The sequence below is a fragment of the Gilliamella sp. wkB72 genome (genome assembly GCF_001693745.1).
Classification (GTDB): domain Bacteria; phylum Pseudomonadota; class Gammaproteobacteria; order Enterobacterales; family Orbaceae; genus Gilliamella; species Gilliamella apicola_E.
Genome location: NZ_LZEI01000006.1, coordinates 461,371 through 519,041, shown reverse-complemented (window position 1 = coordinate 519,041; position 57,671 = coordinate 461,371). Strand labels below are relative to the sequence as shown.

The 57,671-nt window shown below is 33.8% G+C and carries 55 protein-coding genes, 2 tRNA genes and 2 pseudogenes (2 of these 59 only partly in view); 29 read left to right on the top strand and 30 right to left on the bottom strand.

The features are described 5' to 3' along the window. A protein-coding gene (locus A9G07_RS03745) for an AEC family transporter (RefSeq protein ID WP_065562079.1) crosses the window boundary here: on the top strand, positions 1-644 show its 3' portion. It extends 310 nt beyond the left edge of the window; the window shows 644 of its 954 coding nt (coding positions 311-954); the start codon falls outside the window, past its left edge; it ends in the stop codon at positions 642-644. A 5-nt stretch (positions 645-649) separates the two neighbouring features. Here A9G07_RS03745 and A9G07_RS03740 read toward each other — a convergent pair whose 3' ends face one another. Beyond that, positions 650-1,507, bottom strand: a complete 858-nt coding sequence (locus A9G07_RS03740) for a carboxylate/amino acid/amine transporter (RefSeq protein ID WP_065734082.1) — start codon at positions 1,505-1,507, stop codon at positions 650-652. A gap of 261 nt (positions 1,508-1,768) precedes the next feature. Between A9G07_RS03740 and A9G07_RS03735 the strand changes: the two genes are divergently transcribed. Then, entirely contained in the window at positions 1,769-3,361 is a 1,593-nt protein-coding gene (locus A9G07_RS03735; RefSeq protein ID WP_065734081.1) for an ABC-F family ATPase, read from the top strand. Between the two features lie 61 nt (positions 3,362-3,422). Here the strand turns inward: A9G07_RS03735 and A9G07_RS03730 are convergent, their stop codons facing one another. Together A9G07_RS03730 and rhlE are read right to left on the bottom strand one after the other, a co-directional pair. Continuing rightward, positions 3,423-3,764, bottom strand: a complete 342-nt coding sequence (locus A9G07_RS03730) for a YggL family protein (RefSeq protein WP_065562082.1) — start codon at positions 3,762-3,764, stop codon at positions 3,423-3,425. A 26-nt stretch (positions 3,765-3,790) separates the two neighbouring features. Beyond that, on the bottom strand, positions 3,791-5,077 hold the full coding sequence (gene rhlE / locus A9G07_RS03725) for an ATP-dependent RNA helicase RhlE (RefSeq protein ID WP_065734080.1): 1,287 nt from the start codon (positions 5,075-5,077) through the stop codon (positions 3,791-3,793). 452 nt (positions 5,078-5,529) lie between these two features. Between rhlE and nikA the strand changes: the two genes are divergently transcribed. From nikA to A9G07_RS03695, 6 genes are read left to right on the top strand one after another with little or no spacing between them, the layout of a single operon-like run. Next, on the top strand, positions 5,530-7,095 hold the full coding sequence (gene nikA / locus A9G07_RS03720; RefSeq protein WP_065734079.1) for a nickel ABC transporter substrate-binding protein: 1,566 nt from the start codon (positions 5,530-5,532) through the stop codon (positions 7,093-7,095). A gap of 23 nt (positions 7,096-7,118) precedes the next feature. Beyond that, positions 7,119-8,063 (top strand): nickel/cobalt ABC transporter permease, encoded by a 945-nt coding sequence (gene opp1B, locus A9G07_RS03715; RefSeq protein ID WP_065734078.1) that lies wholly within the window; start codon positions 7,119-7,121, stop codon positions 8,061-8,063. Beyond that, the gene (gene opp1C / locus A9G07_RS03710; protein ID WP_065734077.1) at positions 8,060-8,890 is read left to right on the top strand and encodes a nickel/cobalt ABC transporter permease; all 831 of its coding nucleotides are present in this window, start codon (positions 8,060-8,062) and stop codon (positions 8,888-8,890) included. The genes opp1B and opp1C overlap by 4 nt, the downstream gene beginning before the upstream one ends. Next, entirely contained in the window at positions 8,887-9,729 is an 843-nt protein-coding gene (locus A9G07_RS03705) for an ABC transporter ATP-binding protein (protein WP_065734076.1), read from the top strand. Before opp1C ends, A9G07_RS03705 begins: the two co-directional genes overlap by 4 nt. Then, positions 9,729-10,502: an ABC transporter ATP-binding protein gene (locus A9G07_RS03700; protein WP_065734075.1), complete on the top strand. Its 774-nt coding sequence runs from the start codon at positions 9,729-9,731 to the stop codon at positions 10,500-10,502. Before A9G07_RS03705 ends, A9G07_RS03700 begins: the two co-directional genes overlap by 1 nt. A gap of 3 nt (positions 10,503-10,505) precedes the next feature. Beyond that, positions 10,506-11,819, top strand: coding sequence for an MATE family efflux transporter (locus A9G07_RS03695; protein ID WP_065734074.1), 1,314 nt, complete (start codon positions 10,506-10,508; stop codon positions 11,817-11,819). 91 nt (positions 11,820-11,910) lie between these two features. On the opposite strand, the gene A9G07_RS03690 is transcribed toward A9G07_RS03695, so the two are convergent. The 5 genes from A9G07_RS03690 to A9G07_RS03670 all read right to left on the bottom strand — a co-directional run bounded on the left by A9G07_RS03690 (position 11,911) and on the right by A9G07_RS03670 (position 15,226). Further along, the gene (locus A9G07_RS03690) at positions 11,911-12,336 is read right to left on the bottom strand and encodes a hypothetical protein (protein ID WP_141677465.1); all 426 of its coding nucleotides are present in this window, start codon (positions 12,334-12,336) and stop codon (positions 11,911-11,913) included. A 192-nt stretch (positions 12,337-12,528) separates the two neighbouring features. After that, on the bottom strand, positions 12,529-12,783 hold the full coding sequence (locus A9G07_RS03685; RefSeq protein ID WP_218059989.1) for a hypothetical protein: 255 nt from the start codon (positions 12,781-12,783) through the stop codon (positions 12,529-12,531). Between the two features lie 215 nt (positions 12,784-12,998). After that, entirely contained in the window at positions 12,999-14,024 is a 1,026-nt protein-coding gene (locus A9G07_RS03680; RefSeq protein ID WP_081303335.1) for an alpha/beta hydrolase, read from the bottom strand. A 48-nt stretch (positions 14,025-14,072) separates the two neighbouring features. Continuing rightward, positions 14,073-14,504 (bottom strand): cupin domain-containing protein, encoded by a 432-nt coding sequence (locus A9G07_RS03675; RefSeq protein WP_065734072.1) that lies wholly within the window; start codon positions 14,502-14,504, stop codon positions 14,073-14,075. 119 nt (positions 14,505-14,623) lie between these two features. After that, positions 14,624-15,226 carry a carboxymuconolactone decarboxylase family protein gene (locus A9G07_RS03670; protein ID WP_065734071.1) on the bottom strand — a complete coding sequence of 201 codons (603 nt, stop codon included), beginning with the start codon at positions 15,224-15,226 and terminating at the stop codon, positions 14,624-14,626. A 247-nt stretch (positions 15,227-15,473) separates the two neighbouring features. Here A9G07_RS03670 and A9G07_RS03665 point away from each other — a divergent pair, with 247 nt between their 5' ends. Then, a complete protein-coding gene (locus A9G07_RS03665) occupies positions 15,474-16,376 on the top strand; it encodes an AraC family transcriptional regulator (RefSeq protein WP_065734070.1) in 903 nt (300 codons plus the stop codon). 281 nt (positions 16,377-16,657) lie between these two features. Here A9G07_RS03665 and A9G07_RS03660 read toward each other — a convergent pair whose 3' ends face one another. Both A9G07_RS03660 and A9G07_RS03655 read right to left on the bottom strand, forming a co-directional pair. After that, on the bottom strand, positions 16,658-17,266 hold the full coding sequence (locus A9G07_RS03660) for a hypothetical protein (RefSeq protein ID WP_065734069.1): 609 nt from the start codon (positions 17,264-17,266) through the stop codon (positions 16,658-16,660). Between the two features lie 348 nt (positions 17,267-17,614). After that, positions 17,615-17,977 carry a hypothetical protein gene (locus A9G07_RS03655; RefSeq protein WP_065734068.1) on the bottom strand — a complete coding sequence of 121 codons (363 nt, stop codon included), beginning with the start codon at positions 17,975-17,977 and terminating at the stop codon, positions 17,615-17,617. Positions 17,978-18,217: 240 nt separating this feature from the next. On the opposite strand from A9G07_RS03655, the gene A9G07_RS03650 reads away from it, so the two are divergent. Continuing rightward, positions 18,218-18,517: a YnfA family protein gene (locus tag A9G07_RS03650; protein ID WP_065734067.1), complete on the top strand. Its 300-nt coding sequence runs from the start codon at positions 18,218-18,220 to the stop codon at positions 18,515-18,517. Positions 18,518-18,695: 178 nt separating this feature from the next. On the opposite strand, the gene A9G07_RS03645 is transcribed toward A9G07_RS03650, so the two are convergent. Then, a tRNA-Ile gene (locus A9G07_RS03645) sits at positions 18,696-18,772 on the bottom strand. 213 nt (positions 18,773-18,985) lie between these two features. On the opposite strand from A9G07_RS03645, the gene A9G07_RS03640 reads away from it, so the two are divergent. Beyond that, positions 18,986-19,345, top strand: coding sequence for a DUF4156 domain-containing protein (locus tag A9G07_RS03640; protein ID WP_065734066.1), 360 nt, complete (start codon positions 18,986-18,988; stop codon positions 19,343-19,345). Between the two features lie 57 nt (positions 19,346-19,402). Here the strand turns inward: A9G07_RS03640 and serC are convergent, their stop codons facing one another. The 6 genes and pseudogenes from serC to A9G07_RS03610 all read right to left on the bottom strand — a co-directional run bounded on the left by serC (position 19,403) and on the right by A9G07_RS03610 (position 27,119). Next, positions 19,403-20,482, bottom strand: coding sequence for a 3-phosphoserine/phosphohydroxythreonine transaminase (serC, locus tag A9G07_RS03635; RefSeq protein WP_065734065.1), 1,080 nt, complete (start codon positions 20,480-20,482; stop codon positions 19,403-19,405). Positions 20,483-20,634: 152 nt separating this feature from the next. After that, complete coding sequence (gene argH, locus A9G07_RS03630; protein WP_065734064.1) at positions 20,635-22,011, bottom strand: argininosuccinate lyase; 1,377 nt, start codon at positions 22,009-22,011, stop codon at positions 20,635-20,637. 282 nt (positions 22,012-22,293) lie between these two features. Continuing rightward, a pseudogene (locus tag A9G07_RS03625) lies at positions 22,294-23,511 on the bottom strand (argininosuccinate synthase); the annotation flags it as partial. A 107-nt stretch (positions 23,512-23,618) separates the two neighbouring features. Beyond that, positions 23,619-24,398, bottom strand: a complete 780-nt coding sequence (gene argB / locus A9G07_RS03620) for an acetylglutamate kinase (protein ID WP_065734063.1) — start codon at positions 24,396-24,398, stop codon at positions 23,619-23,621. A gap of 59 nt (positions 24,399-24,457) precedes the next feature. Next, positions 24,458-25,468: an N-acetyl-gamma-glutamyl-phosphate reductase gene (gene argC / locus A9G07_RS03615; RefSeq protein WP_065734062.1), complete on the bottom strand. Its 1,011-nt coding sequence runs from the start codon at positions 25,466-25,468 to the stop codon at positions 24,458-24,460. 187 nt (positions 25,469-25,655) lie between these two features. After that, positions 25,656-27,119 (bottom strand): aminoacyl-histidine dipeptidase, encoded by a 1,464-nt coding sequence (locus A9G07_RS03610; RefSeq protein ID WP_065734061.1) that lies wholly within the window; start codon positions 27,117-27,119, stop codon positions 25,656-25,658. A gap of 150 nt (positions 27,120-27,269) precedes the next feature. Between A9G07_RS03610 and gpt the strand changes: the two genes are divergently transcribed. From gpt to proA, 5 genes are all read left to right on the top strand, one after another. Beyond that, entirely contained in the window at positions 27,270-27,800 is a 531-nt protein-coding gene (gene gpt / locus A9G07_RS03605; RefSeq protein ID WP_081299561.1) for a xanthine phosphoribosyltransferase, read from the top strand. A gap of 22 nt (positions 27,801-27,822) precedes the next feature. Next, complete coding sequence (gene frsA, locus A9G07_RS03600; RefSeq protein WP_065734060.1) at positions 27,823-29,076, top strand: esterase FrsA; 1,254 nt, start codon at positions 27,823-27,825, stop codon at positions 29,074-29,076. A gap of 26 nt (positions 29,077-29,102) precedes the next feature. Then, positions 29,103-30,212 carry a glutamate 5-kinase gene (gene proB / locus A9G07_RS03595; RefSeq protein WP_065734171.1) on the top strand — a complete coding sequence of 370 codons (1,110 nt, stop codon included), beginning with the start codon at positions 29,103-29,105 and terminating at the stop codon, positions 30,210-30,212. A 12-nt stretch (positions 30,213-30,224) separates the two neighbouring features. Continuing rightward, entirely contained in the window at positions 30,225-30,515 is a 291-nt protein-coding gene (locus A9G07_RS03590; RefSeq protein ID WP_065734059.1) for a hypothetical protein, read from the top strand. Between the two features lie 1,035 nt (positions 30,516-31,550). Beyond that, entirely contained in the window at positions 31,551-32,804 is a 1,254-nt protein-coding gene (gene proA, locus A9G07_RS03580; RefSeq protein ID WP_065734057.1) for a glutamate-5-semialdehyde dehydrogenase, read from the top strand. Positions 32,805-32,856: 52 nt separating this feature from the next. Here the strand turns inward: proA and trhP are convergent, their stop codons facing one another. Continuing rightward, on the bottom strand, positions 32,857-34,200 hold the full coding sequence (gene trhP, locus A9G07_RS03575) for a prephenate-dependent tRNA uridine(34) hydroxylase TrhP (RefSeq protein ID WP_065734056.1): 1,344 nt from the start codon (positions 34,198-34,200) through the stop codon (positions 32,857-32,859). A gap of 385 nt (positions 34,201-34,585) precedes the next feature. On the opposite strand from trhP, the gene A9G07_RS03570 reads away from it, so the two are divergent. From A9G07_RS03570 to A9G07_RS03560, 3 genes are all read left to right on the top strand, one after another. Beyond that, the gene (locus A9G07_RS03570) at positions 34,586-35,890 is read left to right on the top strand and encodes a GntP family permease (protein WP_065734055.1); all 1,305 of its coding nucleotides are present in this window, start codon (positions 34,586-34,588) and stop codon (positions 35,888-35,890) included. A 17-nt stretch (positions 35,891-35,907) separates the two neighbouring features. Next, complete coding sequence (locus A9G07_RS03565; RefSeq protein WP_065734054.1) at positions 35,908-37,053, top strand: glycerate kinase family protein; 1,146 nt, start codon at positions 35,908-35,910, stop codon at positions 37,051-37,053. Positions 37,054-37,278: 225 nt separating this feature from the next. Further along, positions 37,279-38,427 carry a sugar diacid recognition domain-containing protein gene (locus A9G07_RS03560; RefSeq protein WP_065734053.1) on the top strand — a complete coding sequence of 383 codons (1,149 nt, stop codon included), beginning with the start codon at positions 37,279-37,281 and terminating at the stop codon, positions 38,425-38,427. A 25-nt stretch (positions 38,428-38,452) separates the two neighbouring features. Here A9G07_RS03560 and A9G07_RS03555 read toward each other — a convergent pair whose 3' ends face one another. From A9G07_RS03555 to A9G07_RS03545, 3 genes are all read right to left on the bottom strand, one after another. After that, a complete protein-coding gene (locus A9G07_RS03555; RefSeq protein ID WP_065734052.1) occupies positions 38,453-38,647 on the bottom strand; it encodes a thermostable hemolysin delta-VPH in 195 nt (64 codons plus the stop codon). A 981-nt stretch (positions 38,648-39,628) separates the two neighbouring features. Next, entirely contained in the window at positions 39,629-40,333 is a 705-nt protein-coding gene (locus A9G07_RS03550) for an OB-fold protein (RefSeq protein WP_065734051.1), read from the bottom strand. A 42-nt stretch (positions 40,334-40,375) separates the two neighbouring features. Beyond that, a complete protein-coding gene (locus tag A9G07_RS03545; protein ID WP_065734050.1) occupies positions 40,376-40,819 on the bottom strand; it encodes a baseplate hub protein in 444 nt (147 codons plus the stop codon). Between the two features lie 136 nt (positions 40,820-40,955). On the opposite strand from A9G07_RS03545, the pseudogene A9G07_RS03540 reads away from it, so the two are divergent. Continuing rightward, positions 40,956-41,198 (top strand): annotated as a pseudogene (locus A9G07_RS03540) (integrase); the annotation flags it as partial. Between the two features lie 82 nt (positions 41,199-41,280). Here the strand turns inward: A9G07_RS03540 and A9G07_RS03535 are convergent. Next, positions 41,281-41,354: transfer RNA gene (locus A9G07_RS03535), tRNA-Cys, on the bottom strand. A gap of 388 nt (positions 41,355-41,742) precedes the next feature. Here A9G07_RS03535 and A9G07_RS03530 point away from each other — a divergent pair. The 7 genes from A9G07_RS03530 (at position 41,743) to A9G07_RS03500 (ending at position 46,926) form a co-directional block, all read left to right on the top strand. Further along, positions 41,743-42,039, top strand: coding sequence for a DUF6694 family lipoprotein (locus tag A9G07_RS03530; protein WP_065734048.1), 297 nt, complete (start codon positions 41,743-41,745; stop codon positions 42,037-42,039). 199 nt (positions 42,040-42,238) lie between these two features. Then, positions 42,239-43,090 (top strand): MurR/RpiR family transcriptional regulator, encoded by an 852-nt coding sequence (locus A9G07_RS03525; protein WP_065734047.1) that lies wholly within the window; start codon positions 42,239-42,241, stop codon positions 43,088-43,090. 197 nt (positions 43,091-43,287) lie between these two features. After that, positions 43,288-43,719, top strand: a complete 432-nt coding sequence (locus tag A9G07_RS03520) for a PTS sugar transporter subunit IIA (protein ID WP_065563527.1) — start codon at positions 43,288-43,290, stop codon at positions 43,717-43,719. A gap of 11 nt (positions 43,720-43,730) precedes the next feature. After that, complete coding sequence (locus tag A9G07_RS03515) at positions 43,731-44,204, top strand: PTS system mannose/fructose/N-acetylgalactosamine-transporter subunit IIB (RefSeq protein ID WP_065734046.1); 474 nt, start codon at positions 43,731-43,733, stop codon at positions 44,202-44,204. Positions 44,205-44,249: 45 nt separating this feature from the next. Continuing rightward, entirely contained in the window at positions 44,250-45,041 is a 792-nt protein-coding gene (locus A9G07_RS03510; RefSeq protein WP_065734045.1) for a PTS mannose/fructose/sorbose/N-acetylgalactosamine transporter subunit IIC, read from the top strand. Continuing rightward, a complete protein-coding gene (locus tag A9G07_RS03505; RefSeq protein WP_065563530.1) occupies positions 45,038-45,853 on the top strand; it encodes a PTS system mannose/fructose/sorbose family transporter subunit IID in 816 nt (271 codons plus the stop codon). Before A9G07_RS03510 ends, A9G07_RS03505 begins: the two co-directional genes overlap by 4 nt. 14 nt (positions 45,854-45,867) lie before the next feature. Further along, positions 45,868-46,926 (top strand): tyrosine-protein phosphatase, encoded by a 1,059-nt coding sequence (locus tag A9G07_RS03500; protein WP_065734044.1) that lies wholly within the window; start codon positions 45,868-45,870, stop codon positions 46,924-46,926. Positions 46,927-47,412: 486 nt separating this feature from the next. Here the strand turns inward: A9G07_RS03500 and truC are convergent, their stop codons facing one another. The 5 genes from truC to uvrA all read right to left on the bottom strand — a co-directional run bounded on the left by truC (position 47,413) and on the right by uvrA (position 53,274). Next, positions 47,413-48,123 (bottom strand): tRNA pseudouridine(65) synthase TruC, encoded by a 711-nt coding sequence (truC, locus tag A9G07_RS03495; protein ID WP_065734043.1) that lies wholly within the window; start codon positions 48,121-48,123, stop codon positions 47,413-47,415. A gap of 16 nt (positions 48,124-48,139) precedes the next feature. Then, positions 48,140-48,961 (bottom strand): pyridoxal phosphatase, encoded by an 822-nt coding sequence (locus A9G07_RS03490; protein ID WP_065734042.1) that lies wholly within the window; start codon positions 48,959-48,961, stop codon positions 48,140-48,142. Between the two features lie 73 nt (positions 48,962-49,034). Then, entirely contained in the window at positions 49,035-49,640 is a 606-nt protein-coding gene (gene recR, locus A9G07_RS03485; RefSeq protein ID WP_065734041.1) for a recombination mediator RecR, read from the bottom strand. Between the two features lie 156 nt (positions 49,641-49,796). After that, positions 49,797-50,396, bottom strand: a complete 600-nt coding sequence (gene plsY, locus A9G07_RS03480; RefSeq protein WP_141673967.1) for a glycerol-3-phosphate 1-O-acyltransferase PlsY — start codon at positions 50,394-50,396, stop codon at positions 49,797-49,799. A 43-nt stretch (positions 50,397-50,439) separates the two neighbouring features. Continuing rightward, positions 50,440-53,274 (bottom strand): excinuclease ABC subunit UvrA, encoded by a 2,835-nt coding sequence (uvrA, locus tag A9G07_RS03475; RefSeq protein ID WP_141677473.1) that lies wholly within the window; start codon positions 53,272-53,274, stop codon positions 50,440-50,442. Between the two features lie 316 nt (positions 53,275-53,590). Here uvrA and A9G07_RS03470 point away from each other — a divergent pair, with 316 nt between their 5' ends. Further along, positions 53,591-54,328 carry a cyclase family protein gene (locus A9G07_RS03470; protein ID WP_065734039.1) on the top strand — a complete coding sequence of 246 codons (738 nt, stop codon included), beginning with the start codon at positions 53,591-53,593 and terminating at the stop codon, positions 54,326-54,328. A gap of 87 nt (positions 54,329-54,415) precedes the next feature. Here A9G07_RS03470 and A9G07_RS03465 read toward each other — a convergent pair whose 3' ends face one another. Together A9G07_RS03465 and A9G07_RS03460 are read right to left on the bottom strand one after the other, a co-directional pair. Further along, a complete protein-coding gene (locus A9G07_RS03465; protein WP_065563538.1) occupies positions 54,416-55,354 on the bottom strand; it encodes a sugar kinase in 939 nt (312 codons plus the stop codon). A 27-nt stretch (positions 55,355-55,381) separates the two neighbouring features. Further along, positions 55,382-55,852 carry a YhcH/YjgK/YiaL family protein gene (locus A9G07_RS03460; protein ID WP_065734038.1) on the bottom strand — a complete coding sequence of 157 codons (471 nt, stop codon included), beginning with the start codon at positions 55,850-55,852 and terminating at the stop codon, positions 55,382-55,384. Positions 55,853-56,055: 203 nt separating this feature from the next. On the opposite strand from A9G07_RS03460, the gene A9G07_RS03455 reads away from it, so the two are divergent. After that, positions 56,056-56,805 (top strand): glycosyltransferase family 25 protein, encoded by a 750-nt coding sequence (locus A9G07_RS03455; RefSeq protein WP_065734037.1) that lies wholly within the window; start codon positions 56,056-56,058, stop codon positions 56,803-56,805. Positions 56,806-57,041: 236 nt separating this feature from the next. Here A9G07_RS03455 and guaA read toward each other — a convergent pair whose 3' ends face one another. After that, positions 57,042-57,671, bottom strand: the 3' portion of a protein-coding gene (guaA, locus tag A9G07_RS03450; protein WP_065734036.1) for a glutamine-hydrolyzing GMP synthase. The gene runs 954 nt beyond the window's last position; only the last 630 of its 1,584 coding nucleotides appear in the window; its start codon lies beyond the right edge, outside the window; it ends in the stop codon at positions 57,042-57,044.

Below are 57,671 nucleotides of genomic sequence, written 5' to 3'. Positions count from 1 at the left end.
TTGCAATGGGTGGAATTTATACCAATACTGTGTTTGTGGGCATACCAATTATCAAAATGTTATTAGGCGAAAAAGCCATTCCGATTGTTGCTATTATTGTGATTTTTAATGCGTTAATTTTATGGACATTAGCCACGGTATCCATCGAATTTGTCCAGATGGGAAAATTATCGACTAAAGGATTTATAAAAGCATTTAAAAATGTAGCAAAAAATCCGATTATTATTGGTATTTTTGCAGGAATAGTTGTCAATTATGTACACATTCCACTACCTTTCTTCATCAATCAAGCGACGAAGATGGTAAGCGATATGACAGCGCCTCTCTCATTAATCGTTTTAGGAATGGGGCTTGCTGAATATAAGATCCGCGATGATTTACCGATCACAATAGCCATTTGTGTTTTAAAACTATTTATCTTACCGATTGTGACCTATATTTTAGCGATAATAGTCGGATTACCACTTTTAGAACTGCAAGTTATTGTATTACTAAGTTCGGTATCAATTGCGATAAATTGTTATATGATGGCAAGACAGTTTGAGGTATTGCAAGGTCCTATTGCTTCAAGTTTATTGATATCAACGGCATTATCATCCGTGACAACACCGCTAATTCTATCAATAATGTTACAGTTTGCTTAGAAAAATTAATTTGCCTCTAGCTTTTTGAATTTATGATGCAAGATCAAGGCAGAAACAATAATTGCACTACCTAGCGCAAATCGGCCCCAATCAATCGATTGGTGCCAAATAATAACATTAACTAAAATACCAGTTGGAATAACCAAATTATTCATAATGGCAAGCGTACCCGAATCGACTTTGGTTGCGCCATAATTCCATAAAAAATAGCATAATCCAGATGCCACAACCCCAAGCCAAATAATTATCCCCCATTGTAATTGGGTAGTGGGTAGTTTTTCGGGATTGCCAAATAAAAACCAGCCAATACTAGCCACCAGTATTGCGCCTAAATAGACCCATGCAAAAGCTTGATGTTGCGGTAATGGATAAAGCTCCATAATACGTTTATATCCAACCTGCCCCAAGGCAAAAACTATATTAGCGCCCTGAATCAGGAGAAAACCGATAATAAAATCTCGACTAATATGATCGTAACGAATAACGGCTGCGCCAATTACAGCTATAACAGCGGTTAATAGGTAAACAAGTCTGAGTCGATGTCCTTGCAAGAAATCATAAATTAGCGTGACATAAATTGGCGTTGAAATAGTAAATAATAACACTTCAGGCACTGAAATATATTGGAAAGAGTTGTAATAAAAAAAGTACATAATACCTAATTGACAAGCACCAACGCCCATCAACAACACCATCTGTTTTACAGAAATACCTTTAAAGCGTAAAAAAGGAATAAAGGTTATAAAAGCCAGCAAGACGCGCATTACAACTGCAAACCACGTATCAACTTGCCCACTTAAATGAACAGCAATAAAACTAAATGAAAACGACCAAACTATCGTCACAAAAATAAGATAATACATATTAAATTCTTATTGATAAAAGAAAGTTTGGCATAGTATCAATTCGGCTTATTAATGTAAACAGTAATAAGGATGATATGTTTACTAATCAAAAAAAGTTGAGGAGCGGGGTTTTTGAAACATAAATTTAGTAACAAAAGTGCTAAAAATCGCTTTATTATGGCATAATGTGCGCCAAATCACAGTTTAGCCACTTCACTTTAAGCTTAAGAAAAATGCTTCAAGTACGAGTTGCACAAATCAATTCGAGAGTAATTATCCGTGTTAACAACAAGTAATATCACAATGCAATTTGGCAGTAAGCCACTATTTGAAAACATTTCAGTAAAATTTGGTAATGGTAATCGTTATGGATTAATCGGCGCAAATGGTAGTGGTAAGTCCACGTTTATGAAAATTATTGGTGGCGATCTTGTCCCAACCGCTGGCAATGTTTCGCTTGATCCACATGAACGCTTAGGTAAACTTCGCCAAGATCAATTTGCTTTTGAAGAATATAGCGTACTTGATACCGTAATTATGGGGCACACCGAATTATGGCAAATTAAACAAGAGCGAGACCGTATCTATTCATTACCTGAAATGAGTGAGGAAGACGGTTTTAAGGTTGCAGATTTAGAAACCCAATATGCTGAAATGGACGGTTACAGCGCTGAATCACGCGCGGGTGAATTACTACTCGGAGTGGGTATACCAATTGAGCAACATTATGGATTAATGAGTGAAATCGCTCCGGGTTGGAAATTGCGAGTATTATTAGCCCAAGCCCTATTTTCTAATCCAGATATTTTATTACTCGATGAACCGACCAATAACTTAGACATCGATACGATACGCTGGTTAGAAGATACCTTAAATGAACGTGAAAGCACGATGATTATCATATCGCACGATCGCCATTTTCTTAATATGGTCTGTACTCATATGGCTGATATGGATTATGGGGAATTACGTATCTATCCAGGTAATTATGATGATTATATGACCGCCTCTACTCAAGCGAGAGAACGGCTATTAGCGGATAATGCGAAAAAGAAAGCACAAATTAGTGAACTACAATCGTTTGTTAGTCGTTTTAGTGCTAATGCGGCAAAATCCAAACAAGCAACCTCACGTGCAAGACAAATCGAGAAAATCAAATTAGAAGAAGTGAAAGCATCAAGCCGACAAAATCCGTTTATTCGTTTTGAACAGGATAAAAAACTGTTTCGTAATGCTCTGGTCGTTGAAAATCTCACTAAAGGATTTGATAACGGACCACTATTTAAAAATCTCAATTTAATGGTTGAAGTTGGCGAAAAAGTGGCTATTTTGGGGACTAATGGTATTGGTAAAACTACCCTACTAAAAACCCTTATGGGCGAATTAGTGCCAGAACAAGGTGATATTAAATGGTCAGAAAATGCCAATATTGGCTATTACGCACAGGATCATGAATACGAATTTGACGAGGATCTAACCGTATTTGATTGGATGAGTCAATGGAAACAACCAACCGATGATGAACAAGCAGTGCGCAGCATTTTAGGTCGCTTATTATTTTCACAAGATGACATTAAAAAGCAAGTTAAAGTCCTATCTGGTGGTGAAAAAGGACGTATGTTATTTGGTAAATTAATGATGCAACGTCCAAACATTATTGTCATGGATGAACCAACCAACCATTTGGATATGGAATCAATTGAATCGTTAAATATGGCATTAGAGCTTTATCAAGGAACGCTATTTTTTGTGTCGCACGATCGTGAATTTGTTAGCTCACTTGCAACAAGAATTGTTGAAATCACGCCGGAAAAAGTCATTGATTATACCGGTAATTATGAGGATTATTTGCGTAGCCAAGGAATTGAGTAACGTTAAAATCCATAAAAATAGCCACATTAGTGGCTATTTTAGTATTTATTCAACTTAGAAATTAAAATTCTAATTCATCCCACCAAATATCAATTAAATTGCTGGTTTTGACATTTTTTAAGCCATGGCTTTCAAGCCATTTAGTGACAACGTCACGATTTTCTTCAGTACAATTACCCAATTTTTGCGTACAAATGATACCTTTCCAGTTTAAATACCCGCTACCTTCGTAAGCCAAACCGTTTGCTTGTATTGCTTCAATGATGAATTGATCAACAACGTTATCAATAGTGTCTTCACTCGTCCCTTCGTCAAATGACCAACTTACGGTAAAACCTAACTCTTTAAACTCTTCAATATGTAATTTTTTTCTTAAACGACGACTGCGATTAACCTTAGCCATAATAATATCCTTCTACTTTAGAAAATTTAGTTAGTTTTAGAATATGTATGATGGCTAGATTGCTTCATACTATTCTGGTTATTTTTAGAAGTTCGAGTTTTATCAACACGTCTTCTTTTTGCTGGAGCAGGCTTGGCTTTTTTTGCTGGCTCCGCTTTAATTCGAGGATCGACTTCAAATCCTTGAGTAAAAATTTCTGGAATCGTTTTTTTAATCAATTTCTCAATTGATTTTAATTGGGAAAGCTCATCAATACAAACTAATGATATTGCCTGCCCCTGATTTTGTGCCCGTCCGGTTCGACCGATACGATGAACATAATCTTCTGCAACTTGAGGTAATTCATAATTAACAACATAAGGCAATAACTCAATATCTAAGCCTCTGGCAGCGATATCGGTAGCAACGAGGGCGCGTATTTGTCCTGACTTAAAATCAGCCAAAGCTTTAGTTCTTGCTCCTTGGCTTTTGTTACCATGAATTGCGGAGGCTTTAATGCCATCTTTAGTAAGCTGTTCGGCAAGATGATTAGCGCCGTATTTCGTTCGCGTAAAAACTAATACCTGTTGCCATTGGTTTTTACCAATTAAATAAGAAAGAAGTTCACGTTTACGGCGTTTATCAACTCGGTGGATATATTGAGTAATTTGCTCAGATGCACTATTGGTTTTGGCTACGGCGATCGATTCGGGTGAATTTAAAATTGTATTAGCTAATGATTTTATTTCATCTGAGAATGTCGCTGAAAAAAGTAAGTTTTGTCGCTTTTTAGGTAATTTAACGATCACGCGACGAATATCATGAATAAAGCCCATGTCTAACATGCGATCCGCTTCATCAAGTACTAATATTTTTACTGTAGAGAGATCCACCGCATTTTGATGAACCAAATCTAACAACCGACCCGGTGTTGCAATTAAGATATCCACCCCACCTCGAAGTTTCATCATTTGAGGATTGATACTTACTCCACCAAACACCACCAAAGAACGAATAGATAGATATCGGCTATAATCCCGAATATTTTCACCTATTTGTGCAGCTAATTCACGAGTGGGCGCCAAAATTAGCGCATATAAAGGACGCTTTCCTCTTTTAGGTTCTGTATTAAGTTGCTTTTCATGCAATTTTTGTAAAATAGGTAAACCAAAACCCGCTGTTTTTCCTGTACCAGTCTGAGCACTCGCCATCAAATCTTTACCTGACAAAATTACTGGAATAGCTTGTTGTTGAATGGGGGTTGGATCGGTATAGTTTTGTTCTTCAATAGCTTTTAAAATCTTGGCATCTAAGCCAAGAGAGTCAAATGACATGCAATGATTCCTAAATAAACGTGAAATAAATTATTCAAATCTATTATAAAGCAATTCAATAATAAATGTTTGAATATTTAACGAGGCATAGAACAGACACCATTTAGCGATTTATATTGGCAATGATTTTTTCTTTTTCTTCTCTATTAAAATTAGATAGATCAATCTAACCTCAATTTTGAGGCTGCCAAACAATGGTAATTAAATACTTTATTATATTTTTTGTTTATTCATAAAGACTTTTAAAAAGTTTTAAGCTATATTTTTAACTAATCAAGTTAACTTAATTTAGTTTTAAACTTAATTAGATTTAAATCAATTAATAGAATTTGATAAAATGAATGCCATGATTTTTAAAATGTTTTTTATAAAAAACATACAGGTGATATTTATTATCATTCTCATTTATGTTACTATCTCGCTCCTAATCCCAATAAATTAATGGACTAAATATGTTTTTTAATTTCACTCGTATAAAAAATCTACTTTTAGCATTAGTTTTAGCTAGCGTTAGTATTAACTGTTTTGCTAAAGATGATATTACTTTTGCTAATTTTCGTGATATTCGTGACTTAAACCCTCATCTCTATTCCGGTGAAATGTGGGCGCAAAATATGTTGTATGAATCATTGGTTCATTATAACGAAGATGGCACTTTTTCACCTTGGCTTGCAGAAAGCTGGACTATTACTAACGAAGGTAAAACTTACACGTTCAAGCTAAGAAAAGACGTGACATTTAGTGATGGCGCAAAATTTGATGCGCACAGTGCAAAACTGAATTGGGATGCCGTGTTATCAAACAAAGTTCGTCACACTTGGCTTGAAATGGTTCGCTTAATTACTGAAATCAAAGCAGTAGATGATTATACCTTACAAGTTAACCTTTCCGAACCCTATTACCCTTTTATGATTGAAATTGCCGTAACCCGACCGATGCGCTTTATTTCACCAAATTCTATGATTGATGGTGAAACTAAAAATGGCGTTAAATCTTACATTGGTACCGGCCCTTATGTATTAGGTGATCATAAGAAAGATCAATATGCAGTGTTTAACGCTAATCCAACTTATTGGGGAACTAAACCATTACTCAATAAAGTGACCATGAAAGTTATTGCTGATAACCAAAGCCGACTAATGGCACTCGAAAAAGGTGAAATCGATCTCATCTATGGTAAAAATATGGTTGATGCAGATTCATTTGAACGTTTTTCAACAATGGATAAGTTTCAGACTTTAATGTCTAAACCTGTATCTAGTCGAATTGTATTAATGAACACGACTCGTGACCAGCTAAATGATGTTAATGTCCGCCAAGCGATTGAACATATCATCAGTAAAAAAGATATTTCAGAAGGTATTTTCAATAATAGTGAAGCACCTGCTGATACTTTAATGGCAACCAATATTCCTTATGCTAACATTGGGTTAAAACCTTATTTATATGACACTAAATTAGCCGAAACGCTACTTGATAAAGCAGGTTGGGTAAAAGTTAAAGGCCAAAATTATCGTCAGAAAGATGGCAAACCTTTTGAAATCACACTTTATTATGATAGTAACACCGCTTCACAAAAAACAATTGCTCAATATATGCAAGATGAGTTTGAGCAAGTTGGATTAAAGCTTAATATTCACGGTGAAGAAGAGCAAGGTTATCGTGATCGCCAAAAAGCGGGGGATTTTGATATGGTATTTGATATCTCATGGGGTACACCATATGATCCACAATCATTTTTATCCGGTATGAAACTACCTGTTTATGGTGACTATATGGCTCAACAGGGCTTAAAAGAGAAACCGCAAATCGATGCAAGTATTAGTAAAGCATTAATTTCAACAGATGAAAAAGAGCGACAAGATCTTTTCCGTTACGTACTTGAAACATTACATAATGAAGCGGTTTACATACCATTAACTTATGAACGAAATCGGGCTATTGCTGTTAAATCTTTAAAAGGAATTGAATTTGCGCCTTCTCAATTTGATATTCCATTTGAGAAAATGCATTTTTAGTACATAAATATTTTTGATCAATAATGTTAAATTATATTGTTAAACGTTTAACGATGATGATACCGATATTATTCGGTATCTCTTTTATCGCTTTTTTGCTTATCAATCTAGCCCCTTCCGATCCTGCTGAAGTTGCCTTACGGTTAAATGAAATAATGCCAACCCCAGATGCTATTGAAAGTATGCGTCAGGAATTAGGATTAAATAAACCTTTTTTTGAACGATATTTTACTTGGCTATATGACGTTTTACATCTTGATTTTGGGCGTTCGTTTATTCATCGTGACAGATTAGTTTGGGATGAAGTTATCCGTAGCTTAATTCCTACATTAGTTTTAGCAATGTCGTCATTTCTATTTACACTTATTGTCAGTTTAGTTTTAGGTGTGTTATGTGCAATCTTTGCTAATTCAGCATTCGATCATATTGTTCGAATTATTATTTTTTTAGGTACCGCAATGCCTAGTTATTGGTTAGGTTTGCTATTTATTTGGCTGTTTGCTACTTATTTAGATCTATTGCCAACCAACGGGTATGGAACCTGGCAGAACCTTATTTTACCGACGTTAACTTTGTCGTTTGTTTACATCTCAACGTATATTCGTTTTATCCGTAATAATATGCTGGAAAATATGCATAATTATTCGATCTTTTATGCCCGTAGTCGAGGTTTGAAAGAGAGAACAATCATTCTTAAGCATGTATTAGTCAATTCACTACATACCACAATTACCGCATTAGGTATGACCATTCCACAATTAATTGCAGGGTCTTTTGTTGTCGAATATATATTTTCTTGGCCTGGTTTAGGAAGATTATGTATAGCCGCTATTATGAATCGCGACTATCCAGTAATTCAGGCTTACATATTAATTATGGCCATTTTATTTGTAGTATGTAACTTTATTGTTGATGTTATTCATCAATGGTTAGATCCACGATTACGAAGTAATGGTGGCTCTGTATGAATTTAATTAAGCAAGTAATTAGCAATAAAACCGCTTTAGTTTGTTTGATAATCATCATTACAATAATTGTTTTAGGTATATTAGCGCCTTATATTGCACCTTTTGATCCAAATAAAGTTCGGATAGTGCGAAAATATGCCGCTATATCGAGCGAGCATTGGCTTGGTTGTGACCACCTTGGACGTGATATTTTTTCTCGGTTACTTTATGGTATCCGTTCTACCCTATTCTTATCTCTGTTAACCATGATTATCACAATAATTGTTGGTAGTATCATTGGTCTTATTTCTGGTTATCAACGAGGCAAACTTGACGAATGTATTATGCGTCTTTGTGACATCATGTTGTCATTTCCGAGCCAAGTGATGATTTTAGCTATAGTTGGTGTTTTAGGTGTGGGTATTGAAAACATTATTATTGCTAATATTGTAGTCAAATGGGCTTGGTATAGTCGAATGATCCGAAGTTCAGTAATTAAATATAGCAGAAAAAACTATATCCTTTTTTCACGAGCAATTGGTGCACCACATTCTTTTATCATTTATCGTCATTTATTGCCTAATGTCATGTCCGAAGTAGTTATATTGGCTACCTTAGACACTGGCTGGGTGATATTGAATATTTCAGCGTTATCCTTTATAGGATTAGGCGTCCAAGCGCCTACTGCCGAATGGGGACTAATGTTAAGTGAAGCAAAAAACGTAATGACTCAGCACCCTATGCAGATGGTTTATCCTGGTATAGCTATTTTAATTGTTGTAGCGGCATTTAATATGTTAGGTGATTGTTTACGAGATATCTTAGATCCTAAGGAAAAAACAGCATGAGTAGCCCATTGTTAGCAGTAAAGCAACTGACCGTTACGCTTAATAATGGTAACAAGTTACTTGATGATATATCTTTTACCGTCAATCATCATAAATGTTTAGGTATTGTTGGTGAAAGTGGCAGCGGTAAAAGTTTAACCTGCAAAGCAATCATCGGCTTATTAGAATCCTATTTTAGCGTGACAGGACAAATCCTGTTCAAACAGGCTAATTCAACTTTAGATCTGCTAAAACAGAATGAAAAGACATTAAGACCAATTCGCGGTAGTGCTATTTCGATAATATTACAACAACCTATGATTGCTTTTGATCCGCTTTATTGTATTGGCAAACAAGTAGTTGAAACCCTTCAAGCTCATCTCACTATCAATAAAAATGATGCTATTGCTAAAACCTTATTGATGATTGAAAATATAGGGCTCGATAATGCCAAAGAGATTTATAAAAAATACCCGCATCAGTTAAGTGGTGGTATGTTACAACGCATAATGATTGGTATGGCATTAGTACTTGAACCAGAGCTTATTATTGCCGATGAACCAACAACCGCATTAGATTCAATTAGTCAGTTTTATATTTTAAAAATGCTTGAAGAGATAAAATCTAAAACGACTATGATTTTTATTTCTCACGATTTAGGTGTAATTCATCATATTGCCGATGATATTATCGTGATGAATAAAGGTAAAATTGTTGAATCTGGCAGCCGTGATCAGATATTTTATCATCCCAAACATGAATATACTCGTTACCTGATTGATACTCGCAAGCAATTATTGAATAAATTTAATACGGTTATTTACGCTAATAATCCAAATTTAATCTCGGAGACAATTTGATGCCACCGTTATTGCAAGTTGTAAATGTAAAAAAATCGTTTTTGAAACCTGGTATATTTAGCCATAAAAAAAACACAATTATCAAAAATGTATCATTCGATTTAAAACAAGGTGAGTGTCTTGGTATTATTGGTGAAAGTGGTAGCGGAAAAAGTACATTAGGAAAGCTGATTTTAGGCCTTGAGAAACCTGACAGTGGCAAAATCTATTTTAGCGGGCAAGATATTAACAAACGTACATGGAAAAAAGCAGCTATACGCAAAAATATCAGTGCGGTATTTCAAGATTATAACTCTTCGGTTAATCCATACTTTAATGTCGGCCAAATTATTGCTGAGCCACTTGATATTTACGAAAAGCTATCAAAAGAGGAACGTCAGCATCGTATCAATGCGTTATTAGAACAAGTTGGATTAGACCATTCTTTTTATGAACGGTTTCCTCACGAAATGAGTGGAGGTCAATTACAGCGTGTATGCATTGCCAGAGCAATAGCTTGCTCGCCTCAATTTATTTTATTTGATGAAGCGGTAAGCTCGTTGGATATTTCTGTTCAAAGCCAAATCTTAACATTACTTGCCGATCTACAAAAACAGCTAAATTTGACCAGTATCTTTATCACGCATGATTTAACTACAATTACTTATCTTTGTGATAAAGTTGCATTTTTTTATCAAGGTGAAATCGTGGAATACGTTGATAAAATACAACAACTCAGTCAAGTTAAAAATCCTTATTCTAAACTGTTACTTGAATCAATTTTAGGTTTTTAAACAATGTCATCAACATCAAATTTGCAATATCAGTTTAAAGATTATATTAAATTAGTTATTCCATTTATTTTATCAACCATTACTACCCCTCTTCTTGGCGTGGTCGATACGGCTTTAGTCGGTCATTTACCCAATCCAGCTTTTATTGCTGGAATTGCGATAGGAACAGTAATATTTAATACTATTTATTGGTTATTTGGATTTTTAAGAGTAAGTACCACCGGTTTTGCCGCGCAAGCGTTGGATAATTGTTTGTTATTAAGATCGTCTCTTATACGGCCGCTTTTTATCGCAATCTTTTTAGGTTTGGCATTTATAATTTTTCAAAAATTGATTTTTGTTGCTTCAATGCACATCATCAAACCGAATCAAGATGTTCAACATTATGCTGATATCTATTTTTCTATATTAATTTGGGGGGCACCTTTTGTTCTGATTAATTATGTCCTAGTTGGCTGGTTAATGGGGATATCCAAAATAAAAGCCGTTCTGTTTTTACAAGTGTTTATTAATTTACTCAACATTTTGATGGCAGTAATTTTTGTTTGGTGGTGTCATTGGGACATTAAAGGCGTAGCATTTGCAACATTAATTGCACAAATATGTTGCACTTTAGTCGGTATTTGGTTTACCTGCCGTTATTTGCCTAAAAGTGAACAAAAAGTGGATTTAAGATCTATTTTGTCATGGCAATCATTAAAAGGTGTAATTCTAGTAAACACTAATTTAATGATTCGGACTATCTGCTTATTAATTGTAACTAACCACTTTATTTCTATTGGTTCAACGTTCAATACTGAAGTTTTAGCCGCCAATGCCATTTTATTTCAAGTTCACTATATGATGGCTTATCTATTTGACGGTTTTGCTAATGCTTCCAGCGTTTTCAGTGGACGAGCTAAAGGAAATAAAAATATCCACCTTTATAATCAAACTTTACGGTGGTCACTACAAGCCTGCATTATTTGCCCAATTATCTTAATTGCTATTTGGCTAACCTTCGATACAACCATCATAAAGTTATTAACCAATCAAACTAATATCATAACGCTATCGCTTCAATATCAATATTGGTTAATCATTTTTCCAATTGTTGCATCGGGTGGATTAATCTATTATGGTGTTTTTTCTGGAATCAGTTATACAACATCAATACGCGACTCAATGCTATTGGCGTTATTGGTTTGGTTTGTAGCACAATACATTGCTGTACCAATCTGGGGAAATCAGGGGTTATGGTTAGCTTATAATCTATTTAGTTTTGGTAGGTCGATATTTTTAATTATCTGGATTAAAAAATCACGAGCCTATATTTAATTAAAAATGATAGCCAAATAGAAAACGTACTGCTATTAAGCTATGTTTTCAGCCCCTTCAATAAGGGAGGAAATTTGCATTCATGATTCAATCATAGACAAATTTCTTTTATTGATAATGTGACAGGAATTTTTCGTTTATCACTAAATTCAAACTGAAAAATAAAGCCGATATCATATGTATTTAATACATTAAATACGTCTGGTTTATCACAAAACTGACCTTTTATTCCTAATCTAACATTTTCTATAAATTCATTTAGTGCGGTATTTTTGCTATCAGTAGGCATTTTATATTCAAAAACAACATTATTGTGATTAGCTGAAATATTAGTTATTTCATAATCTGATTTGACTTTTAAAGGAAACTTTCCTTCATCGCCTAATAAAGATTTCTTTGCACTATCAGCTAATGCTTTGGAAATCTCAGCAGCATTATCTGTTTCAGACGCATGTACATTTGAAAATATTGCAAAACACAAAAATAAAATTGCCAATTTAATCACTTGCTTCATCATCAATACCTTAATCTAACAAATCTATAATTCCATTATTATAGTTTTAGAAATGATAACACATTTAAATTCTAACATAGTTTTATATAACTTTTTATTAAGTTGAAAGTTAATAATGTGTATATTTTCAACTATTTTAATCTTACCTTAAAACCAAAAAAGGTAACACATTGTGTTACCTTTTAAAGTCAAAAATTATTTTTTATTTGGATGAGGATCTTTAACTGAATCTCCTTGCCCACTAACTATATACCAACCATTTTTACTATGTGGTTTTTTATTATGATCCGGACAAGGGGGTAACGATTTCTTACTTTGGTTGGAATAAATATATCCACAGTCAGCACATTTATAAGTGCCAGCTGAAACATCACTACCGTATGCAGCAAATTTTTGTACCATTATAAGCTCCTCCAGTATATTTAAGATAAGCGAATGCTTATCAGCCATAGTTATAAGCTCTGATTAAAAAAAAAGCAAGTATGTTTTTTAATCATAGTCGATACAATCGTTCTTAATTAAGTAATTTAATGGTTGTTTGATTTTAATTGGGATACATATGAAAACTTAATATATTTGTTGATAAAAAAGTTTGCTCCTACTCAATAGTCAATGATTTTTCCCTTCCAAAAGTTTTTAGTGTTTGACTATAGAGATAAAAATCCTCATATCAAACTATCTTTAAAAAACGTTTCTAATTTATCAAAGGGAATTTTATTGGTGGTATTATCATATAAATCAGTATGCACTGCATTAGGAATAATCACTAATTCTTTATTTTTGCTACCAACCATTTTAAACGCATCTTCTGAAAAGTAACGAGAATGCGCTTTTTCACCGGCGATAATTAATGTTGGGCACTCAATTTCATGAGCATGATTCAATAACGACTGATTAATAAATGAAAGTGGCATACTTAACACCCATGAACCATTCGGATTTGAATTGACAGAACGAATATGAAAACCACGTTTAGTGGTATAAAAACGAGAATAATCTGCAATAAATTGTGGTGTTTCATCCGTGATTTGATCAACGGTAATATTGTTTCTTGGATTCAATGTGGCGTAACTATGTTGTGAATCGTCACAGCGGCTATTATTCAATGACTGTTTCATTGCTAATCGTTGCCCTTCTGTCATGCTATCATTATAACCTTTAGAAATAACTCGACTCATATCGTACATGACAACGGTTGCTACCGCTTTAATTCGCGTATCAATCGATGAGGCATTTAAAGCCATACCACCCCAACCACAAATGCCCAAAATGCCAATGTGCTCCCGCTCAACGCAATCTAAAGATCCAATATAATCGATAGCGGCACTAAAATCTTCGGTATAGATTTCAACTGAAGCCTGATTTCGTGGTAATCCACTGCTTTCACCAGTGAAAGAAGGATCAAATGCCAAAGCAAAAAATCCTCGCTCTGCTAGAGTTTGCGCATAAAAACCCGATACCTGCTCTTTTACGGCGCCAAATGGTCCTGCGACAACAATAGCAGATAATTTATCTGGGCTGTTTTTTGGGCGATATAGATCAGCGGCAAGCGTAATGCCATAACGATTCTTAAAAGTAACTTTAAAATGCTCAACTTTATCACTTTGTAGAAAAATCTTATCCCAACGTTGTTCTAACTGAATTGTCTGAGGTGGAACTGTAATAACCGTTTGTGAACAGATATTAGTCATTTCAATATCTCCTAGCTACATTGAAATTAATGTTTTAAATCTAATTAATTAGCATATTTTTTGGAAATCTTCTTCAGATACCGCTTCACACCATTCATTATAGGTATCCTCACCCGGCACTTCGATAGCGATATGGCTAAACCATGAGTCAACTTTAGCGCCATGCCAATGTTTTACATTCGCAGGAATGGTGATAACCATACCCGGTTCTAAACTTACTGGCTTATTTCCATATTCTTGATACCACCCGCTACCAGCGGTACATAATAAAATTTGCCCCCCACCTTGTGATGCATGATGAATATGCCAATTATTTCGACAGCCAGGTTCAAATGTGACATTGGCAACTAATAAAGGAGACTTTGCTGTTAATAAATTTAGATAGGATTGACCAATAAAATATTTAGCATAATTTACATTCGGCTCACCCTGTCCAAATAAATTATGTTTTTCAAATTCAGATTGACTGATTATTTTCATAATAACTATCCTCGTCAGGAAATGATTTAAAGCTATCTGTGTAATAAAACTTATTTTGTGAAACATGGATATATTTACTATATCCATTTGGTTGTAATTTTTTATTGGCCTTTTACTGCTCAGTTGAATCGTTCAAATTCGATTTCACCAATTTTTGATTTTAAAATATTCGCAATGCCATTTAATTGAGTGGGAGATACCCCGACATTTTTCGCAATTTGAACATGAGATTTAATCTGACTATCGGCACCTTCTAAAGTTGATAGCGCTGATAATGTCGCTATCTCTCTATCTTCATAACTTAAAATATCTCGACCAAAAATATCACCAAAAAGATGGGCTTTTAAAAATTGATCGATAACTGGTGAAAAATCCATAATGCCACCCGAAACCGGTTTGCCAACAACTTTTGTTTGAATTTTTGTACCCAATTTTAAAGAACTTATATTAGTTGGTAATGGCGCTGAAGTAGAACCAACTGTGTCAGTAATGCCTTCTTTTTGACGTTCTTCAAGTAGCGCTTTAAAGGCACTCAAACCATTTAAACTTCTTGGAAAACCTACATAGGCATAAAGTTGAACTAAAATTTCTTTAATTTCATTGATGGTTAATCCGTGATTTAAACCATCAATTAAAGCTTGCTTTAAGCCAATCATATCGCCTTTAGACATAAAAGCGGAAATAGTAACAATCGATCCTTTTTTTGGTGTTAAAATATTCATAGCCTTTACCCTTAAACAATTAGTTAATACTGCAAACTTTTGCTAACTACCCTAGATTTTGACTATTAAGTGCGACTAAAAATGATAGATAATTTATTAGATGCTGATGCGAATGTATTTCACTTCGTTTTTTATTATTATAAGATCTGCTAATAATATCCAATAGAGCCGATCCTGCCAAAAAGTTGCCTAATCCTATCAGAAATCATATGCTAATAGAGAAATTTAAATAAATAGAGAAATCTCTATGTTAAAAAAAGAAATTAAAAAAATAATGCTAAAAAGAATGCCAACTGTGGGGGATTATCCAACACAAATTAAAAACTTTGGCATTTATAGGCGTGAAGTTGGCAAAAATAAAGATATTTGTTTAGAAAATTGTTTTTATCATCCTATGATTACAATGATAATACAAGGAGAAAAAAGCTCTCTGCTTGGCACCAAACTTTATCATTATAAAGAAGGTGATTATCTTATCACCTCGATTGATATTCCAACGATAAATACAATTAAAAATGCAACGACGAAAGCCCCATTCCTTTCATTGTCACTTTTGATTGATAATAATTTAATTAAAGAGTTATTAATAGAATACCCGGAATTAAATAAACCTTCGCAACAAAGTTTTAATGGTATTATTGTCTCAAAGGCTGAAGATGATCTAATCAATGCTTTTTATCGATTGCTCAAGTTGTTGGATAAACCTGAGCAAATTTCAGTTTTAGCGCCACTAATCATAAAAGAAATTCATTATCTACTTTTAATCGGCCCATTTGGTGAAGCGCTGATATCAATTTGTATGCCAGAAACAAGAAGTTATCATATTGCTAATACAATAGATTGGCTAAAAAATCATTTTAGAGAGCCAATAAAAATGGAACAACTGGCCAATCAAGCGAATATGTCACTCTCTAGCTTTTATCGTCATTTTAAAAAAGTAACAAGTTTAAGCCCATTGCAGTTTCAAAAACAACTTAGATTACATGAAGCTCGGCGTTTAATGGTCAGCGAGAATATGACAGCAATTCAAGCCAGCTTAAAAGTCGGTTATGAAAGTGCTACACAATTTAATCGAGAATATAAAAACTTATTCAACCAAACACCACTACAAGATGTGCTAAAAATACGCAAAGGTTCTAAAGGAAAATAAATTAAAGTTGAGGAGTGGTGTTTTTGACCTGAGATTAGTTGAAAATACGGCGGAAATATTAGCTGTTATCGATTTTGTTTATTTGCTTTTAGTAATTACAGTGGCAATTATTGTTAATTAGTTTCCTAGTATTCCCCCTATTTTAAATAAGCAAATAGAGGCTATAAACTGCCAAGAGGCTTGAAAAAAGCAAGAAATCGGCTGGGTTATTCTGATTGCTGGTATTCAGCTAACAATTCTCCTCAACCATCAGCCAACCATTTTAATAGCCACCTTTTTAATTAAAATCCCAGTCTTTCAGCATACTTTGAATCCAATTCAAGGACTTTAGTAAAAAATTGGTGTAGGCTGTATTCTCTTCCGGCGTATTGAATATAAGATTTGAAGTTTTCAATTTTAAATGTACGTTCATCTTTGCTTTCAAAACAGTAACCAGTGAAAAAAAGCTCGTTAGATGAATTTATTTGGACTCTATCTAATAATAATTCTTTGTTGACGTTGGAATGTTTAAATGAAATCGTAAACAAGTCTGAATTCCATATTGTGGTTAAGTGATTTCTAAAATTATCAGAATCTAATTCTTGCTGTTCGTAATCAACAGAATCTTCAGAATTGGTTGAATAATTGAATGAAGTGTCTTGAGACGATGCTTTTTCTAAATTTAAATTTTTGTGCACCTTATAATTTAAAAATTTCTTGCCTATTCCACATATTCCTCGAACTAACAAAATCAAACAACAAACAATAAATGAAATAACGGAAATACCGGCTAAAGCAACCATCGTTGGATTTGGAGGCGAATCATCATTAGGAAAAGTAATGATATAGATGGCAAAAATTATTAAACTAAAAATTAAAACCTTCTTCACGGTGATCTTATATGCTCGCATTAGTTATTTCCTATCAAATCAATCTAGCTTTAAATTCATAAAACGCTTGATCGATTATTTTATTCTTTCTTCCAAGTTGAACCCTCTTCCAACTTTCTCAACATTCCATCAGAAAATAGATTCATTAAGGTCTAAACGGTACTTAGTTCTAATTTCATGCTGAAACCATAAACCTTGATAATCCAATCAATCGCCCCGCTTTTTTAAAAATTGATTTTCATAAATGAATTTCTGATACACTTTTATATATAACAATAAATGAAATTTAATATTCTATCTTAAAGTCAATTGGTTACAAATATAACCATCAATGTAATGTTTTTTATTGTGAGTACTATTATGAAACATCTACCAAGTTAATTCCTCTTTATCAGCTTTATTGTTTTCTTCATACATCATTAGTATGGAGCTATAACTACACATATCTATACCACTATTACAATAATCTTTAATTACTTGATCCATTATTTTTCTATTTGTGGCCTTAGTTGCTTTTTTAAATGCATCTAAATTCTCTTGCTCCATCATTCTCAAATTGGAAGGTTGGCACATGTCAATTTGTTCACAATAATCTTTTTTTACGTTATCCTTAATATATTCGATAACTTCTTGCTTTTGTGCCTCTGAACCATCAAAGTCCATTGGATGAATAAATTTAGCTTGCGCAGCTGTCGAAAATAATATCGAAAGTAATATTGTCCTTTTCAACATAAAAATCTCCTTTTTTGACTAATAATTTTAATTAAAAATTTTCTTTGCTACCATAAATCAATCTTACATTTAATTTACTAATTCGATATTAACATAGGTTAATAAATAACGCCCATGTTAAACTTTAAAAATCTATAAAAAACAAAACAGAAATAATGTTCAAACCAATCTAGTATTGTTTATACTAATCTGAAACTTATTAATGATAGCTTAATTTAATTATGATAAAAATTATCATTTATATTTACCGCTTTAGCTGAAATTTTAGGCTGTTATTTTGTTTATATTTGGGCTAAAAAAGTGGTTTCTGCCTGGTTTCTTATACCGGCGGCATTATGCCTTATGTTATTTGCTTGGTTACTTACTTTACACCCTGAAACTAGTGGTCGAATTTATGCAACATATGGTGGTATTTATGTAGTAGCATCCATTATTTGGCTTAAGTTGGTCGATCATGTCAAACTATCAACTTTTGATTTAATCGGCTCCATGATTATCCTACTCGGAACGCTAGTTATTATTTGGGGTTGGAGAACATAAAATTAATTGTTTAAAAAATTGATATATCCTATTCTTTTAATAAAAAATAAGTAAAGTCTATTAATTAATTTTTAGTAAACATATAAAGTTGAAAGAATTAAATTACATTGAATTTATATAATTAGATTATTTTAAGAAGATGATTATAGACAATTTGTTAACTATATAGTTTTTGAATTGGTGGCCCCTACTGGACTTGAACCAGTGACCAATCGATTATGAGTCGACTGCTCTGACCAACTGAGCTAAGGGGCCATTTGGATGTGCTACTGACTTAGTAGGGTTGCGATTATAATAGAGTTAAAATTAATTTGCTACATTTAATTAACTAAATAGGTTGATTTGGTTAATTATTAAACTGAAACCTATTATCATTTCATCATTTGTAATAAGCGATATTTTTTAGTTAATTAACCTGCTACAATGTTCTAAATTATTATTACTCGTTATATTGGTTGGGGAAATATTATGTCTATCAAGAAAATTCTTTTTATTAGTGCAGCGTTATCTTCTGCATTGTTTTTAAATGGTTGTAGTAGCTCAGATTATCAAGCGACTTCAGCTGGGCGACAAGTTCAGTTTATTGATACTAAACCAGCAGCAAATTGCCAATTTATCGGTAAAGCTGAAGGTCGCCGTAGTACTTTCTTTTCTGGTCTAAAAACTCATAGTGAGTTGATTCGTGATGCAGCTAATGATTTGATGAATAAAGCTGCTGCAATGGGTGGTAATGTGATTTATAACGCACAAGATGCATCGTTACAATATGTTTCAGATATTGCTCCGACAGATGCTGTGATGACTGGTGAAGTCTTTAGTTGTAAATAAGATTGTGTAAAATAGAAAAGGGATACTACTGTATCCCTTTTTTATTTGGCGATATAACTAACCATTTTGTTTTTCAAATTGTTTCATGAAATCTATTAGGTAGTTGACTCCATCAATATCCATTGCATTATAAATCGAAGCCCTCATTCCACCTGCAATTCGGTGACCTTTAATTCCAATGATATTTGCTTGTGTTGCTTCACTAACAAACTTTTTATCGAGATCTTCATTTGGTGATAAGAAGGTGACATTCATGATTGATCGATTAGCAATAGCCACAGTATTTCGATAAAAATCGGATTGATCGATAAATTGGTAAAGTAATTTTGCTTTAGCTTGATTTCGTTGCTGCATTGCATTCAATCCACCCAAGCTTTTAATCCATTTAAAGACTAAACCTGACATGTACCACGCAAATGTAGGTGGTGTGTTAAACATTGAGTCATGATCCATTAAGATTTTATAATCTAACACGGAAGGTAATGCTTTTTGAGCATGTCCAATTAGATCTTCACGAACGATGACAATTGTGATTCCTGAAGGACCAATATTTTTCTGCGCACCTGCGTAAATAATGCCATAGCGACTTACATCAATCGGTTGCGATAAAATGCAAGATGATAAATCAGCAACTACGGTTTTATCCCCAAAATTAGGTTGTTCGAATATCTCGACCCCGTCAATGGTTTCATTAGGGCAATAATGGATATAATCACTGTTATCACTTAGTTGCCATTCGGACATGGGTTTAATTGAGGTTATACCTTGATTTTTAATTGTCACATTTTGTTCAATCACATTACAGTATTTGGTTGCCTCTTTGCCTGCACATTGGCTCCAATAGCCACTGTTAATGTAATCAGCATTTTTTGCCGAAATATTCATTGGCACAGCAGCAAATTGTGCCCTAGCCCCACCTTGGCAAAATAGAATTTTATAATTTTCAGGGACATTTAAAATATCACGAAGATCGTTAGTTGCTTCAATCGCACATGCATCAAAATCTTTACCGCGATGGCTTAACTCCATTACTGATGCGCCGGTGTTGTGCCAATTTAATAATTCAGCCTGTACTTGTTTTAAAACATCTGCAGGAAGTTTTGCTGGGCCTGCACTAAAGTTATAACTTTTATTCATTGCAATTCACTTTCATCCATCTAAAAATTGAAAATCTATTTTTACACTCTATTGAGCGATATACAAACAGATTTTTATCAAAAAAAAGTTGAGGAACGGGGTTTTCGAAGCATAAAAATACCGACAAAAGTCGGTATTTAAAATAAAAAGTACTATAAACAGAGCTGTTTTTTAGCATTGTCGATTGCCAATTTAACTTGTTTAGGCGATACGCCTCCTTTAGCAGATCGTTTAGCTAGGCAAGATTCGAGTGATAAAATTGAATAAACGTCATCTTCAATAACATCACTATAGACTTTTAATTCATCCAACGTTAACTCTTCTAATGCTTTTTGCTTAGCTATCGCGCCAACAACTGCTTCACCTACAATGTGATGAGCTTGTCTAAATGGAATACCTTTAGCAACGAGATAATCAGCAAGTTCTGTTGCATTTGAGTAGCCTTGTTTAGCTGCATTTTGGCAATTTTGGTAATTGATTTTAATATCTTCAAGAACTAACGCTGCCATGTCTAAACATTCTTGCCAAGTATCAAGTGCGTCAAATAGATGTTCTTTATCTTCCTGTAGATCTTTATTGTAAGCAAGGGGTAAACCTTTAAAAGTCATCATGGCGCCAGTTAGTGCACCAACAACTCGCCCTATTTTTCCTCGAATAAGTTCTAATGCATCAGGATTTTTTTTCTGTGGCATTAATGATGATCCTGATGTGACACGATCAGACAGTTCAACGAAATCTGCTTCACCGCTATTGAAGATAATTAAGTCTTCTGCAAACCGAGATAAATGCACCATTCCTATAGATGCATTATTGAGTAATTCAAGTACATGATCTCTATCAGATACCGAATCTAAACTATTATTGGTTGCTGTTGCAAAACCTAACCAATCGGCTAGCTGATCGCGATCCATTGGATAAGCAGTTCCAGCTAAAGCGCCACAACCTAGAGGGCTTACATCCAAGCGTTTAAGTGTATCTTGTAAACGGCTTTCATCACGTGTTAGCATTTCATAATACGCTAAACACCAATGAGCAAAAGTGACTGGTTGTGCGCGTTGTAGATGAGTATAGCCAGGCATAACGGCATCTTGATGCTGTTCAGCGGTAAGCACTAAGCGTTTTCTGAGTTCATTGATAGCTGTGATAAGATGAGCGATTTCATCTTTACACCATAATTTTAGATCGGTTGTTGATTGATCGTTACGGCTACGACCAGTATGTAATTTTTTACCTAAATCACCGATTTTTTCGATAAGTTTTTGCTCTACCCAACTGTGAATATCTTCCGCATCACTTTGTAGAATCTGTTCTGGGTTTTGCCGTACTGATTCTAATAATTCATTTAAAGCTTTTTCTAATTTTTTTTGTTCATCATAAGATAAAACGTCAACAGTGACCAAAGCTTTAGACCATGCAATTGATCCAATGATATCTTGCTCCGCAAGCCGATAGTCAAAGCGTAGAGAATCATTAAAATGTTTAAATCGTTGATCTGCTGCTTGGCTAAAACGCCCACCCCATAATGCCATAATTACCTCAATTTTTAATCCTAAGCGATTTTAGTTTGATCGCTTTTTTAATAATGATAAATCAATAATACTATAAAAAATATATACAGACCAAAGTCTGTATATATTGTGTTTTATATCTAAGTAAAAAGTGATTAAAACTTACTTTTTAGCTTTGGCTTTCGCTTTCACTTTAGATTTTGGAGCAACTGTCGCTTTAGCATCAGCTTTAGCTACTTTTTTGACTGTTTTTTCAGTTTTTTTAGCTGTATCTTTTTTAACTGTAGCTTTTTTAGCTGGTCGTTTTTTCTTACCTTCATTTAGAGCTCGAATGCGTGAAGATAATGAGAATAAGCGAATAAATCCACCTGCATGACTGTGGTCATAGACTTCATCCTCACCAAAAGTCGCAAATTCTTCACTATATAAGCTATTTGGTGATTTTTTCTGAACTGCTGTTGCACTACCTTTGTAGAGTTTAACTACAACTTCACCTGTCATATCTTCTGCTAATACATCAGCAGCGGCTTGAATTGAGCGACGATATGGTGCAAACCAACGACCATCATAAACAACGTATGCCATTTCTAAACCAAGTTGTTCACGCCATTTGAAGCTATCACGATCTAAAATTAATTGTTCTAAACCACGTAATGCAGTCATCATGATTGTACCACCTGGGGTTTCATAACAACCGCGAGATTTGATACCCACCAAACGATTTTCAATGATATCAACTCGACCAACACCATGTTTAGCACCAATTTTATTGAGTGTTGCTACGCAGTTATATGGAGAGAGTTTCTTTCCATTAACAGAAACGACTTCACCTTTTTCTATACCAATGGTAACAAGTTCTGGTTTATTGGGTGCATCTTCTGGTGAGACAGTCCATGCCCAACAATCCGCGTTGGCTTGATTCCAAGTGCTTTCAAGTACACCACCCTCGGTAGAGATGTGCCAAGCATTTTCATCACGACTATAGATTTTTTCAACGGTTGCAGTTGTTGGAATTTTTCGTACTTTTAAGTAATCAATTAAAGCTTCACGCGAACGTAAATCCCATTCACGCCAAGGTGCAATAACTTTAAGTTGTGGTGCTAGAGCTGTATAAGTTGTTTCGAAGCGAACTTGGTCATTACCTTTACCTGTTGCTCCATGACAAAGGGTATCGGCACCAACTTCTAATGCATATTCAACTTGGGCTTTAGCAATAATTGGGCGAGCCATTGAAGTTCCAAGATAATAAGTTCCTTCATATAAAGCGCCAGTTTTTAAAACAGGGTAAACATAATCTTTAACAAATTCTTCTCGTAAATCGACAACTTTACAAGCTACTGCACCAGATGCTTTCGCTTTTTTCTCAACATCTTTTAGTTCTTTAGGATCTTGACCAACGTTAGCGACAAGAGCGTAAACTTCACAACCGCCATAATTTTCTTTTAGCCATGGAATAATAGCTGATGTATCTAATCCACCTGAATAGGCTAAAACCACCTTTTTTGTTGCACTTTTTTTCATGTTATACCCTTTCTTAAATTTACTGACGAAAAAATAAATGATTTAAAGATTAAATTAAGTATATTTAATAAAAAATATACTCAAATAATATACTAACTGATTTATATTTAAGCAATAATTCTTGTACCTGTTATTCCTGATTTTCCATTAAATAATTCAATAAGTTTGTCGGATTCTTTCCAACTAGCTATATCAATTGGTCGCCCAAGCGTTTTTGCTGCTTCGAATGCCGAATTGACTTTGACAATCATGCCATCAGTAATAATGCCTTGTGCGATCAAGTGATCAGCTTCTGCTTGCGTTAATGATTCAATTCGTTGTTTGTTAGCATCTAAAACACCGGCAACATCAGATAATAAAATTAAATCTGCATCTATTGTTTTTGCGAGTGCAACGGCAGCGTGATCGGCATTCACATTCATCATCTTGCCTTGATCAGTAATGCCAATTGAACTAACAATCGGTAAATAACCATTATTAAGTAGTAAATTGATTAAGGTTGGATCACCTATTTCAGCTTCGCCTACATACCCTAACTCTTCAGAAATTTGTTTAACCTTGACACTATCACCATCGGCTAAGCAGAGTCCGATACTTGATATTTGTAATTTTTTGGCTTCTGACAATATTGTCGTATTGGCACTACCTGCAAGACTGCCTACAATCACATCAATCTGGTCTGCGGGTGTAACGCGTAAACCATTGCGTCGTACTACCGGTAATGAAAGACGATCCATTAAGGCGTCAACAACACTACCACCACCATGAACAATAATTAAAGGCCTATTAAAATTCTTTTTATATTCGCTAATAATAATGAATAATTTACTTAACGCATCTTTGTTATCGAGTAATACACCGCCAAACTTAATAATTAATGGTTTCATTTTTATTCCCTATTCATTTAAACAAAGTCACTTGATTAATATTATTAACAAATAAGTATTTATAATAAGGCTGTAGTTTCATCAAAGCCAAATCGAATATTCATACACTGTACCGCTTGCGCTGCTGCACCTTTTAATAAATTATCTTCGACTGAAATTAAAATTAAATGTTGCCCTTTTAGTACAAAACCAATATCGCAATATGGCAGATCTATTACTGATTTTAATGCTGGCCAATGTTTTTGGTAAACCCTAATTAACGGTTTATTTTGATAATATTTATTTAATGCGTTACGAATATCATCAGATGTTACGCCTTTCTTTACCATACAGGTAATAGTGGCATGAATGCCTTGTTTGAAACATCCTAGGTGAGGCGTAAAGATAACTTCTTGGCCTAAGTGTGTTGCAATTTCAGGTTGATGACGATGTGTAAATAAGCCATAAGCATGTAAACTCACTTCACAAAATAAATTGTTAGTCGAAGGTTTTCGTCCAGCGCCACTTACACCGCTTACAGCATTGATAATAGGCCATTGACTTTTGTCTAACAAATCTTCTTCAATCAACGGTTTTAATGGCAGTTGGGATGCTGTTGGATAACAGCCAGGAACTGCAATCAACTGAGCTTGTTTTATAGCCTCATAATTCCATTCAGCTAATCCATAAACGGCCTTCTCAAGCCACTGTTTATGTTGATGCTCAAAACCATAAAATTGAGTATAAAAAGAGGATGAATTGACACGAAATGCGCCAGATAAGTCGAATACTGTGCATCCTTTGTCTAAAAAATAAGGTGCGATATCGTGACTAACAGAATGTTCTGTTGCTAAAAAAACAATATCAATATCATGAATAAGAGATGAATAGTCGGCGGTTGCAATTAAGGGGAGATCAACTACACCTTTCAATTGAGGATATAAATCATAGTCCGAGATTAACTTTCCACCATCACGACTATTTTCAGATACGGTTAACGCGACTAACTCAATATTTGGATGCTTTGTTAAATAATATGCTAGTTTTGCGCCTGCATAACCACTTGCTCCGACAACTATTGCTTTTAACATACCTTTCCTTATCTATCACTAAGTTTTTTTTGGTAGTATAGTAGGCTTTCTGAAAAAACAAAGCAAGCATAAAATGCATTTTTATTCACTTTTAGTGAATTTATTTTCAAATTAGTCGATCTTTAGTAAAGCTAATAAGTCGGATGATTCCTCCTCTCTAATCAATCAAAAGGAGGAACCATAATTTTTATTTCAAATAACAAGCCGATTTTAAGATCGCAATTAGTAGTTCCCAATAACGATATACACTATGAATATTAACTTTTTCATCAGGTGAATGAGGTGAAACTATAGTTGGTCCAATTGAAATCATATCCATATATGGATAAGACTGTTTAAATAAACCACATTCTAAACCAGCATGGATCACCATAATTTTTGCTTGCTTTGAAAAAATCTCTAAGTACTTATCTTTAGCTAATTGTAGTAGTCTAGAATTCAAATTAGGTTCCCAACCTGAATAACCACCACTGATTTCATAATTAGCATTTACTAATTGGCTTAATGATATTAAGGTTGAAACAAGTGCATCTTTCGCGCTATCAACTTGAGAACGAATTAAAAAGTTTACACTTAACTGATTGTCACTAATATTGACAATGCCTAGATTTAAAGAAGCTTCAACCACACCATGGATCTCTTTGCTCATGCTGACAACACCATTAGGTGCAGTGTTTAAAATATTGATGATTTTGTTTTGTTGATCAATCGCGATAACTCTTTTAACTTTATCCGTTTTCACTTCTTTTAAAGTTAATTCAATATCTGGTTCAATCTGTCTAAATTCATTTTGTAATACAGATTGATATTGTTTAACAATTGCTTCTAACTTAGGCAAATCTTGCTTGCTTAAAGTTAATTCAACAAAAGCTTCACGAGGGATTGCATTACGTAATGAACCGCCTCGAATGTCAGCTAATCTAAATGAGATATCTTGTGCGTATTGAGCTAGCAATCTTGCCATTAATTTTATGGCATTCCCTCGCCCAAGATGGATATCACAACCTGAATGTCCACCTTTCAAACCTTTTAGAGAAAGTTGTACATAGCAATCGTGAATCTCCGGCATAACCGCGTATGTAATTGTAAAATTCATTGAGAAGTCTATACCGCCTGCACAACCAGTAAATATCTCACCTTCATCTTCAGAATCAGTATTGATGAGATAACGGCTTTTTAACCAATTAGGTTGAAGACCAAAAGCACCATGCATACCAGTCTCTTCAGAAGTCGTAACTAAAACTTCAAGAGGACCGTGTTCGACAGATGGATCAATTAATACAGCTAGAGCAGATGCAAGCCCTACACCATTGTCAGCACCTAATGTTGTACCTTTTGCTTTAACCCATTCATCGTCTATATAAGCTTGGATTGGATCGATTAGAAAATCATGCTCTGTACCTTCGTTTTTTTGAGGAACCATATCCATATGGGCTTGTAAAGCAATAGATGGGCAATTTTCCATACCTTTAGTTGCGGTTTTGCTCAATAAAATGTTTCCAGCTTTATCAAGCTGACAATCAATGTGATGAGTTGCTGCAAAATCGACAATATATTTGGTTATCATTTGTTCATGATGAGAAGGATGGGGAATGTTACAAATATCATTAAAAATCTGCCAAACAAATTTTGGATTTAGGGTTGATAGCATAATTTATCCTCAGTATTAGCTAGGTAACAAATTAATCAGTGGTTTTTTTTATCTAATCACTCTATAATAAGGTGCAATTTTACATCTATTTCAAGTCCATTAATATTAATTTATTAATTTCGTTTATTCGATTAAAATTGCAGGTTACACATGTCAATAGAACAAACTTTAACAGAAGAAGAAATCAAAGCCAAAAAACAGCATAAAGCAGAGCTCATCGCTGAAAAGAAAAAATTCAACGTTACTTGGGAAATGCTTCAAGCTTATGGTCGTCAACTTTCTGAAAGATTATTACCCGCCAAACAATGGAAAGGCATCATTGCCGTTAGTCGTGGAGGCTTAGTTCCTGCGGCTATTCTAGCTCGTGAACTTAGCATTCGTTATGTCGATACCGTTTGTATTTCAAGTTATGACCACGATCATCAACGTGAAAAACTAATTTTAAAAGAAGCGAAAGGTGATGGCGAAGGCTTTATTGTTGTTGACGATTTAGTTGATACCGGAAGCACAGCTCATACTATTCGTGAAATGTATCCAAAGGCTCACTTTGTAACTATTTTTGCTAAACCTGCTGGCAAACCATTAGTTGATGATTATGTTGTCGATATCGCTCAAGATACTTGGATCGAACAGCCATGGGATACTGGCGTTATGTTTGTTAAGCCACTTAGTGATCATTAATAATTAATTTAATAAGGTTGCTATGACTGAAAACCTTTCTGAAAAGATATTTAAACCACAATATGATTATCCTGAAACATCATCGCTAATCAATCGGTTAGATAGTAGCGATGGTAGCAGTATTAGTCCATTTGATGGTGAAGTAGATTCAAAATGGTACCGAATCATTAATCCTATCCTGTGGTTTTGGCGTGGCTTACCGAAATTGGAAATCGAAGAAGTTTTATCGCAGATCGCAATTTCGACTAAACGTCATACCAATGAAAAGTGGTTAGATTCGGTAATTGGTTATCAACCTGGCAATTGGATTTATGAGTTTTTAAATCAAGCTGCAAAATGGCAAGCTAAAGCGGATTCAATAGATCAATCTGACTTATCTGAAGAAGCAAAAAATAACTTACATCAAGATTATTTAATTGCGAGTGAATTTGCTAGTATTGCTAGCTATCCTCATTTTAAAAATGATGAGCTTGCCATGTATGCACAAACTTGTGCATATCAATCTTATATAAAAGCACTTGAGTTTTCGCCTTACACGACAAAACAGATAGAATTTAAAGTTGAAAATCGCAGTGTTAAAACAATTTTACATTTACCTAAGAACTGTGATGGCGTATGCCCTGTCGTGTTAGTCTGTAATGCATTAGGTAATTTACAAATCGACTATTATCGCTACTTTAGTGAATACTTAGCTCCACAAGGTTTTGCAATGCTAACAGTAGATTTGCCAACAGTAGGCTTTAGTCGAAATTTTGTATTAACTCAAAATAGTAGCCAAATTCATCAAGCTATAATTGAACAACTAGCGACAGTACCTTGGGTCGATAGCAATCGTGTAATTGTTGCAGGATTCCGTTTTGGTTCACACATTGCAACACGTCTTGCTTATTTGATGCCAAATAAAATAAAGGGACTTTTCAACTTCACACCTTTTGTGCATCAAATATTTGTTGATAAAGCCTTACAACAAAATCTACCAAATTGTTACAAAGATATGTTAGCTTGTCGTTTAGGTTTAACATCAGTATCAAATCAGCAGTTAGCAGCTGAATTAAATTACTTTTCTTTAAAAAATCAGGGATTATTAACTCATTCTTGTCCTGTGCCAATCATGAATGTCATCTTTGAAGAGGACAAGTTGAGTAATTTAACTGAAGCAAAATTAATCCAATCTTCAAAGCAAAGCAAAATTGTGACTATTCCTAAAACACCGTTACAAAAAGGCTTACAAAATGCTTTAACTCAATCAGTTAAATGGATGGAATCTATTTTGTAATAGATGATTTAAATAAGATTATTGCTATGGCTAATAAAAAAAAGCAAACTGTCGTTATTAAGTTAGGTACCAGTGTTTTAACTGGTGGAACTAAACAGCTAGATCGCGCTCGAATAGTTGAACTGATTCGGCAATGCTCTTATTTACATCAAATTGGTCACAAAATTATTATAGTTACATCGGGAGCAATTGCTGCTGGTCGAGAGTATCTAAACTTCCCTAACCTTCCAAATACTGTTGCATCAAAACAATTACTTGCTTCTGTTGGACAAAGTAAACTTATCCAGCTTTGGGAACAACTGTTTTCAATATATAAAATTTTTATTGGACAAATGTTACTGACACGAGCTGACTTAGAAGATCGTGAACGCTTTTTAAATGCACAAGATGTTCTAAAAGCGATGCTAGATAATCATATTGTACCTGTCATCAATGAGAATGACGCCGTAGCTACAGCCGAAATAAAAGTGGGTGATAATGATAACCTATCAGCACTAGCGGCAATTTTAGCGGAAGCCGATAAACTCATATTACTGACAGATATTGAAGGATTATATACTGCCGATCCAAGATCTGATACCAATGCTCAATTAATAAAAGAAGTTTCTCATATTGATGAAAGTTTACGAAACATAGCTGGTGATAGTGTTTCAGGGCTGGGAACCGGTGGTATGAGCACAAAAATTCAAGCAGCTGAAGTAGCAGGTAGTGCAGGAATAGAAGTAATAATTGCCGCTGGGAATAAAGAAAATGTGATTATTGATGCAGTCAATAATCAATCGGTAGGCACGCGTTTTTTACCACAGAAAACCCCATTAGAGCATCGTAAACATTGGCTATATGGTGCACCTAATGCAGGAAAGGTGTTAGTTGATGATGGTGCTATAAATGCTATTTTGAATAATGGTAGTTCGCTCTTACCGAAAGGAATTATAGCGGTTGAAAAAGATTTTTCGCGGGGAGAAGTAATAAATATCTGTGATAAGTCAGGAAAACAAATCGCACGAGGTGTAAGCCGTTATAATAGTGATGCGCTAAAACAAATAGCAGGACATCACTCACAAGAAATTAGTCAAATTATTGGCTATGAATATGGATCTGTAGCCGTACATCGGAATGATATGATTATCAAATAATAAGGAGGTTAAATGGAACTAGCTATAGGTGGCGTAATAGTGAACTGGTTAGGTGTATTAATTGTTTACTTGAATTCACTAAACAACTCAGCTTATCAAATGTTATTACCGTTAGTCATAATATCTGCATTAATAAGTACCCTAGGCATTTTATTTGCCAAAAATAATCAAAAATTAGCAGGTACTTTAATTATTATTGGCAGTATACTCTTTATCCCTTTAGGTTTAATAGGGATTTTTGGTGGAAGAAAAATAATTAACAAAGCTAATGAAAAAACATTAGAAGAAAGACGTAATTTATAGAAAAATTGGATATTAATTTTAAGGATAAAAATGGACTCTCAAAATATAAAATGTTTTCATGCTCGACGACACATCATACTTTTAATTATATTAAGTATAGTTATCTTTTTCGTGTTTTTGTCTTTACCAGGTAATCTAAAGATAAGTATAGGATTGCCCATATTAATAATTATTCGTGTTTTTTGGCAATACAATTTGGTTTATATTTCAATTGGGGAAGACTTTATAACTTATCGACCTGCTGCTCCAATAAGAAGTAGTGTGAGCATACTTTTTAAGGAAATCACATCAGTTAGTTATAAATATAATAAAGTTGTCATCAATTACATAAATAATATTAGTAACAAGCAATACACTGTAAATATACCTTTATCAGTTATGGAAGACGCGGAAAAAGAGAAACTTTTAAGCACGTTACATATCATTCTGAAAGATAAAGAAATATAAACTATAAAATTTTAACTTTATGCAAAAAAGGTATCTTTACCCATACCTTTTTTTATTAATTCAAAAGTTTATTTTATGAATTTATAATACATTGCCAATGCTGTAATTAAAATTAATTATTATTAAGTGATATAAATCATTAATTTAAATACCTAACTATTGGTTACAGCTTTTTAGCAAAACATAATTAAAAGTTACTTAATGAGCATTGAGAACTATTGTGTAAATTGGCGATAGATGATCAAATTTGAGAATATTATTAACTTATATATTACAGCCTTTATAATAGATTTGTTTACTGGCTATATTGGTTTCTTTTTTACATTAAATACCTTCATATCTCAGCTTGCTTTTAAGCTTCATATTTGACAATCGCCTGAAAAATACATTATTGTTGGAATAAATTGATTCCTATTAGCAAAATTTGTTTAAGGTGACAGCTCATACCTCTTTAACTCTATTATTTATTCTATAAGTTTTATAAATAAGAATTAGAGTGGGATGTATAATATCATTAGATAAATTATTTTTTAGAGAATCTGTATTCTGTCAAACACAGTTGTGAGTAAAATCTATTAAGGTTAAGCAATGATAAACCAAATTGGAAAGTTAGCAAAACAAGCCTCATATCAATTAGCACAATGCCCAACTAAAATCAAAAATCAGGCTTTAATTAGTATTGCTGATTTATTGGAGCAAAGCTCTCAAAGCATTTTAGAGGCGAATCAAAAAGATATTGCTATAGCAAAAAATCAAGGATTGAGTGAAGCAATGCTTGATCGTTTATTATTAACGCCAGAGCGACTATCCTCTATTGCTAATGATGTTCGCAAAGTTGTCTCCTTAACCGATCCTATTGGGCAAACTATCGATGGGTCAGTTTTAGAGAACGGATTAAAGTTACAACGTCACCGAGTTCCGCTAGGTGTAATTGGTGTAATATATGAAGCCCGCCCTAATGTTACTATAGATATTGCTGCTCTTTGTTTAAAAACAGGTAATGCAGCGATACTTCGTGGTGGAAAAGAAACGGTTAATACTAATACGGCTATCATATCCATTATTCAACAAGCATTAAATCAAGCCGGCTTACCTGAAACTGCTATTCAATCAATCGATAATCCTGATCGTAAATATATCACTGAGTTACTCAAACTTGATAAATATGTGGATATGATTATTCCTCGAGGCGGTGAGGCTCTACATAAACTTTGCCGTGAACATTCAACCATTCCGGTCATAACTGGCGGTATTGGAGTTTGCCATATCTTTGTCGATGAAAGTGCAGATTTTGACGCAGCTTTTTCAATCATTCTAAATGCGAAAACTCAACGACCAAGTACATGTAACTCTGTAGAAACATTACTCGTACATACTGAAATTGCAAATACTTTTCTGCCTAAACTTAGTCAAATTATGGCTGATAATCACGTCATATTACATGCTGATCCTGATGCTTATAAAATTTTAAATTCAGGCGTAGCAAATCTATTTCCAGTAGAAGATGACGAACTTAGACAAGAGTGGCTTTCCAAAGATCTGAACATAGTGATTGTTGATTCACTTGAATTAGCAGTTGAACATATTCGGGAATATGGAAGTGGCCATTCAGAAGCCATTCTAACTCGAAGTCTACTTAATGCAGAGCAATTCATTAAGCTAGTTGATGCGGCTGCAGTTTATGTTAATGCATCAACTCGATTTACGGATGGCGCACAATTTGGTTTAGGTGCCGAAGTTGCTGTCAGTACTCAAAAATTACATGCCAGAGGACCAATGGGTCTAGAAGCATTAACAACTTATAAATGGATTGGTTATGGTGAAGATTTAATCCGTCAATAATGATATTAGCTAACTGTTTATAAATTCAAACAGTTAGCTAAATAGAGATGGACTAATCAAAATTACGCATTAAAAGCGCATAATTTAAATCGATATCTTCAGCTACCGGAATATAAACAATATGGCCATCACCGAGTCCAGCAGGAACAGGTTGGCCTTTTTTATTTTCCATTCGTTCAATAATGAACGTTGTGTTACCTTTTGGTGTCATCATCTCAACACTATCACCTACTGAAAATTTATTTTTCACAATAATTTCAGCTAATCCATTTAAACGTTGACCACTAAACTCACCAACAAACTGTTGTCTATCTGACACTGAATGGCTATGAACATAGTTCTGCATATCTTCATGTTTATGACGACGCAAAAAGCCTTCGGTGTATCCTCGATGAGCGAGTGAATCAAGTTCAGTTAATAAACGAGGATCAAATGGCTTACCTTCACTCGCTGCATCAATAGCTTGACGATAAACCTGAGCGGTTCTAGCGCAGTAATAAAAGGATTTTGTCCGCCCTTCAATTTTTAATGAATGTACGCCAATTTTCGTCAAATCTTCAACTAATTCAACCGCTCTTAAATCTTTGGAATTCATGATATAAGTTCCATGTTCATCTTCAAAAGCTTGCATATATTCGCCAGGTCGACCTGATTCTTCTAACATAAAGACTTGATCTGTTGTTGTGCCAATGCCCAAAGTGGGTTCAATTTGCTTTACAGGAATTGGTTCATATTTATGTACTATCTGCCCTACTTCGTCCTCCTTACCTTCGGACACTTTATATTCCCAACGACAAGCATTGGTACAAGTTCCTTGGTTAGAGTCACGTTTGTTAATATAACCAGATAATAAACATCGTCCCGAATAAGCCATACAAAGCGCACCATGAATAAAAACTTCAAGTTCCATCTCGGGTACTTTTTCACGAATTTCTTTTATTTCATCAAGAGACAACTCTCGTGATAATACAACGCGGGTTAATCCAATATTGTGCCAAAATTTTACCGTAGCCCAGTTAACGGCGTTTGATTGTACAGACAAATGAATTTCCATTTCAGGAAAATGCTCACGTACCAACATAATTAAGCCAGGATCAGACATGATAAAAGCATCAGGCTTCATATTTACTATAGGCTCTAAATCTCGAATAAAGGTTTTCAGCTTTGAATTATGAGGAGCTATATTTACAACTACATAAAATTTTTTGCCTTGCGCATGTGCTTCATTAATTCCAATCGCTAAATTTTCATGATTGAATTCATTATTTCGAACACGCAAACTATAACGTGGTTGACCAGCATAAACCGCATCTGCCCCATAGGCAAAAGCGTATCGCATATTTTTAAGCGAACCAGCAGGAGAAAGTAATTCTGGTTTTGAATATAAATTTGTCATTAAAAAATGCCTCTGATTTCAAGTCAGTATTACCCTATAAGGTAATAGGTTAAGCAAAATAGGATGGGCATTTTACGCTTTAGCTATAGGATTGGCAAATTAATTGTATTTACAATAAAGATCAAAAAAATCGCAATAAGAAACAATAATTTCACAAATCTAATCTTATCGCCTAATTTTATATGAGCTGTTGACCTAGATTTTTATATGGATGCGTGAAACGCACTAACTTTGTGACGAAGATCACATAACGCTATTATAAAGCCCAATATTTTTTTGTTTTTATAGCTCACATTTGTGCAAAACCACATAGATAGCAAACTAATTCGATAATAAAATTAGCGCAATACTTTTTAATAGTCATAGAAACATGAGGAAAATTTAAATGACTGAACTCATTAGTTGGTATGGAGCTATAATAGGACTTTTTCTTGCAATATTTCTTATATTACGTGGAATAAATCCAGTCTATTCGTTATTTTTTGGTGCGATAATTGGTGCTTTCATTGGTGGAGCAAATCTAATACAAACTGTCACAATTTTAACTACTGGTACTCAAAGTATCATGGGCACTGTGATTAGAGTATTAGCTGCGGGTATTCTAGCCGGGGTAATGATGGAATCGGGCGCAGCGGAAACTATTGCTCAAGCTGTCGTTAGAAAATTAGGTGAGAAAAAGGCATTACTCGCTTTAGCATTAGCTACAGGTATTATTACTGCATCAGGCGTATTTATTCCAGTTGCTGTATTAATCGTTGCACCTATTGCTTTATCTGTTGGTAATAAAATGGGCATTTCTCGATTAGCGTTATTATTAGCACTTTCTGGTGGTGGTAAAGCTGGGAATATTATATCACCTAACCCAAATACTATCGCTGTTGCCAATGGCTTCAATTTAAGCTTAAGTGATGTGATGATAGCGGGTTTTATTCCTGCTCTATTTGGTTTAATTGCAACTGTCGTTATCGCTTCATTGATAAAAAATAAAGGCGATAAAATTGCTAACGACGAAGTCGTTGCATTACAAAAAAATGATGCTGAACAGAAAAATAAAAATCCATCATTAGGCAAAGCAATCGTTGCTCCTGTAACAGCAATCCTTCTATTAATGGTTAGCCCTATAGGTAATATTTTCCATATTGAAGCACTAGCTAATTTAAAGATTGATGCATTATATGTGCTTCCTGTAGCAGGGATCATCGGCATGTTAGCAATGGGACAACATCGTAACATTGCAATGTATACCAAATCTGGGATTGAAAAAATGACACCAACTGTACTTATTCTTGTCGGTGCTGGTGCTATCGCAGGTTTAATTGGTTCATCAAACCTAGCAGCTCAAGTTATCAATATCATTGATTCAATGGGAATTTCTGGTTATTACTTATCACCAATTTCAGGTATCTTAATGGCAGCAGCTACAGCATCAACTTCAACAGGTGTAATTTTAGCAACAGGTACATTTGGTTCAACCATCACAGATTTAGGAATACCAGCTCTTAGTGCAGCTGTTATGATGCATACTGGTGCAACAGTTATTGATTCATTACCGCAAGGGAATTACTTCCATGTAACGGGCGGTAGTATGAATATGACAATTAAACAACGTATGAAATTGATTCCATATGAAGCGATGGTTGGTGGAACAATGACAATTATTGCCATTATTTTCTATCAATTTATTATGTAATATTAAGAGTAATTTTTATGAAACAGAAAACATTTGTTCTTGCTCCTGACTCATTTAAAGAAAGCTTAACCGCCAAGGAAGTGTGTCAAGCAATGGAGTCAGGTTTAAAAAAAGTATTTCCTGATGCCAAATATATTCATGTCCCAATGGCCGATGGTGGTGAAGGTACAACACAATCACTAGTCGATGCGACTAATGGAACTTTACATGCTTGTGAAGTTACTGGTCCACTTGGTAACAAAGTGACTGCCTATTATGGAATCCTAGGAGATAACACCACAGCAGTCATTGAAATGGCCTCAGCAAGTGGTATCCATCTTGTTACCAAAGAACAACGTAATCCATTAATTACCACAACCTTTGGTACAGGTGAATTGATTCTTGCCTGCTTAAAACAGGGTATTAAAAAAATTATTTTAGGTATTGGCGGTAGCGCGACAAATGATGGTGGAGCCGGAATGGCACAAGCCTTAGGCGTAAAGCTTTACGATAAAAACAATCAACTACTCCCTAAAGGTGGAGGAGCATTAGGCAATTTAGCTAGAATTGATATGTCTGAAGTAAATCCTCAACTTGATAGTGTAGAATTTATTGTTGCAAGTGATGTTACCAACCCACTCTGTGGTGAAAAAGGTGCTTCAAGAGTATTTGGACCACAGAAGGGAGCAACCCCTGAGATGGTTGAACAATTGGATGCGAACTTACAACATTATGCATCAATCATAAAATCTCAGTTAAATAAAGATGTTGCGACTATTCCTGGTGCTGGTGCTGCTGGCGGATTAGGAGCAGGATTAATGGCATTTACCAATAGTAAAATGGAAAAAGGCATCGATATTGTTATCAAATATAGTAATTTAGAAAACCAATTAATTGGTGCCGATTTTTGTTTTACAGGAGAAGGTGGAATTGATTTTCAAACCAAATTTGGAAAAACGCCTTATGGAGTGGCACAAACTGCCAAAAAACACAATATTCCAGTTATTGCATTAGCAGGAATGATTGGTGAAAACATCGAAGAACTTTATCCAGAAGGAATTAATGCCATTTTTGGAATCATCCCATCTCTATCTAAGATTGAAGATTTATTGGCTGATGGATTCAAAAATATTGAACGAACCAGTGAAAATATTGGTCGTTTAATTAGTATTACTAAACTTTAACACTTTTAGACACTAACAAACAAAAGCATGGGGAAATAAAGAGGCTATTCTTTACTCCCCAATTATTATCTAATTAAACATAGATAAATCTTAATATTAAATTAACAGACCTAAAGTCTGCTATAATTAAAAAGTTTTAACACGATCTCAACAAAAGTTATAGTAATAAAATTAAAATCAATGAGTTATGAATTAGAACTTGTTAATAATATAAGGTTTATCGCTATGAAATCGCAAAGCATCTCACCAATACTTGCTCAATATATTGTTGATAAAACTATGAAAATCATCAACTGTAATGTCAATATAATGAATAATCATGGTGAAATTATAGGTAGTGGTGATACACAACGTATTGGCGAATTACATGAAGGTGCGGTGTTAGCTATATCACAAGGCAGAGTTGTTACCATTGACAATCCAACTGCAAAAAAGCTTAAAGGAGTTAAACCTGGTGTTAATTTTCCACTAAAACTAAAAAAAGAAATTGTTGGCGTTATTGGCATAACAGGTGAACCAGCACAAATAATCCAATTTGCTGAACTTGTGAGCATGACAGCAGAGATGATGATGGAACAAGCTTTATCATTCAATCAACAATCTCAAGAAAATCGGTTAAAAGAAGAGTTTATATTATCAATAATTCAATCAGATAAAACGCTTTCAAATATAAATGAATGGAGTCGAAAATTAAATATTGACTTATCGTTAGCTTATGTTGCTGTTATTATTGAAATCGAGAGTGGTCAGCTGGGAATTCAAACAGCAATGGAGGAGTTACAACAAATCCGAAATGAACTCGAAACACTAACCAAACTAGTAGCCATAAAGTCACTAACCGAAATTGTTATATTACTACCTGCTTTAAATAAGTTTAACCGATGGGATTTTTCAGAACATAAGGCAAAACTAGAAAAACTAGTTAGCCATACAAAATTGCTTAGTCAATTTGCAATAAAAATATCTTTAGGAAAATATTTTCATCAGGGAAACGACACAATAGCAAGATCTTATCAAACAGCTAAAACAGCTTTAGAAATCGGTAAAAAAAGATTACCAGAATGCCGTAACTACTATTATCAAGATCTTATCTTACCGGTTTTATTAGATGGTTTAAATCAAGATTGGCAAGCTGAAGAATTACTTTCCCCTTTAAATAAATTAAAAGCATCTGATACAAATGGTTTATTGCAAAATACGCTTGAAACTTGGTTTTTTAATAACTTGCACAATAGCAATACTGCCAAAAATCTATTTATACATCGCAATACACTTGAGTATAGATTGAATAATATTGCCAAACTGACTGGATTAGATTTATCGAAATTTGATGATCGTGTACTGCTTTATATTGCACTACAACTCGATAAATAACCTTAAATTTTTAAATATAATTAAATTATTCATCACCAGCCTCAATAAGCGGCAAATACTCTTGCCAGCGATATTCTCGTATCGGCATTGGATTTGAATTCTCAAAATATAAAACTAGTGCTGGTTTGATGCCATTCCAATTATCGACAAACTCATATCGAGTAAGAAAACCCTCTTTTATCAATTTCTTGGCTTTAGCATGATAATTAAAATAACTCATAATTTATATTATCCTAATTATTGATAAAAATAATAAAAAAATCGCAAGTTAATCAATTTTGAATTATAAATGATAAATCTTCATTGAAGATATAAAGTTAACTTTTAAAAATAAAAATCGGAACCATGGATAAAAGTGCTAACCACAAAGATTTAATAAAAATAAAATGCAACGGCTTAATTTAGTTTATTAATAATATGGCAAATTCCGATTATCGAGCAATATTAAATAATAAGATATAAATAAATATTACATAAAACCATTAGTGAACTTTGTTAACTTAATGAATTATAAAATCATTTTAAAAAGACTTTGGATTAAGGTTGGTATCTCTACCACTAATCTATAGCAACTTATTTTATTACAGAAATTTTAATTAATTAAAACATTGACGTTAATGGAGACGAGTCCCCAAGTCGAGATAGACGGATTTTCAATTTGTTATAATTTTAATTCTTACATACCCTAACATTTTTTCAATTCGCCTCAACGTTGTTAGAGTAAATCTTTTATAACTAAATATTGGTTTTTGACAAATTTAATTAATTTCATTAAATAAGCACACAAAAAAAACAGGCCACCTTGTGTGAGATTTTTATTACTCATAATTTTTACTCAAATAACTAAGTTCTAAAAAATATTACTGATCAACTGTTAATCTATTATATTATTTTATTAATATTTAAAATCAGTTAGGATAAACTCAATGATATATTAGATCGGAGTATTTTTTTTGCTGAAGCGGCTATTAATGAATTAGCGGCACAAAACAAAACACGTTGATGAATTTTAGTTGTTAATCCATCATTTTCCTCAAAAATTTATTTAGGCAATAAAAAAACCGCCGAAGCGGGTTGTTAATTGTTAATTTTTAATTGTTTACATTGTTAAACGTTAATTCCTGCGTATACAGGGAACACTTCACTGGTTATTTTAAACATGAATATATTTTCGGTTTATCCCTATGTGTATAGGGAACACTTATGGTTTCGGCATTGGTGTTATCTTGTTTTCTTCTGTTAGAGACTCTCTAACAATTTTAGCTATTTCATCAATTACATTTTTACTTTTAAAAAATTCACTCGCAGTTTTATACTTATCTAATAAGTTTGGGTGTTGAACATCAAATTTCACTAATCCAAAATAAAATGCTTCAATAGTTGAAGCGGGCTTGTCATCTTCTTTTAAGTTATTTATTTTTTCCATCGTTGTTTCAACATATTTTTGAAAATAACTATCAGCAGTCACGCAATTTTTCAATGTCGGAAACATAACATTATTTTTTGTGCCAACACAAATTAGGTCAAGCTTACTTCCTTTGTTTATATTCATAGCATCATTTTTATTTTTTAGTTCGAGAGAAACATATTCAAATTGATTTTTACCATTTGCAACAATATAAGGATCGCCTGACAAATCAGTTTTTACGCCCGAAGCAACTGTTTTAATATTAATTAATTTTCCATTATATGTTTTTTCATATTTATATTGGTTATTTTCATATTCGCTTATTAGTTGTGATGCTTTAGCTACAGAAATTTCATCACTTATATTGGATTTTCCACCATTTCTAAAAACAGATACATCTTCTTTTATAACAAGTTCAATAAGCCTTTTTGCATTATCATTTGCCGACACATTAAAACCAATTAACATTAATAGCGAGACAGCGATTATCTTTTTCATTTATTATTTCCCATTCATAAAGACGACAAAATAACAAATTAATCATACTTTTTCAAACTTTCCGCCAACACAAACTAGCTTGCTGTGCCAGTTTGTACCGTATAAATCGCCGTTATACTCGGTGAGTTTTGACTCAACACGAACAAGCGAACCAATTCTATAATGCGGATTGCATAGCGTTGTAGTTTCTAAACCTTCGTTGCTTTTTTTGGGGCTTCCAATCATTCCTGTATTTCTAGAAATAACCCAGCCCTCGTTATTAGCAAGGGCTTTATTTTTAGGAATAACAACTAGCTGATCATCTTGTATAGACCAGTCCGCATTATTGTTAATAGCGATTTTATGCATTGCTTCGCGCGTATCGCACATCATCACTTTACCGCGAGGCAAAACTCTGTCATTGGGTAAAATAATCGCCCCTTTATGGACATCAAAACTACTCATAGCTTCATTTAAAAAGTCACTATCTTTCTGCCCTTTCTGCATTGTTTTGACTATTGTTTTTTCGGTGTATGCTCTTATTACCTGATGACACAAAACCAGTTAATAGCTGTAATTTTGAAACATGTTTAATTTTAATTGTACCGTTTAAATGCGGAAATGTAATATAGGAGAAGCATTGCTCCAAAAAACATTTAATTCATATTGGCTGGATGCAAAACGAAAAGCAGAAGAAAAATTAGGCAGAGAAATCGATTGCACATTTCATGATATTAAAGCTAAAGCTATTTCAGACTACGAAGGTGCGACCAAAGATAAACAGCTATTTAGTGGTCACAAAACTGAAGCGCAAGTTAATAAATATGATAGAAAAGTCAAAGTTACACCGACGCTAAACCCGCCCCCAAAAGAAGATTTATTCTAACTGTATATTCTAAGTATATTCCAAGTGGTTTAATTTTTTAAACATCCGAATTTCTAATTTATTAATTTATTTGATGTTTTAATGGAGGCGCGTCCCGGAGTCGAACCGAGGTAGACGGATTTGCAATCCGCAGCATGGCCACTCTGCCAACGCGCCGTAGAGGTCTATCTGAATAGGTGGCAAATATTAGCATTGGCTTACTCTATCGTCAAGGTTAAATAGGTTATAAATACAGCAGTCGTAGCGATTATTTCAATTGTCCTATATTTGGGACATTAATAAAAAATTTAAAATCACCTACGTCAAGATAAATTATTGCAAAAAAAGTTGAGGAACGGGGTTTTTGAGTTTAAAAATCGACTTTATCCGTAAAAAAATACCTTTTTATATACCTAGAAATAAAAAGAATATAATTCGTGTTATAGATTCCAACTTTTTAAAATAATATTTATTTTTGTATAGAAATTGATTTATCACTTGATAATTGACCGTATTTAGTATAAAAATAGCGCTGCATTTAACAATATATTTTTAAGGAAAGGAAATGTTCAAAAAATTACTAGCTGTATCATTATTAAGTTTTGTCCTAGTTGGTTGTGGTGACGATGGACCTAAAATTGATGTATCTACTCAAGAAACTTATGCAACTTCTATTCAAAAAGCTACTGAAAAATTAAGTGACTCTGATAAGCTTGCTTTTGGACGAGCACTAACTAAAGTAGCTTCTACTGCTGCACTTAACCCAGCTAATGCTGGCGATCAAAATAAAATCTTTACTGAAATGAAAAATAAACTTGATGGAAAAACAGCAAAAGAAATTATCAGTGAATTTGATAAATAATTTTCTTTTATTACACTAAAAACCCGCTTTTGCGGGTTTTTTTATGGAAAAGTTTAATATTATTGAATCTTTTTTATTATTGATAGCAACTAATAGGATTATGTGAAGTAAATTTGATTAATAAATTATAAAATTATTTTTAATTTCTGGGACGAATTTTATATACTTGCTTCACTAAAATAGTTTTTTGAGGTGTGCAATGATTGAACTAAAACTCAGAGAAGTAAAAAAAGACTTATCAACTAAGGAGTTAAAAGTATCCGAATATATTATTGCAAATACTCAAGCGCTAAAAAATATGAGTATACAAACCTTAGCAAAACACAATCATGTTAGCACAACGACCATTTTACGACTTTGTAACAAATTAGGTTATAAAGGTTTTAGTGATTTTAAGGTCGATCTTATCGGCTCAATTCCTCAAAAGCTTAGTACTGAAATTCTTCAAGATGATATTAATTTGAATGACTCTCTTGAGGAAGTAAATAGCAAAGTTCAAGCTATGGAAAAATCCTCTATAGACGAAACTCATTCCATTGTTAATACTCATGCATTAAACAGTGCCATCGAATTAATAATCAAAAGTAACAAAATTGTGATATTTGGCGTAGGAAGCAGTGGCTTGGTTGGTAAAGAGTTTGAATATCAACTAATTAAAATCAAGAAAGATGTAAATTGTCATTTTGATGCTCATATTTCACGTAGTTTGATCAGCACGTTAGACAAGAATGATCTTGTTATTATTATTTCGCATTCTGGTGAAACACCTGAATGTGTAGATTTACTTAAACTTGCTGGACAATCATCAGTCCCTTCTATTGCTATTACTAAAATGGGACAAAGTCAAATTTCATCATTAGCCTCTTTTGTCTTACATACGACATCTATGGAACACGCTTCTAGATTGATTCCTGTTCGTTCCAAAATTTCACAAATATCAGTCATTAATATGTTGTTAACTAACTTATTTATTCGTAAATATGATGAAAGGTTACTACAGCAAACTCAAAATCGTGAAAAACGAAAATATCCTCGATATACCCAGAAGTAATAACAAATTTACCAATCAAATAATCTCATCAAGTTGAAAAGTCATTAACTTAAACTTTTCCTTTAATAAATTTGATCTTGTTCACAAAATTATAAAAATTTCTTAAAAAATGGATGACTATTTCTAAATGTAGATGTAACTTTATTACTAAACATACTTACATATTTAGTAATAAAGTTACAAACAAGGAAATTTTTATGTCTAATCCTTTACCTATCATTTTAGCAAGTCATGGCCCTTTTGCTCAGGGTGCACTTGAATGTGCACAGATGCTTATGGGCGAGCAAGAAAGTATCCACATTATTTCAGTTTTAGTTGATAGCAATATCAATAATTTACGACAAGAAATGCAAAGTAGTTATAAAAAACTTAATCAAGGCAATGGAGTAATTATTTTGGTTGATATTATGGGAGGAACTCCCTGCAATCTTGCTAGCGAATTACTGATATCCCATGACGATGTTTTACTATTTTGTGGTTTTAATATTCCCGTACTACTTGAAGTTTTAAACAATCGAGAAGGAACATTGAACGATGCCAAACAAGCTATTGAAGAAGCATTTCCTCAAAGCTGTAAAGACGTTAGACAATTGCTAAATATTAAAAATGAAGAAGTTAATGAATTGTAAGGAGAACACCAATGCCAATTAATGTAGCACGAATCGATGACCGATTAATTCATGGACAAGTTATTACTACTTGGGTGAAAAACTATGATATCGAGCAAGTATTAGTCATCAACGATAAAGTTGCTGATGACAAAGTTCAACAATCAGTATTAACCATGTCTGCACCGCCAGGATTAAAGGTTTTGATCTTTGGAGTACAGCAATTTATCGAAATCTTAAAAAAGACACCTATCAAAAAAAGAACAATGTTACTGTTCACCAACAGTATTGACGTTGACGCATTAGTGGAAGGTGGATTGTCACTGGAAAAACTCAATGTAGGTGGAATGCGAATGCAAGATGGTCGTCATCAATTATCAAGAGCGGTGTCTGTCACACCAGAAGAAGAACAAGCGTTTAGAAATCTCATTGCAAAAAATGTTGAAGTTGAGATTCAGATGGTGCCTAAAGATCCCATTGTCGATCTAAAAACCCTACTCAGCTAACACTATTTATTAAAACATTTATTTCTATAATTTGGAGGTTAACTCATGTTAACACAAGCTATTCTTGTCGCCATTTGGGCGGGAATTTGTTCACTCGATGATGTCGGGCCACAAATGTTACGTCGGCCTTTATTAACCGGTACTGTAGCAGGCATCATCATGGGTGATATGGTTCAAGGATTAGCCATTGGTGCAACACTTGAACTTATGTGGATGGGCGTTGGAAATGTTGGAGCTTACTCAGCGCCAGATATTGTTGCTGGTGCAATTATTGGCGTTTCATTAGGTATTTCAACTGGCGGTGGCGTTGCCACTGGAGTTGCATTAGCCCTACCCGTTTCAATACTTTGCCAACAATTACTTATTCTATGGCGATCATTTGCTTGTTTCCTAAATCCATGGGCAGAAAAAAGCATACAAAATGGAGATTATAAAGGACTAGTTAAAGTACATTATTTTTCAACACCTATATGGTTTTTAATTAGAGCTGTTCCATGCTTTTTAGCAATTTATTTTGGCAGTGATCTGATTAAAACAATTTTAGACGCTATTCCAAAGAATATAATTGATGGTATGGGTGTCGCTTCAAAATTAATCCCAGCAGTAGGTATTTGTATTCTATTGTTGATGTTATTAAAAGGCTCAATGTGGTTCTTCTTTTTACTCGGATTTGTTTTAACTAGTTACCTAAAACTACCAATCATACCTGTTACCTTCGTTGCACTTGCCTTTGCTGTCTTATATGACATGGCATTCACCGCGGGCAAAAACAATAATCAAAGTAATCAAGAAAAACCTATGCAAAATGACAGTATTGAAGAGGAATATGACCTATGAACAATGAAAAGAAAATTACTAAAAAAGATCTTAATAGTGTCTTTTGGAAAATACAAACAATCCCTTTTTCATTCAACTATGAAAAATTACAAACGATTGGATTTGCTCACTGTATGATTCCAATTCTAGACCGTCTTTATAAGGACGCCGATAAAGAAACTCGCGTTAGAGCAATGCAACGCCATTTTGAGTTTTTCAATACGCAAGTTAATGCCGGAGCATTAGTTCTTGGCGTTACAGCTGCTGTCGAGGAGAAAACAACGGAAGAAGAAAAAGATGCGGTCATTTCGCTAAAAGCTGGATTAATGGGCCCGTTTGCAGGTTTGGGTGATAGTCTACTGAAATTTACTTGGATGCCGATATGTGGAAGTATTGGCGCAGCTTTTGCGTTACAAGGTAATATCATTGGACCCATATTAATGTTTTTCATCTATAATTTAGTCAACATTTTTACAAAATATTTCTTTGTTCATTATGGATATAACAAAGGAATTGATCTTATAGAACAATCTAAAAATTCAAATATTATTCAGCGAATTAGTAACGTTGCTAATGTCGTTGGCGTAATGGTGCTAGGATCGTTAATAGCCTCAACAGTAAAAGTATCAACACCTTATTTAATTGAAGTTGGTGAGCAATCAATAAAAGTTCAAGAAATGTTTGATAAGGTAATGCCAAATTTATTAACGCTTCTTTTTACCTTAGCTGTATTTTTCTTAGTTAGAAAATTTCAAGGTAAATATACAGTATCGCTCATTATTGCTGTAATGGTAATTGGAGTCGTTCTTTCATCAGTCGGCATATTACACTAGGTAGGAAGAAAGTTATGTTAGAAAAAAATAATGAAATATCAGTAATTAGGAATAAGCAAGGAAAATTAGAAGTTACTTTTAATAGTGATAAGCCTGCAGATTTATATTGGACAACCGAAGCTGATGTAAATACTAATAATAAAACGCTAATTGGAAAAGCATTAAAATCCCCAGTAATATTTGATGATCCATTAAATGCTAAAAGCCGAATCTATCTCATATTACAAATAAATGACCAAAAACCATTTTTATTTGGAGAACGAACATTACCAATCAATGGACTAAATAATTTCCGTGATTTTGGTGGTTATGTCGGTGCGAAAGGAAAACGTATAAAATGGGGAATGTTGTATCGCTCTAATCATCTTCATGGCCTAAAACCTGATGCACAACAATATATAAAGGCATTGAATATAAAAACAATCATTGATTATCGTTGTGAAAATGAGGTTAAAACAAGCCCGAATTGTTCAATTGGTGAAAAACAAACTTTTAATTTGGATGCCTCTGCTCAAACAGCAGAATTAGCAGCACAATTTGCAGCTGATCCAAGCAATGAAGATCGGGCATTAATTGAAAGTGTTCTTCGTGATATTCCAAAGGAGTTGGTTAATGGTGACGGTATACAAGTACTTGAGCAATATCGTAACTTTGTACTAAGTGAAAAATCTAAAAAAGCCTATCGAGAAATGTTAAGAGTAATTTTAGATTCAAATAACAGCCCTAGCCTTCAACACTGTCGAGGCGGTAAAGATCGGACGGGTTATGGTGTATTGTTAATTCAAGTTATGTTAGGTGTATCTGAATCAGATATTATATATGATTATATGCTAACACATGATAATCGATTGGAACGCAATAAAATAAAAATGGCTGCTTATCGAGAGATCACTGATAATGAAGACGTTTTGGGTTATCTACTAAGTTTAATTGATACCCGAGAAATCTTTATTAATGAGGTTTTCGATACTATGAGAAAAATTGCAGGCTCACCTAGCAATTACATTAAGCAAGAACTTGGTTTTACCGATAAAGATTTCGAAAAAATGGCATCTATTTATCTCGAAGCTTAATCATTCAGTTAATAATTTAAAAGCGTAATTGTAAAATTGCGCTTTTTTCAATTTAAACAACTTATTGAAATAAATTGTAGAAATATTGAATACAAATAAAAAGTCATGTAAAGCTTTAAAAATGAACTTTCCACTATTTTCACTATTTAACTAAATCTAATTAATCTTAGATAATTTTAGAATATACAAAGAAATCAATAATTACCACTTATCAAAAGATGTTAGATATATTTGCATTCTGGAGTGAAACTAACTTTATATTTAATAATCAAAAAAATTTTAAAAATAGATAATTAACGTTATAAAGCTATAAATCAATCATTATATTTGATTAAATTCTTAATCTAATGCCTTTTAACTATTTTGTTTTAAAGTATTTAATTGAGACAAAGAATATACCCGATATTAGTAATGCCATATTATGTTTATCATGCTAAAAGACAAAAACTATTAATAATTTTAGAAGACATTTAACCCCAAAAAAACTTATTTAAAATTTTGTAATATCGTTAACCAATCATCACTTAATTTTGCATGAATAGTGATAGGGTTAGATGTAATGGGATGAATCATTTTGACAGTGCTAGCATGTAACATAAGACGTTTAACACCAAAATATTGACTAAAAGCTCGATTTTGATGAAGATCACCATGTTTACTATCACCTATGATAGGGTGAAAAATATGTTTAAGATGACGACGTAATTGGTGCTTTCTTCCTGTTTGTGGTTTTAATTCAACAAAGCTATATCTAGCTGTTTTATATTTACCCACTTCAATAGGCAACTCTATTTTACTCAAACCTTTATAAAAAGTTATAGCATCTTGGGCCGGCTTATCTTTACGAGTAAACTTATCAGCGATTTTATCCAACTCTTCAACTAAGGGATAATCAATGATTGCTTCATCATCAACATAACCACGTACAATAGCATGGTAAACTTTTTCTATTTGTTTGGATGCAAATTGTTCAGATAACAATCTTGCAATCTCACTAGATAAAGCAAAAATTAATACACCTGATGTTGGTCGATCAAGGCGATGGATGGGGTAAACATGCTGTCCGATTTGATCGCGCAACGTTTGCATAACAACGACAGTTTCATTTTTATCAAGCCAGCTTCGGTGTACTAACCACCCTTCTGGCTTGTTGATTGCGATTAAATCATTATCTTGATAAAGAATTTCAAAGACCATCTTAAAATTAATATTTCTAATTTAAAAATATTTTTTCAAGTTCAGCGGCAATACTTGGGCTGTTATTATCGCCAATTGAATAATTGGCTTTTTCTTTGACTTCTTTATCCGCATTACCCATTGCTATGCCTAATCCTGCTATGGATAACATACTGATATCATTGTAACTATCACCAAAAGCTACAATTTCACTTAATTTGATATTTTCATGTTCAGCCCAATGCTTTAATCCGTTTCCTTTAGTATTCCCTTTTACCGCCACATCAGCACGATTTGACCATGACCATTCACAAGAAAACTCGCCAAGCGCATCAACCGCATTTGAAAATTGTTTTAATGCTGAAATATCATTACTACTAGTCGCAAATTTGAAAATCAAATTTGCTTGATCAATCAGTTTCTCGAAGTCATCAACTTTTTTAACTTCTGGTTGTAGAAATTCAGGTAAAGACTTCACCCATTTAAAGAAACCTTCTAAATGATCATCAAGAACTTCATAATTCATAAACTGATCAGTATAAATCATAGTATGAATGCCATATTGGTTAACTAAATTTAACAATGTCTTTGCTTGTTGTTTAGTCATTGGTTTTGCAGCAAAGTTTTGCTGCTTTTCGAAATCGTATAAATAGGTCCCATTACAGCAAATCGCAGGTGTAGATAATTTTAGTTGGTAGTAATAAGGGTGAATAACGGTATGATGACGACCTGATACCAAAATGACTTTAATTCCTTTATCACTAATTCTTTGTATCATATCTACTGTTTCAGGAAGGATTAAACGATTACTACCAAGTAACGTACCGTCCATATCAAATGCGACTGCTTTATATTTCATAAGATTTCTCTTCCTATTTCTTCTTAATACATATTAATCGTTAACAACCTAGTTGTTCGTAAATCGCAAAAAGCTAAAAATCTATCTTTTGTCGCCCAACAAAGGAATGTGACAATGTCGTACCATCAACCATTTCAAGCTCTCCACCCACTGGTACACCGTGCGCAATGCGAGTCGCAACGATATTAAATTCATTACACATCTGGGCGATATAATTGGCGGTAGCATCACCTTCAACCGTGGGATTGGTAGCTAAAATAACTTCACTAATTGATTCTGAACTTAACCTACTTTTTAAAAGGTCGAGACCAATATCATTCGGGCCAATACCATCAAGTGGTGACAGATGCCCCAGTAAAACGAAATAACGACCACTATACTGCCCTGTTTGTTCAATAGCAAAAATATCTGCTGGCGATTCAACCACACAGAGTTGATCGCTACTTTGCCGACGGACATTCGCGCAAATATTGCAGATCTCTTGTTCAGTAAAGGTTCGACATTGTTTGCAATGACCAATATTATTCATAGCCTCATTTAACTCTTGAGCCAAATTGAGACCTGCTTGGCGATTACGTTGTAATAGATGATAAGCCATTCGTTGTGCTGATTTTGGACCAACCCCAGGTAAGCAGCGAAGTGCGCTAATAAGTGATTCTAATAACGGACTGATTTGCATGAATTAACCACATAATTAAAAGATGAATAATAATACCTTGTTTGAATTGTCTGTAAAACAAAAAATATTCTATTACTTTAATTTAAAAATAATTAATCTTTCATATATCACTAATAACGATTAGTAACTGAAAATTAAGCTTAGTTGTGTTTTAGATTATTTTTTACTGCGACGATAAAAGCTTTTGGGCTCTTCGCCTTTTAATAGGCGCATTATGTTGCTACTATGGCGAATAATGATTAAGCATGAAAGCATTGTAACAGGTAATGTCAATTCTGGTTTAAATAACCAAACATATAAAGGTGCAAAAAGAAAACCGACTATTGCCGCGACAGAAGAATAACCCGTTGTAATTAATGTAAAAAACCAAGTCAACAAAAAACAACCTGTAAAATCAAGTCCAATCGGCGCCATCATTCCTAACGCAGTTGCAACACCTTTTCCACCACGAAAATGAAAAAAGCATGGAAAAATGTGTCCAAGACAAGCCGAAATACCAATAATACCTAAAAAGAAAGGTGATATTCCTAGTCGATAAGCAATATAGACCGGAATAGCACCTTTTAACATATCAAAGATTAATACAAAAACAGCAGGTAATCGCCCATTAATCCTTAATACATTTGTCGCACCGGGGTTATGAGAACCATATAAAGAAGGATTATGTAACTTCATCAAATGGCAAATTATCATAGCACCTGAAAGTGAACCACAGAGATAAGCAATAATGATCATTAGTATAATCTGTAATGACAAAACCCTTCTCCTATGGTTAACTTTATTTATATAACAATACTTACTACTTTTGCTTTTCCAGTAATGGTTTTAAGTATTTACCAGTATAAGATTTTTTCGATTTAGCAACGTCTTCTGGTGTTCCTTCGGCGATGATTTCTCCACCGCCACTACCGCCTTCTGGACCTAAATCGACAATCCAATCGGCAGTTTTGACAACATCTAAATTATGTTCGATAACTACAATAGTATTGCCTTTATCTCTCAATGAGTGTAGTTGAGCAAGCAATTGTTTTACATCCGCAAAATGTAAGCCCGTAGTTGGTTCATCTAGGATATAAAGTGTGCTACCAGTATCTCGCTTAGATAACTCTTTTGCAAGTTTTACTCGTTGCGCTTCACCTCCAGATAATGTTGTTGCTGATTGACCAATGGTAATATAAGCAAGACCAACATCAATTAAAGTCTGTAATTTGCGTGAAATCATCGGTACCGCGTCAAAAAATTCTCGACCTTCTTCAACAGTCATGTTGAGGATTTCATTAATCGACTTACCTTTGTATTTGATTTCTAATGTTTCTCGATTATATCGTGCGCCATGACACTGATCACAAGGTACATAGATATCAGGTAAAAAATGCATTTCAACTTTAATTAAACCATCACCTTGGCAAGCTTCACAACGTCCACCTTTAACATTAAAGCTAAAACGTCCAGGATTATAGCCTCTTGCCCTGGCTTCTGGTACCCCAGCATAAAGCTCACGAATTGATGTAAAAAAGCCAGTATAAGTTGCTGGATTAGATCGTGGTGTCCGTCCAATCGGGCTCTGATCTATCGCAATAACTTTATCAAAAAAGTTTAATCCTTTAATTGATTTGAATGGTGCAATTTCGGTTTTTTCAGCGCCATTTAATTCGTTTTGAGCTAATGGATATAAGGTGTCATTAATTAATGTTGATTTACCTGATCCAGAGACGCCAGTAATACAAGTAAATAGCCCTACAGGAATGTTTAATGTGACATCCTTAAGATTATTTCCTGTCGCGCCAATCAATGATAACATCTTTTTCTTATCAACTTTATGACGTTTAGCTGGAATCTCAATTTTCTCTTTTCCAGAAAGATATTTACCAGTCAAAGAGTTCTTACTTGCCATAATCTGTTTTGGCGTACCTTGAGCAACAACTTCACCACCATGGACACCAGCGCCTGGTCCAATATCAATCACATAATCAGCAGCCATTATCGCTTCTTCATCATGTTCAACAACAATGACGGTATTACCTAAATCGCGTAAGTGAGTTAATGTATCAATCAAGCGACTATTATCTCGCTGGTGCAAACCAATGGATGGTTCATCGAGAACATACATAACACCAACAAGCCCCGCACCAATCTGACTAGCCAGTCGAATTCGTTGTGCTTCCCCACCGGATAAGGTTTCAGCCGAACGTGACAGAGTTAAATAATTCAAACCAACATTAATTAAAAATTGCAGACGATCATTAATTTCTTTTAAAATCTTTTCGGCTATCTGCGCTCGTTGTCCAGTTAAATTAAGCTTATCAAAAAAATCTTTGGCTTGTTGTATGCTTAAATCACTAATTGTTGGTAAATTAGTATCATTAATAAACACATGACGCGCAGTTCTACATAATCGTGAACCGCCACAACATGGGCAAGGACGATTACTGATATATTTAGCTAACTCTTCACGTATAGTTTGTGAATCAGTTTCTTTATAACGACGACTAAGGTTATTGATGATCCCTTCAAAAGGGTGATTACGTTTAACGACATCACCACGATCATTAGTATAAACGAACTGTATTTCTTCATCACCAGAACCATTTAATAGAATATCTTTTACTTTGTCAGATAATTTTTCATATGGCTTATCGATATCAAATTTATAATGGTTTGCTAACGATTTTAACATTTGAAAATAGTAGAAATTACGTCTATCCCATCCTTTGATCGCTCCGGCAGCTAAAGAAACTTCAGGCATCTGAACAATACGCTTTGGATCAAAATATTGTTGTACACCTAAACCGTCACATTCCGGACATGCACCAGCAGGATTATTGAATGAAAATAATCGCGGCTCAAGTTCAGGAATGCTATAACCACATATAGGACAAGCAAAATTGGCAGAAAATAGATGCTCTTCTGCTTTCGGATCATCTAAATTCGCGACTTTGACAATACCATTAGTTATGGAAAGCACAGTTTCGATTGATTCGGCTAAACGTAATTTCAAATCATCCCGAATTCGGAAACGGTCAACAACAACTTCAATTGTGTGTTTTTTCTGAAGCTCAAGTATTGGTGGATCTGAAAGGTCATAAACATCACCATCAACTCGAACTCGAATATAACCACTTGCTGCAAGTTGTTCAAATAATTTAACGAACTCACCTTTACGCTCAGTAACAACCGGCGCAAGCAACATATAGCGGTTTTCAGATGGCAGAGCCATAATACTATCAACCATTTGCGACACAGTTTGCGCAGCTAAGGGTAAATTATGATTTGGACAGCGTGGCTCACCGATTCGAGCAAATAAAAGTCGCAAATAGTCATAAATCTCAGTGATTGTTCCAACTGTTGAGCGAGGATTATGCGATGTCGATTTTTGCTCAATCGAAATGGCAGGAGATAATCCTTCAATATGATCGACGTCAGGCTTTTCCATTAGTGATAAAAATTGACGAGCATAAGCTGATAATGACTCAACATATCGCCTTTGGCCTTCAGCATATAAGGTATCAAATGCTAATGATGATTTACCAGAGCCGGAAAGACCGGTGATAACAACCAATTTATCTCTTGGTATAACTACATTTATATTTTTTAAATTGTGTGTTCTTGCACCACGAATATCGATATCTTTAATTGACATAGATCTCTTCTTATGTGTGTTTTTAGATAAATAAAATTAACTGTATATTATACCAGTATCAAGTGATTAAATATACAACTATATAGCTCAATAGGGTCTATTAGCAGAAATTCAATAATATAAGCCAAAATTGTCAATTAAATAGCACAAATTAAGCATTTTTTACCCCTCAAAAACCCCGTTCCTCAACTTTTTTTCAAAATAGATTAGAACTAAAAGTTATATTTCTATAACTGTAAATTATTGGTTTCTTGAATTTAATTATCTTACAATAAATCATTGATACACTTTTTTGATATAAGGAATAATTTTGAATAACGACGTTTTACAAGCATTAAATTTATTAAAATCGAAAAAATGGATAGATTTGACTCATGCATTTGATCACAATTCACCCCATTTTTTTATGTTTAAACCGGCTGAAATAAAAACACTATTTGACCACGGTGATGGCTTTTTAGCGCAAAACTTTAGTTTTGCTGGTCAATATGGTACTCATTTAGATGCGCCAATTCATTTTGTTCCTAATACTCGTTATTTGCATGAACTTGAATTACAGGAATTAGCATTACCTCTAATCGTAATTGACCAATCTATACGAGCAAAAGAAGATCCCAATTTTTCTTTTTCTAAAGATGACGTATTAGCTTTTGAAAAGCAACATGGGCAAATTGAAGCGGGTAGTTTTGTTGCACTGAGAACAGACTGGAGTAAGAAATGGCCATCACAATCTGCAATGGAAAATAAAGATGAGGATGGAAACAATCAAATTCCTGGCTGGGGACTTGATGCATTAAAATTTTTATTTGAAGAACGAAAGATTAAAGCGATTGGCCACGAAACTTTTGATACCGATTCAGCGAAAGCATTTCGAGAAAATAATGCACTAAAAGGCGAATACTATGTTTTAGAGCAAGATACTTATCAAGTAGAATTAATGACAAATTTAGATCAATTGCCAACCAAAGGCGCGGTTATCTTTAATATTGTAGCCAAACCAAATAACGCTTCGGGTTTTCCAGTACGCTCTTTTGCAATACTACCGTAATCTATTTTGCCTAAAAATCGATATTAAAAATTTTTAGAGCCAAACTATTCTGATATAAAAAACGGTCATTACTGACCGTTTTATTTACTAACCTTCAATTAGTTTTGGCGTAGCATCCAAAGGAATAATAGCACCTCGATACTGAATCACGGTACCGGCAACTAGGTGACCTTGGCTTGCTGATTGTGAAGGATTTTTACCACTTAAACGTGCAGCTAAATAACCCGCACTAAATGAATCCCCAGCTGCCGTGGTATCAATAACATCTTCTTTAGCGATTTTATTTGCTGGAACGTCAAAACGCCCTTCCACAGAATCAATAATACAACTATCGCTACCACGTTTAATGACCACTTCAGAAACACCAAACTTTTTAGTTCGTTCAATTACTTGTTCGTACGGTAACTTGCCCCATAATAAGTCTTCATCATCTAAAGTTAAAAACGCAATATCAGTAAATGATAAAATATCAGAATAGACACTTCGAGCTAAATCCAAGCTACTCCATAAACGTGGTCTAAAGTTATTATCAAAAATCACTTTACCACCATTGGCTTTAACTTGTTTTAATAGATCTAATAATTTGATAATACTTTCCGCATCTAAAATTGCAATACTGATACCACTTAGATAGACATAATCGTATTTAGCTATTTGCTCAGCAATTTTTGCTGTTTCAGCTGTTTTTAACCAAAATTTAGCAGCTGCATCATTACGCCAATAATAGAAAGAACGCTCACCCTGTTCATCAGTCACAATAGAATAAAGTCCTGGCATTTTATCAGACATTCTTTGTACCAAATCAGTTGAAATATGCTCTTTTTGCCAGCTATCAAGCATCTCTTGACTGAAAGGATCAGTTCCTAAACCAGTCACATAATGAATCGAAAAATCTTTATTTTTTAATAAACGAGATAAATAAACCGACGTGTTAAGAGTATCTCCCCCAAAGCTACGGGTTGTTGAATCTTGTTTTATTGAAAGTTCAATCATACATTCGCCAATAACAGCGATTTTTGTTGTCATAGTGCTACCTAAAATCCTTACTTCTATTTATAAATAATCTAATGCGATTTTTACCACAACTTTACGAACCGTTGCAATCTTATTATCGACAGCACAAAGCGGTTTATGTACTTCATTAGGTAAAAATACAATAAAATCGTCTTTCTGTAATACTAACATAGTTTCTTCGTTAGGTGTTTTGATAAAAGCGATATCATTTTCTGCTATTTTATCTTCTAATACTTGTGTATGAGGAGGTAGAGTGGAAACAGCCATTCCTTCTTGACCATCTAAAACAATCTGCACATCAATATACTTTTTATGGTACTCAGGGTTTGCTTCATGAATATATCTTAATGAATTGTCAGAAACCATAAAAAACATATTATCGCTGTCAATATCATAACGACCAGCTGGTGTATTGCTATTAACGTTGTCTTTTACATATTCAATTGATTGTTTAATCTTGGTAGGCAAATAAGGAATTAAATCCAAATGATTAACATTACCTAAAATCATACTTAACGGTCCTTAATTTCTCAAATGAGGTAATAACTTAAATTAGCTTTATCCGCTTTTACTCAATAGCGAAGAAACCTATATAAAAAGAAGTATATACTTAAGTTAGTCATTTTTGTAGATCATTTAGCAATAAGTTTTCAAAGGTTTTTATGTTGTAATTGACATGCTATACTTCAAAAAAATCATAAAAAACTGAAAAAATGAAAACATTTGTAATAAATTTAGAAAGACAACCCCAGAAAAAACAATATATACAACAAGAGTGTCAAAGATTAAAGCTTGATTTTGAAATTTATAATGCAGTCGATGGAAGTAAACTGACAGAATCATTTATTAAAAATAATGTTCTTGATTATCCAAATAATTTTTTAACTAAAGGTGAGATTGGCTGTGCACTTAGCCATTTTAATATCTATAAAAAAATTGTTGATGAAAATCTACCTTATGCTTTGATTATTGAAGATGACTCAGTCATAGCTAACAATCTTCCTGATTTTTTAAACAGTTTTGAAACTAAAAATACCAAAAAAGGCATTTTTTTATTAACCGCCGACTTCCATTATCTGATTAATAAAAAATACCTATTAGATAATTTCGAAATTGTTGAAGTTACTCGCGCCGTGAGAGCCAACGGTTATATCATTACTAATGACGCAGCAAAAAAACTAATAAAATTCTTATTTCCTATTCGTTATGAAGCGGATATGTTCAAAGTTTTTAAATTATGTGCCAATATTAAATTGTATGCTACTTTACCGGCGTTAATAACAAGTAATGATGTATGTTCACTAAACTCATCAATCCATAATGAGCGAATACACCAAATCAAACAACGTTCAGAGTACAGAAAAAAATTATTTAAAAAAGACAAAAAGCAAAGACGGATCGCACTATGGTTTTGGAAGCACTTTATCAATCGTTTTGAAAAAACCAAATATTATATCGATTAAAGTAAGCATCACTTTTCTGTTATTTTTAATTTATATAAGATTCATGAAAAGATACTTTTCTTAATTAATACAATTAAGGTATTTATTTTTATTAATCGAATACGCTCAACCAATGAATACCAAGTTTTTAAGTTTATATCATAAGCCTTAAAACAATTATTATGAAATACCAATGATATAAAAAAGCCTTGATAAACAAGGCTTAAGATAAAAAGATTATATGGTATTGTTTGCAATTATTCCCACTCAATAGTGGCAGGCGGTTTTCCACTTATATCATATACAACTCGTGATATTCCATTGACTTCGTTGATAATACGATTTGATACTCGCCCTAAGAATTCGTAAGGTAAATGTGCCCAGTGAGCGGTCATGAAGTCGATAGTTTCAACAGCACGTAATGAGACAACCCAATCATACTTACGTCCGTCTCCCATTACTCCAACTGAACGTACTGGTAAGAATACGGTAAATGCTTGACTGACTTTGTGGTATAGGTCAGCTTTATAAAGTTCTTCGATAAAAATAGCATCGGCTTGACGCAGTAAATCACAATACTCTTTTTTCACTTCACCGAGAACACGCACTCCTAAACCTGGACCTGGGAATGGATGACGGTAAAGCATATCGTAAGGTAAACCGAGTTCTAAACCAACTTTACGTACTTCATCTTTGAATAATTCTCTTAATGGTTCTACTAGCCCCATTTTCATATCTTCAGGTAAACCACCAACATTATGATGTGATTTGATCACGTGGGCTTTACCTGTATCAGCAGCAGCAGATTCAATGACATCTGGATAGATAGTACCTTGAGCAAGCCATTTGACATCTTTTAATTTTGCCGCCTCTTCATCAAAAACAGC

Excerpts from the sequence above, each read along its gene's own strand:
- A9G07_RS03740 (WP_065734082.1), bottom strand. The coding sequence starts at position 1,507 with ATGTATTATCTTATTTTTGTGACGATAGTTTGGTCGTTTTCATTTAGT.
- A9G07_RS03730 (WP_065562082.1), bottom strand. The coding sequence starts at position 3,764 with ATGGCTAAGGTTAATCGCAGTCGTCGTTTAAGAAAAAAATTACATATT.
- rhlE (WP_065734080.1), bottom strand. The coding sequence starts at position 5,077 with ATGTCATTTGACTCTCTTGGCTTAGATGCCAAGATTTTAAAAGCTATT.
- nikA (WP_065734079.1), top strand. The coding sequence starts at position 5,530 with ATGTTTTTTAATTTCACTCGTATAAAAAATCTACTTTTAGCATTAGTT.
- opp1B (WP_065734078.1), top strand. The coding sequence starts at position 7,119 with ATGTTAAATTATATTGTTAAACGTTTAACGATGATGATACCGATATTA.
- opp1C (WP_065734077.1), top strand. The coding sequence starts at position 8,060 with ATGAATTTAATTAAGCAAGTAATTAGCAATAAAACCGCTTTAGTTTGT.
- A9G07_RS03705 (WP_065734076.1), top strand. The coding sequence starts at position 8,887 with ATGAGTAGCCCATTGTTAGCAGTAAAGCAACTGACCGTTACGCTTAAT.
- A9G07_RS03700 (WP_065734075.1), top strand. The coding sequence starts at position 9,729 with ATGCCACCGTTATTGCAAGTTGTAAATGTAAAAAAATCGTTTTTGAAA.
- A9G07_RS03695 (WP_065734074.1), top strand. The coding sequence starts at position 10,506 with ATGTCATCAACATCAAATTTGCAATATCAGTTTAAAGATTATATTAAA.
- A9G07_RS03690 (WP_141677465.1), bottom strand. The coding sequence starts at position 12,336 with ATGATGAAGCAAGTGATTAAATTGGCAATTTTATTTTTGTGTTTTGCA.
- A9G07_RS03685 (WP_218059989.1), bottom strand. The coding sequence starts at position 12,783 with ATGGCTGATAAGCATTCGCTTATCTTAAATATACTGGAGGAGCTTATA.
- A9G07_RS03680 (WP_081303335.1), bottom strand. The coding sequence starts at position 14,024 with ATGACTAATATCTGTTCACAAACGGTTATTACAGTTCCACCTCAGACA.
- A9G07_RS03675 (WP_065734072.1), bottom strand. The coding sequence starts at position 14,504 with ATGAAAATAATCAGTCAATCTGAATTTGAAAAACATAATTTATTTGGA.
- A9G07_RS03670 (WP_065734071.1), bottom strand. The coding sequence starts at position 15,226 with ATGAATATTTTAACACCAAAAAAAGGATCGATTGTTACTATTTCCGCT.
- A9G07_RS03665 (WP_065734070.1), top strand. The coding sequence starts at position 15,474 with ATGTTAAAAAAAGAAATTAAAAAAATAATGCTAAAAAGAATGCCAACT.
- A9G07_RS03660 (WP_065734069.1), bottom strand. The coding sequence starts at position 17,266 with ATGCGAGCATATAAGATCACCGTGAAGAAGGTTTTAATTTTTAGTTTA.
- A9G07_RS03655 (WP_065734068.1), bottom strand. The coding sequence starts at position 17,977 with ATGTTGAAAAGGACAATATTACTTTCGATATTATTTTCGACAGCTGCG.
- A9G07_RS03640 (WP_065734066.1), top strand. The coding sequence starts at position 18,986 with ATGTCTATCAAGAAAATTCTTTTTATTAGTGCAGCGTTATCTTCTGCA.
- serC (WP_065734065.1), bottom strand. The coding sequence starts at position 20,482 with ATGAATAAAAGTTATAACTTTAGTGCAGGCCCAGCAAAACTTCCTGCA.
- argH (WP_065734064.1), bottom strand. The coding sequence starts at position 22,011 with ATGGCATTATGGGGTGGGCGTTTTAGCCAAGCAGCAGATCAACGATTT.
- argB (WP_065734063.1), bottom strand. The coding sequence starts at position 24,398 with ATGAAACCATTAATTATTAAGTTTGGCGGTGTATTACTCGATAACAAA.
- argC (WP_065734062.1), bottom strand. The coding sequence starts at position 25,468 with ATGTTAAAAGCAATAGTTGTCGGAGCAAGTGGTTATGCAGGCGCAAAA.
- A9G07_RS03610 (WP_065734061.1), bottom strand. The coding sequence starts at position 27,119 with ATGCTATCAACCCTAAATCCAAAATTTGTTTGGCAGATTTTTAATGAT.
- gpt (WP_081299561.1), top strand. The coding sequence starts at position 27,270 with ATGTCAATAGAACAAACTTTAACAGAAGAAGAAATCAAAGCCAAAAAA.
- frsA (WP_065734060.1), top strand. The coding sequence starts at position 27,823 with ATGACTGAAAACCTTTCTGAAAAGATATTTAAACCACAATATGATTAT.
- proB (WP_065734171.1), top strand. The coding sequence starts at position 29,103 with ATGGCTAATAAAAAAAAGCAAACTGTCGTTATTAAGTTAGGTACCAGT.
- A9G07_RS03590 (WP_065734059.1), top strand. The coding sequence starts at position 30,225 with ATGGAACTAGCTATAGGTGGCGTAATAGTGAACTGGTTAGGTGTATTA.
- proA (WP_065734057.1), top strand. The coding sequence starts at position 31,551 with ATGATAAACCAAATTGGAAAGTTAGCAAAACAAGCCTCATATCAATTA.
- trhP (WP_065734056.1), bottom strand. The coding sequence starts at position 34,200 with ATGACAAATTTATATTCAAAACCAGAATTACTTTCTCCTGCTGGTTCG.
- A9G07_RS03570 (WP_065734055.1), top strand. The coding sequence starts at position 34,586 with ATGACTGAACTCATTAGTTGGTATGGAGCTATAATAGGACTTTTTCTT.
- A9G07_RS03565 (WP_065734054.1), top strand. The coding sequence starts at position 35,908 with ATGAAACAGAAAACATTTGTTCTTGCTCCTGACTCATTTAAAGAAAGC.
- A9G07_RS03560 (WP_065734053.1), top strand. The coding sequence starts at position 37,279 with ATGAAATCGCAAAGCATCTCACCAATACTTGCTCAATATATTGTTGAT.
- A9G07_RS03555 (WP_065734052.1), bottom strand. The coding sequence starts at position 38,647 with ATGAGTTATTTTAATTATCATGCTAAAGCCAAGAAATTGATAAAAGAG.
- A9G07_RS03550 (WP_065734051.1), bottom strand. The coding sequence starts at position 40,333 with ATGAAAAAGATAATCGCTGTCTCGCTATTAATGTTAATTGGTTTTAAT.
- A9G07_RS03545 (WP_065734050.1), bottom strand. The coding sequence starts at position 40,819 with ATGCAGAAAGGGCAGAAAGATAGTGACTTTTTAAATGAAGCTATGAGT.
- A9G07_RS03530 (WP_065734048.1), top strand. The coding sequence starts at position 41,743 with ATGTTCAAAAAATTACTAGCTGTATCATTATTAAGTTTTGTCCTAGTT.
- A9G07_RS03525 (WP_065734047.1), top strand. The coding sequence starts at position 42,239 with ATGATTGAACTAAAACTCAGAGAAGTAAAAAAAGACTTATCAACTAAG.
- A9G07_RS03520 (WP_065563527.1), top strand. The coding sequence starts at position 43,288 with ATGTCTAATCCTTTACCTATCATTTTAGCAAGTCATGGCCCTTTTGCT.
- A9G07_RS03515 (WP_065734046.1), top strand. The coding sequence starts at position 43,731 with ATGCCAATTAATGTAGCACGAATCGATGACCGATTAATTCATGGACAA.
- A9G07_RS03510 (WP_065734045.1), top strand. The coding sequence starts at position 44,250 with ATGTTAACACAAGCTATTCTTGTCGCCATTTGGGCGGGAATTTGTTCA.
- A9G07_RS03505 (WP_065563530.1), top strand. The coding sequence starts at position 45,038 with ATGAACAATGAAAAGAAAATTACTAAAAAAGATCTTAATAGTGTCTTT.
- A9G07_RS03500 (WP_065734044.1), top strand. The coding sequence starts at position 45,868 with ATGTTAGAAAAAAATAATGAAATATCAGTAATTAGGAATAAGCAAGGA.
- truC (WP_065734043.1), bottom strand. The coding sequence starts at position 48,123 with ATGGTCTTTGAAATTCTTTATCAAGATAATGATTTAATCGCAATCAAC.
- A9G07_RS03490 (WP_065734042.1), bottom strand. The coding sequence starts at position 48,961 with ATGAAATATAAAGCAGTCGCATTTGATATGGACGGTACGTTACTTGGT.
- recR (WP_065734041.1), bottom strand. The coding sequence starts at position 49,640 with ATGCAAATCAGTCCGTTATTAGAATCACTTATTAGCGCACTTCGCTGC.
- A9G07_RS03465 (WP_065563538.1), bottom strand. The coding sequence starts at position 55,354 with ATGACAACAAAAATCGCTGTTATTGGCGAATGTATGATTGAACTTTCA.
- A9G07_RS03460 (WP_065734038.1), bottom strand. The coding sequence starts at position 55,852 with ATGATTTTAGGTAATGTTAATCATTTGGATTTAATTCCTTATTTGCCT.
- A9G07_RS03455 (WP_065734037.1), top strand. The coding sequence starts at position 56,056 with ATGAAAACATTTGTAATAAATTTAGAAAGACAACCCCAGAAAAAACAA.